The organism is Barnesiella sp. ET7 (genome assembly GCF_024733785.1).
Taxonomy (GTDB): Bacteria; Bacteroidota; Bacteroidia; order Bacteroidales; family Barnesiellaceae; genus Barnesiella; species Barnesiella merdigallinarum.
In genome coordinates, this window is the sequence record NZ_JANRHM010000001.1 from 173,015 (window position 1) to 230,685 (window position 57,671).

Below are 57,671 nucleotides of genomic sequence, written 5' to 3' on the forward strand. Positions count from 1 at the left end.
AGGTGGTGTAGTTGGCACCCAGGCTGCAACCGCTGGGCGACGACAATCGGATATCGAAGCAAACATCGCCGTCGTAGGTCGAGTTGTCGATGGGTTCAACCGTAATGTATCCTACCAATTCACCCGTGCTGGTATAGGTCAGGGTCGTCGACGTATTTTTCAGACGATAGTTCACACCCTCCTTGGCGGCATTCTTGCCGGCATAGGCGGTCGTGTCGATTTCGAAATTCACCGATACATCGAGGGCCTTCGAAGCCACCAGCGATACCGGAATCTGAATCTCTTTATTGGCATTCTCCTCGATAGTAGTCGAGGCATTGTCAAACGCTACGAAAGCGTCCTTGTCGCTGAACATAGGAGTCTCTACCGATTGGCACGATGCAAACAGCGCCCCTACAACAGCTACATATATAAATTTATTGATCTTCATAATTTTTCTCTAATTAAAATTTATTTGCTCTGATATCCGGGGTTTTGAACCATATTCTTGTTGTTCAAGATATCGTTCTCGGGAATCGGGAAGGCCCAACGGTAGCTGGGGAAAGGAATATCCTTCGTCGTGGGATCGAGGTCGTAGTCGGTACGGGTCAACGACCGTTGCAGACGTTTCATGTCGAAGTAAACGTGACCCTCGAAGAGGAACTCTTTGCGACGCTCGTTGAAGAGGTTATCAATCGTTACCTGGCTGTAGGCATTGGCACCACGGCTGGTAGCCACCTGGTTGAGGTCGTCGAGAGCCGTTACACCGCTGATGGTAGCACCCCGGTAGATAGCCTCGGCACGAGTCAGATACATCTCGGAGATACGGATGATAGGCACGTTGTTGTAAGCCAACTGACCCGATTTGCCGGGATATTTGGTCGACCAGCGATAACCGGGATATTGCGAATTGGTTTTGGTCAAGCCCGTGTAGCGAACATCGTTCTCGTCGTAGAGCGAAAGCAGGTCGTTCGATACGCGCACGTCGCCATAACCGGCACCACCGGCAGTTTCGGGGGCGGTCAGGTAGTCGCCCAGCGAGCTGCTCGAACCGTCGCTTTGCGAGATGTAAACCTCGAAGATAACCTCGCTGCCCGATTGGGGAGCTACATCGAGACTACCGTCCCACATCGAAACGTAGTTGTTGCCCGAGAGCAGTCTGAAACGACCGTTGCGGATTACCTTGTTGGCATAGTCGGCGGCCAGTTGCCAGTCTTCGTGAGTCAGATATACACGAGCCATGAGAGCCTGGATAACCGGAGTAGTAATCGTAGCAACCATATCCTTCACACCTGCACGAACATACGAGGTGCTCATCAGGCGCTCGGCCTCTTGCAGGTCGGGGATAATGAGGTTTTCATAAACCTCGGCTACCGTGTTGCGAACCGGACGGGCCGACAGGTCATCCTCCAGTACGATAGGTACACCCAGAGCCTCGGTTCCGGTGATACCTTTTTCCTTAATATAACCATAGGGTTGAGCATATACACGAACCAGGTCGAAGTAGGCCAAGGCACGCAGGAAGAGGTTCTCGGCCTTTACGTTGTTGATTTGCTCGTCAGTCACACCCGCACGGTCAAATTTACCCTCGTTGATGGCCGTCAACACTTTGTTACAACCCAAAATGGCGTTGTAGGCACCGGACCACAAACCCAGCGTGCTGGTCGAGGTGTAGTTCCAGGCCGGCTCGCTACGCATACGGCCCGTATTTACAGGACCTACCATACCGTTGCCGCACATCACGTCGAAAGTGAGGGGGAACGTGGCACCATACCACGAAATAACGGCGCGGTAGTTACCGGCAGTAGCACCATCGATACCATTGAAGGTCGAAAGAGCCAGTTCGTCCGATTGATCCATGGGCGGCTCTTTGGTCAAGAAGTCATCGCAGGAAGTAAGAGCCAGCGCCAAAACTGCTATCGATAAAAATATTTTTTTCATTGTCTCAATCTTTTTTTAAGGGTTAGAAAGTAATGTCCACACCTACGATCATCGAGCGGGTCATCGGGTAGCTGATGACGGTAGCACCGGTGGTACCGTGCTCGGGATCCCAGTAGTTCATGTTGTGGAACGTATAGAGGTTAAGGGCGCTGGCATAGATGCGCACTCCGCTCATGAGGGCCTTTTTGGTCCACTTCGAAGGCAAGTTGTATGCCAGGGTAATGTCTTTGATACGCAGGTAGCTACCATCCTCGAGATAACGGGTCGAGAGAGCCATACTGTTGCTCGAGTTGTTGTATACCGGTTTCGGCAATACGTTCATGTCGCCCGGTTGTTTCCAGTAGTTCAAGGCACCTTTCCAGATGTTCTGGTCGCCATAGTAACCGTCTGATTCGAACAAAGAACGGTCTTGGTTCAACACCTTGTTGCCGTAGCGGGCTTCGAGCTGGATACCCAGCGAGAGGCCTTTCCAAGAGAGCTCGGTGTTGAAACCACCGGTCCACAGAGGTTCGGGCGAGCCGGCATTGATACGACGAGCATCGTTATAATTTTCGGTCAACAGACCCTCTTCGTTGCGCCACAAGGCGTTACCGTTCTGGGGGTTCACACCGGCGTAGTCGTACAACCAGTAGGTGTAGAGTTGCTCACCTACTACATAGCGCAGCGAGGTTCCGATGAAGTCCTGACCCGGAGCCAGTTCGAGCACTTTCGAACGGTTGGCCGAGAAGTTCACACCGGCCGTCCACTTGAAATCGTTGGTATTGAAGATGTCGGCATCCAACTGAACCTCGATACCGCTGTTGCGGATTTGACCTACGTTTTGAGCTTGCGAAGAGAAACCGGTGGTATAGGGCAGCGGCGAGGCAATCAACATGTCCTCGGTACGACGGGTATACCAGTCGATCGATCCGCTCAAGCGGTCGAACAAGCGGAAGTCAACACCGATGTTGTGGGTCTTGTTGGTTTCCCAAGTCAGTTTGCGGTTCTGCAGCTGCGAGGGGAGCTGACCGGTGATACCGTTGTAAACGATGTCGGAGTAGAGACCGTAGTGAGCATAAGCGGCGATGTTGTCGTTACCGTTCACACCGTAGCTGTAACGCAGTTTCAATACATTCAGTACATTCTTGATGTCTTGCATGAAAGCCTCGTTGTGGATGTTCCACGATGCACTGGCTGCCCAGAAGGTACCCCAGCGGCGATCGGGACCGAACTTGGAGCTACCATCGGTACGGAGCGAACCTTTGATGTAGTAGCGACCGTCGTAGCTATACTCGGCTACACCGAAGAACGAAACCATGGCCGTTTGAGTAAGACCGTCGTGGGCCGTTTGGTCTTCGACCGAAACACCTACCGAGTGATAGGGACGTTGCTCGTTTACGTGATACGATATAGCTTGGTTGAACGAAGACTCATAGGTATTGGCCTCTTGACCCAACATGATGTTCAGCGAGTGAACGTCGTTGAAGAGGTCGTCGTAAGTAACCGTGTTAGAGGTAGTCAACAGACGATATTGCACATCGGCCGTATTCAGAGCTGCACCATAAGAAGCGGTGTTGATGAATGCCGGCGAGAACTGGCGGCTGTTGGTATAGGCATACTCAACCGAGTTGTTGGTGCGGAAGGTCAATTGCTTGATGGGTTTCCACTCCAAATAAGCCGTACCGTTGAACTTGTACTGCTTGTCATATTTGTCCGAGCCTTTGATAGCGGCAATCGGGTTCACGTTGAACACGAAGGGGAGGTCGAAGTTGTAGCTGCCGTCCTCGTTGTAAGCCGGCATCGTCGGGGCCAGAGCCATACCCGAATAGAAGGGGTTCGAGGGAGCCAGACCGCTATCGCCGATCAAGCTGTTCGTTACGTCCGAAACTTTCATGTAACCGGCGTTGATACGGGTACCCACTTTCAACCATTTGTTGAGCTCGGTATCGAGGTTGGCACGAACCTGCATCTTCTCGAAACCTACGGTGGGAACGATACCTTCGGTCTTGTTGTACGACAACGAAGTATAATAGGTAGTCTTACCGGTACCACCCGAAGCAATCAACTCATACTCTTGCAAGCTACCGTTGCGGGTCAACTCTTTCATCCAGTTCGTACCGCCTTTGGCAGCCAGCGAGAGGGGGAAGTAGTACTGCGATGCGGGGTTATCTACGTCGTAACCGGCGTTGATACGGGCATCGCGTTGATATTGGATATACTCTTGCAGGTTGGCCATACCGAAGTCGTTGTCGTTGGCCAGCGTAGTAACACCATAACGAGCGCGGGCGGTAACTTTCGACTTACCGGCTTCACCCGATTTGGTGGTAATCAAAATCACACCGTTGGCAGCACGCGAACCGTAGATAGAGGCTGCGGCAGCATCCTTCAACACGGTTACCGAGGCAATATCGCTGGCGTTGATCATGGCGATGGCGTTCATACTGTTGGAGAGAGCACCGGTATTACCGCTCTCTACGGGAATACCGTCGACTACATACAAGGGGTCGCTACCGGCACCGATAGAACTGGTACCACGCACACGAATCGTAGCGGCAGAACCCGGCTGACCGTTGGTCGACGAAACCGACACACCGGCCATCTTACCCGAGAGCATCTTATCGACCGAGGTTTCGGGAATCGAAGCCAGGTCGTCGCCTTTCACCGTGGCGATAGAACCGGTCTTGGCCTCTTTACGGATGGTTTGGTAACCTACCACAACCACATCGTCGAGAGCCTGATCGCTCGAAGTCAATTTTACTACCATGCCGTTACGGGCAAATGCTTCTTGTTTTTCCATACCGATGTAGGAAATCACCAGGGTTCGCCCGGCTCCTTCAGGAATTTTGATTGTAAACTTACCGTCATTATCGGTAATGGTAGATGCATTCGCACCCTTTACCAAGATAGACGCACCGATAATCGGCTCGTCATTCTCTGCCGACAATACCGTACCGGAGATGCTCGTCTGAGCCACCGCTAACGAAATGCCAGCCAACAGAGCGCACAATAACAATGTTAATTTTCTCATACGACTGAAATTAAATTTAAATAAACGATTTATTCCTTCTTCTTTCTTTTACTTTCTTTACACACCCGGCGTGTTACGGCCGGACTTTTACATTACACTCCTTGCAATTAAACTAACTCTTAAAACTCCTCTTCTTTTAAACCTTATTATAATATAAACCTTAAATTGAACCTATGAGAATCACTCTCATTCACACTTCTTATTGAAGTATTCAGCATGCAAAGATAGAAAAAAAACGACAATATGAAATTCAATTTGAAAGAAAATTACCCACATCGCCTTTCTTTTTGACAAAGCCATTGTCCAGCTCTCCCGAAATGGCCCGTATACATTTTTTCACAGCACAACTAACTTGTTAAGATACAACCATATAGAAGAGGCATTTTTTCTGCCACAAATATGCACAAACCGGAGAATAATCCATTTGTTAATAAACATTAAACACACAACCAATACCACCGTATTATCACCAAACTGCGCTAATCTTATCGAAAATTTAACTCAAAAAGTTTATTCTATTAACAGATTAGTATCTACAATTGCCCGCCTGCCCTCCCGACAAATCGAGGAGGAAAAAGCAACAGGCGATAGACAAAATAGCCCCGTTGGTATAATTCTATGAAAAAAATGAGCGGCAAGTGCCTCCATACGCATTCTCTTTTGTATTTTTGTCTAAAATTTTGAGCAGTGAATCTTATTATCGATCAAGGAAATTCGGTAACCAAAATGGCACTTTTTCGGGCCGGCCAATTACAAAATGTCGATTTCTACCCGAAATGGGGCCCCGATGAAGTGACGCGGTTTCTCGATACCCACGCAGTCGATGCGGCTATCTTCTCGACCGTTACCAACCCCGACCCCGAAGCTCTGAAGCTCTTGCAGCAACGGGTGCGCTGCTTCGTACGCTTCGACCACACGTCGCAGATACCGGTGCGCATAGGTTATCACACCCCGCACACCCTGGGCCTCGACCGCATTGCGGCCGTAGTGGGAGCCTCGATGGAGTGTCCCGGCCGGCCGGTGCTCATCGTCGATGCCGGCACTTGTGTCACCTACGATCTGCTCACGGCCGACGGCACCTTTGCAGGCGGCAACATAGCCCCCGGCATCAGGCTGCGACTGCTCGCCATGCACGAGCACACCGGCAAGCTACCCCTGGTAGACGACTCGGGCGAGATTCCCGAGATTGGCTTCAGCACCGAGACGGCCATGCGGGCCGGCGCCACGCTGGGCGTGGCCTATGAAATCGAAGGCTACATGGCCCGTCTCAACGAGATTTACCCCGACCTTTTCGTTTTTTTAACAGGGGGAGATGCCTTAAAATTGGCTGCAAAAATAAAAAGTCGCATCTTTGTGAACGAAAATTTGGTATTAACCGGCTTAAACAGAATATTACAGGAAAATGCTGAAATATAAAATTCTCTTGATAAGTTTGGCGATAGGACTTGTCGCATGGGCCCAGAACGGCACCACCTCGCCCTATTCCCGATTCGGATACGGTATACTCGGCGACAATGCCATAGGAGCCCAACGAGCTATGGGCGGCGTAGGTTATGCCCTGCACAACAACCGGCAGATCAACGTAATGAACCCCGCCTCCTACGTCAGTATGGACTCGCTCACCTTCCTCTTCGACATAGGCCTTACCTACCAGGCCGTCACGACTCACGAAGGGCAGTTGAGCGAAACCTCGCAAAGCGGATCGCTCGACTACATCGTCATGCAATTCCCTCTGGGCCGCCACATGGCCGGTAGCATCGGGTTGCTCCCCTACTCCAACGTGGGCTATTCGTTTGCCAGCTCTATCTCCAACGGTACCGACAGCCGTACAGGCGAAGGCAACATCTCGCAAGCCTATGTGGGCGTGAGCGGAAATCTGTTCAAGGGCTTTTCGATCGGTGCCAACGTGAGCTACCTCTTCGGCAACCTCACCAACGCCAACACCGTAATCCCGGCCAACGGCAGTACCGGTATATTCGAGACCGACCTCAAGGTGCGCGACTACCACCTGCAGTTCGGCGCACAATATGCCATCGAGTGGGACAAGAAGCACACCATCACGCTCGGTGCCGTCTACTCACCGGGCAAAGCGCTGCTGGGTAAAGCCTACACCAGCACCTACGATGTGAGTTCGAGCTCGATTATCGACGCCGACACCCTCAACATGAAGAGCCACTACTCGCTGGCCTCGACCTATGGCGGAGGTATCAGCTACAACTACGACAAACGACTCACCGTAGCGGCCGACGTCACCTACCAGAACTGGGCCGATGCCAAGTTTACCAACCTCAACGCCGGGCAGTTGCAGACCTCGACCGGGCAATTCAACAACCGGCTGAAGGTAGCTCTGGGTGCCGAATTCCGCCCCAAGAGCATGGGCGGCAACTATCTGCAACGCATCAACTACCGGGCCGGTCTGTTCTACAACCGCTCCTACCTGAAGATAAACGGCAACGACCTGAACGAGATAGGTGCCACCTGCGGTTTCGGATTCCCTCTGGCCACCGACAAGTCGGTCGTAAACGTAGCCTTCGAATACATCAACCGCCAGTGCTCGCCGGCCAAGCTCATCAGCGAAGACCACTTCCGTATTTCACTGAGCCTTACCTTCAACGAGATGTGGTTCTGGCAACGCAAGTTTGAATAAAATCTACTATCCATAAAAAACAAGAAGCGGAACGAGGGGCATCCCCTGTTCCGCTTTTTTGTTGTTCCGTTCAGTTTGTATTGGGGAGGAGCCAGGCTCCACCCCGACACAAGGCGCCACCGCTACTTGGCCAGCAACGGCGAGATATACTCGAGCACCTTCTGCAGACCCTCCTCCCGGTTCCACTTCACCTTGTTCTTTTTCAAGAAGGTGTTGAACTCCTTCTGGTCGGCCTCGGGCAACAGTTTGGAGATGGTGCGCTTGTTGGCGTTATAGATCTGACCGTCGATAACAAAACAGAAACGTACCGAAAGCGGCAGCGTCTGGCCATTCTCACGTTCGACCCGGATGAGGTCGTAATTAAGATTGGTGAGACCGCCTATCTGCAGACTCGACAGATTGTCTACGGCCGAAGTCGACGACGACGTACCATAGGCTCCCGTCCCCTGCGTCAAGCGATCGAAGTCGCCGGTCGTACGGCGGCCCAGAATAGCCTGGGGAGTCTCGCCCAGCACCTCGATGTAGAGGTTTTCGCAACGCACGAAGGCCCGGTTGTCGGGCAGCACGATACGGGCCACATCGTTCTGATTGTCGGTAGTAAATATTTTCGAACCGTTCAAATAGTGCAAATCGTTATGCAACAAGTGGATATTGACCTTCGCCTGGCCCGTCTCGCCAGAGCGGAAATGGAGCGTGGCTTCGGTAAAATCGGTAAACAGATAGGGCCACATGGTCGTGGGTTCCTGAGCACTGACACTAAGCCATAATGAGGCGAACAATCCCACCATTCCGGCAAATAAAAACTTTCTCATATGAATAAATTTATAGACATTAAAAAATTAAATTTGTCGAAAAAACGTCCACAAGTTAGTAATTTTATGCTACTTTTGCTCACATGGTTAGGAATATTTTGACATTTTAATCACACAAAAACTTAACAATATGAAAATCAAACATCTATTGTGCCTTATCGCACTATGCCTCTTATGGCTCCCCGGTAAAGCGCAACAATTGAGTGTAATGACCCTGCGGAACGGCGCTACGGTTTACATCTGGGAAGACAAGAGCAAACCCGATGTATTCGGTATGGTTGCCTTCAAAGTGGGCTCGGTCGACGACCCGGTACAATATACCGGTCTGGCCCACTACCTCGAACACGTCATGTTCAAAGGCACCCAGACAATCGACGCCCTCGATTGGGAAAAAGAGAAACCTATCTACGAGAAAATCATCGCCAAGTATGATGAGCGTGCCGCTACGACCGACCAGGCCAAGCGTGACGCCATAGACCTGGAGATCAACGAACTTACTCGCGAAGCTGCCCAGTATGCTGTCGGCAACGAGTTTTCGCAGCTCATCGACCACATGGGCGGCGAAGGGCTGAACGCCAGCACGGGCTTCGACCAGACCGAGTATCACAACTCGTTCCCCCCTTCGCAACTCGAGAAGTGGCTCGAAGTTTACTCCGAGCGCCTCATCGACCCCGTATTCCGTGGATTCCAGACCGAGCTCGAGGCCGTATATGAGGAGTACAACATGTACAACGACAACCGCGGTTCACGTCTGGGCGAGTTCATCAACGAGCAGGCCTTCGGCTCCCACCCCTATGCCCGCCCCATCATCGGTCTGCCCGAGCACTTGAAGAACCCCCAGCTGAGCAAGCTCATCGAGTTCTACAACACCTGGTACGGCCCGCAAAACATGTCGATTATCCTCGTGGGTAACGTCGACACCAAGACGGCTATCCCCTTGATTCGCGAGAAATTCGAGCGTATCCCCCGCCGGGCCGAAATCCACCGCGAGAAACAACCCGTGCCCCAGTTCAAAGGCCGCACCGAGAAGAGCGCCAAGATATACTACTACCCCATGTTGGCCCTCATCTACAACGGTGTACCCTCGAACGACAAGGACGAAATACCTCTGCAAATCTGCTGCGAACTGCTCTCCAACTCGCAAAAGACCGGTATCCTCGACAAGCTGCAACTCGACGGTGACATCATGAGCGTAGGTGCCGGACAGAACGCCATGCGCGATGCCGGTGTCGTCATGATCAACGCCATCCCCTCGTTCGACGCCAACCAGAACCGCTGGGACAGCCACAAGGCTGTCGAGAAGATTCTGCTCTCGTCGCTGCAACAGTTGCAAAACGGCGAGTTCGACGAGACCATCCTCAACTCCATCAAGCAGAACATGATTCGCGAATATGAGCTGAGCCTCGAATCGAACGAGACGAAAGCCTACATTCTGGCCTCACTCTTCAACACGGGCTCCGATCCCTCGGAGATACTCAACTACAAAGAGCGCGTAAATGCCGTTACCCTCGACGAGGTAAAGGCTACGGCCAAGAAATACTTTACCGACAACTACTTGGCCCTCAACATTCAGGAAGCCAAGAACCTCGACAGCAAAGGCAAAAAGCTGAAAAAACCGGCCTACAAACCTATCGAGACGAAGAAGGGCGAAATGTCGGAGTATGCCAAATGGGTAGAAAGTCTGCCCGCCCCGCTGCCCGAGGTGAAATATTGCGACTTCAACTCGATACAGCAGAAGCGCATCAACACGCGCAGCAAACTGTTCTACAACTTCAATCCCGAGAACGAAGTCTTCACCATGACGCTGAAATATGGCGTAGGGACTCACCGCATGCCTAAACTCGAATATGCCGTTGCCCTGATGAACAATGCCGGTATGCTGCCCGACGTCGAGCCGCTGGCTATCAAGCGGGCCATGGGCGAACTCAACGTCAACTGCTCTTACGCCGTCGACGACAACTACATGTATGTGATGATGAACGGCTACGAGAAAGACCTCGTGAAAGCCTGCCAGTTGCTCTCGAAACAGATTCTCTTCCCCAAACTCGACGACAAGCAGCTGCAAAGCCTTATCGGTAGCGCATTCGGTTCGCGTCAGATGGAGAACAGCGACATCAGCACGCTGGAGAGAGCCCTCACTTCGTATGTGCTCTACAAAGACAGCTCCGACTACCTGCAACGCATTCCTACCCGCGACCTGCTGGATCTCTCGATTACCGACCTCACCACCCAGTTCCAGGCCGCTACCAACTACGAGTGCGAAATCTACTACACGGGTACCGCTCCCTTCGACGAGGTGTACGACGTATTGAGCAAGAACCTGCCGTTGAAAGCCGAGGAGATGCCCTCCTCATCGCCCGAACTGCGCACCCGCGAGAAGTATGCCGAGAACACCATCTTCTTCTTGCCCAACAGCAAGGCTACACAAAGCAAGATCTACTTCTTCATCGAGGGTAAACCCTTCGACGTGAAGGACGACATTGCCATCGAAGCCTTCTCCGACTACTTCGGAGGCGGATTCGGTAGCCTCGTCATGGACGAGATTCGTGAAAAACGGGCCATGGCCTACAGCGCCTACGGTGTGATTTCGACCCCCTCGGTTGCCCGTCGCAACTTTCTCTTCCAAGGTTTCGTAGGTACCCAGGGCGACAAGACCCTCGATGCCATCGACATCTACATGAACCTGCTCACCGACATGCCTTCGATGCCCGAGCACTTCGACGTCGTAAAGACCAACATCAAGGAGTCTATCCTCAGTGCCAAACCCGGCTTCCGTTCGGCCAGCGCCGTATATGAGGCCTGGAAACGCATGGGCTATACCCAAGACCCCGCCATCGACAAGATGAAGAAAATCGAAACGCTCAAGTTCGAAGACATCGTCAACTTCTACAACGAGAATATCAAGGGCAAACCCATCGTGATGGCCATCGTGGGCAACCCCAAAGATTTCGATGTGAAAGCGCTCGAGAAATACGGCAAGGTAGTGAAGGTTTCCGAATCGAAACTCTTCTCCGAATCGGGCTTCTAAACAACCGGCCGCAAACCATACGGGCAAAGGCTCCTGCCATCGCAGGGGCCTTTCCTTTTTTCAGGCGATACCAATCTTCCGGCTCTCTGGCCGAGACCGGCTACAGCTTACAAGCCAATCCTCAAGAGACAAAAAATGCCCGCTCCTTCCGTCGGGGCGGGCATGAATTAGGTGTATGCCGGGACAAGGGCTGCAACTGCAACTGCAACTTCAGCCCCACCCGTCGCCATCACAGGGAAGAACCCTTGAACACACGGCTCTTGTCGAGCGGCAGGATAATGCCCTTGAGGGTAATGTTGTTGGAGTGGAAATTGGGCACAATGTTGACAATGGCCTGATTGCTGCCGTTGTAGAGCGTAATATCCACCCGGGCCGAGATACCGGTCCCCATGACATTGAGCGAAAGGAACAGGTTCCCCTTCTTGTCTTTCCGCAGGTCGTAGTTCGAGAAACTGCCCTCTACGGTCACACCGCCCAGGCCGTTAAGGCCGCTGACGGGTATGTTGAATGCCGTCTGTACCACGGCACGGTCCCCGTCAATCGAAACAAAGTTGGTATTCGAAGCCACGAATGCCGTCTCTCCGTGCTTGAAAATCACCTGGTCGGCCTCCATCGTGAAAGCCTTCTCGTAAATGGCCCGCTCGGCATCGGCATGTTGCAGACTGTCGATACGCTCCTGCAGAGCCTTTTTCTCCTCCTTGGTCAATTCCCGCTCTTGAGCTGCGGCGCTTCCTGCCCATACCAGCAGAAACATCGCCAAAACAAATGCAATTCTTTTCATCGTTCTCTCCTTTCAATCCCCGACAAGCGGGGTTTTCGTTTGGTTCATAGATAGCAAATTGTATACCATAATAACGGTTATCAACTGATTAACAAGGCATAAGAGGCCTGTAAATTATACATTTTTAATTTCAAATAAGATATGCTTACTCGAAAACCGAGGTCATGCCTCAGGAGTGGGTCTCGACCCTGCCAAATATTCTTTCTCACAGGAATAGCCCAGCCGATTGGTCGAACCAAAAATTTTTCGTACTTTTACCCGAAAATAGGGTGATACTCATTTCGCTTCGATGAAAATAGATAAAAAGAAAATATTCGAATTCGTACGCAAGCACTTCTCTCTGGGGAAGGCGTTTCTGGTCGTATTTGTCATTTTCATTCTCTTTATCGACGAAAACAGTTGCATCCAGCGGGTACGTTACGACCGGCAAATCAACGACTTGCGGCAACAGATTGCGGCACAGAACGATACGACCGACTACTACAACCGGCAAATCGAACGGTTGAAAACCGATAAAAACGAGGTCGAACAAATTGCCCGCGAACAGTATTATATGAGTAAACCCAGCGAAGATATTTACATCATAGAACCGAAAAAACAAACCCACTAAATACTACCGACATGAAACAGCATACGCGCGACATGCTCTTTATGGTTTCCTCCATCGCTGTCATCATCGGGGCAGCTCTGCCTCTGTTCATGATCAAACTGCCGTGGGTCCCCTACCTCTATGCCTGCGGTGCCGCCGGTATGGCCGTCTGCCGACTCACCTTCCGCTACAAGGGCAAGAACTTTCGGTTGAAACGGCTTTTCCACATCGAGACCTTCTCGTCGCTCTTCCTGGTAGCCTCGTCCTATTTCATGTTTCGCAACGATCCCGACTGGGTAATGCTGCTCACCGTGGGGGCCGCCCTGCAACTCTATACGGCTATTCTCATTCCCCGAGTGGCCAAGAAAGAGGGCAACGACTGATACTCACCGCGCTGTCACAGACGCTCCCCTTTCCGATTCTCGCGACTCGGAACGATGGTTCGTGCCATATTGTCTACCTGACAGCGGTACACCGTCGCAGCCCGAACGCTCTCCAGTTGCCCCCATCTTCTCCATCCTTTCGCCCCAATATATCCGGCATCCCCTTTCCCGGCGGTATTCCCAAGTAGGAATATAATCAAAACGAAATCAACTCATTAAACATACGCACCATAAAAAATTCATTATTTTGTTTGTTATTCTACGAAATTTTCGTAGATTTGCGAAGTAATCGTAGTTAAGATTAAACAGAGCAATGGAGAAACTGACTCATCAAGAAGAAGAGGTGATGCTCGTCATCTGGAAAAAGGGACGGGGTATCATCAAAGACTTTCTGGAAGAACTGCCCGAACCGCGCCCGCCCTACACCACCGTGGCTTCGGTCGTGAAGAACCTGGAGCGCAAAGGCTACCTGGCAAGCGAGAAGATAGGCAACACCTATCTCTATACGCCCCACATCAGTCAGGACGACTATAAAAAGCGGTTCCTCTCGGGAATCGTCAAGAGCTATTTTTCCAACTCCTACAAAGAGATGGTCACCTTCTTTGCCCAAGAGAACAAACTCTCTGAAGAGGACCTGCGCCAGATCATCGCCATGATCGAACACGAAAAAGAGTAAACCCACTAAAAAAACGGCACGATGGATTTCCTGATTTACCTGCTGCAAGTGCACATTGCACTCTCGCTGCTTTTCATAGCCTACAAGGCCCTCTCGGCCCGCAACACCCACCTGGTCACGAGGCGGGCGCTGCTGCTGGGTATCCTGCTGTTTGCCCTCACCTACCCGCTCTATCGCCTCCCCTCCGTGGCCGACGCCATGCCTCATACGCTGCAATTCACACTGCCCGAACTGTCGATAGCGCCGGCCGCTGCGGCCCAAACCCCGGCCAGCTTCAACCTCTATCGACTGGGAGCCTGGCTCTATGGCGGCATAGCCCTGCTGCTGGGGCTGCGTATGGTCATACGGCTGTTCTCCATCGTGGGGCTGCGCCGGCGGGGCCGGTTATACCGCGAGGGAGCCTGGCGCATTGTCGTCTGCCCCGAGCCGATACAACCCTGCTCGTTCTTCCACTGGATATTCCTGCCGGCCTCGATGGCCGATCCCCCCGATGCCCGGGCCACCATTCTCAAACACGAGCAGGCGCACATCCGGCAAATGCACACCCTCGACATTCTGCTGGGCGAAGTGGTAGCCGTGCTCTGCTGGATGAATCCGCTGGCTTGGCTGCTGCTGAAAGAGATACGGCTCAACCTCGAATACCTGGCCGACCGCGCCGTACTGGCCGACGAGCCCGAGAAGCGCGCCTACCAATACCTGCTGCTCGACCTGGCCCTTGACAACCGACCGCATGCCTCGGCCATACCTTTCGGCCATTCGTTTCTGAAAGAGCGTATCGCCATGATCAACCGCCGGGCCTCCTCGACACGGTCGCGGTATCGCTACCTCCTCGTGCTGCCGCTCTGCCTCCTGCTCGTCGTCGGGAGCCAGAGTTGCCGACAATCGGCTGACCACAAGGCTGCCAACTCGCCAGCCACGACCACCGAAACCCTGCCCCAAACGACCACACTCCGCGAGGTACCCGAGCAAGAACCCGTATTCGAGGTAGCCGAGGTGATGCCCGAATTTCCCGGTGGGCCCCAGGCCCTCTTCGAGTTTATCCGGGACAATCTCAAGTATCCCCAGGAGGCTATCGACAACCAGACCGAAGGTCGCGTAATCCTCCAGTTCGTGGTCGACAAAAGGGGGAAAGTGAACAATATTCAAGTCAAACGAAGCATCGACCCGGCACTCGACCGGGCCGCCATCGACGTAGTGCGTGCCCTCCCTGCCTGGAAACCGGGCATGCAGAACGGCAAGCAGGTGAATGTGCGATATACCTTACCGATTGTCTTCAAACTATCCTGACCAATTTGTATACCTTAAATAAAATTTTACTGCAATGAAAAAAGAACTGTTATTCGCTGCCCTGGCTTCCGTAAGCCTCCTGTTGGCCGGCTGTAATGCCAACCCTCAACAAACCGAAACGGCCGCTCCCGACGCATCCGACACCGCCACCGAAACGGCCGCTCCGGCCCCAACGCCCACCGACTCGGTATATGAAGTTGCCGAAGTGATGCCCGAGTTTCCCGGCGGCACACAAGCCCTCTTCAAGTTTATCAGCGAAAATCTCGAGTATCCCCAACACGCCATCGACGGCCAAATCGAGGGGCGTGTGGTTGTGCAATTCGTGGTCGACAAAACGGGGAAAGTGGGTAATATTCAAGTCGTTCGCAGCATCGACAAGCTTCTCGACCAGGCCGCTATCGACGTGGTGCGTGCCCTCCCTGCCTGGAAACCGGGCATGCAGAACGGCCAGCCGGTGAACGTGCGCTACACGTTGCCCGTCAGCTTCAAGCTGTCATAAGCCAACCGCTAAAAACCGATTCATCGCAAAAACCAAGTATGGCTCGGGGGCTGGTCCCAACCAACCGTACCCCGACCATGCCATACCCGATTTCGAACCACACCCCAATTCGTTTCCACTATGAGAAAAACAAGTTGCTTCATCTTCCTTTTGGGGGCTCTGTGTCTCCCCAAAAGTCATGCCGCACGACCCGGCGGAGCCATACCCTTTATCTTCGACAGTCACCTCTATCTGCAGGCCACGCTGAACGATACCGTACCGGTCACGATTATCTACGATACCGGGGCCGACTTCCTCTATCTCGATAAGGATTTTCTGGAGCTGAACCACCTGCAAGAAGCCTTCGGACGCAAAGGTACGGCCCGCATGGGCGGTGCCGGCAACAGCGACCCGCAGCGGGTCGACATCTTCATCGACCCGATTAAAATCAGGTGCGGCAAACTGGACTACCAGAACAAGATAACCCCCATCATCGGGTTACGCGATATTCTGGGGCGATACATCGACGGTCTGCTGGGCAACACCCACCTGTTGCAGGCTCCTTTGATGATAAACTTCAGCGAGAGCTACATCGCGCCTTTGGCCGAGCCCCTCCCGCCCGACTCGCTTGCCGGCTACCACAAGCTCGAAACCCGATTCGAAGAGAACCGCATCGACGTGAAGGCACGCCTGCAAATCGACTCGGCAAACGTGGTAGAAGGCTGGTTCCGTATGGATTTGGGCAGTGGTTCCACCGTCTCGCTCACCAACGAGAGCTCCTCGGCACTTCACCTCGACCAGGTACCCAAAGCCTATTTCCGCACACAAGCCGGCGGCGTGGGTGGCGGTTCCGAAGACATCACGCTAAGAGCCTCCCGCTTCTGCTTGGCCGATACGCTCGACAATCTGGTCATCGACTGCTCACTCAACCAGAAAGGGGCCTTATCGTCCAACCGCCCCTATGTGGGTATCATCGGCAACGAAATCTGGTCGCTCTACGATATAGTGATAGACCCGCTCCACGCCTCGGTTTGGGTAAAACGCAACCAAAACGAAGGCACCTACTCCCGGTCGTCGCTCTCGCACATGGCTACCGTCGACCGCACCGACATCGGTGACGGCTGGATTGTCAACGGCCTCTATCAAGGCGGCATCGCCGAGCGGGCCGGCATCGAAATAGGCGACACCATCATAGCCATAAACGGTCGGCCGGTGAAAGAGATAACCTGGGAGGAGCAACGAAACGGTTTGGGTCTCAAAGGCGAAACCCGGTATACGGTACGAAAGGCCGACGGAAAAACCGTCACCTACCGACTCTTCATTCACGACCAGATTATCTGACCCCGCAAAGAGCCCCCAATCAAAGACAATACAAAAAGCTACTCAACAGCAACACAAAACGACTGAAAACAAAAACCGGCAAGCAATCCTGCCTGCCGGTTTTTATCGTTTACACTGCTCGAGGCGAGCCGATCGGTTTCCCTCTATTCGATGGCATAAAACGGGGAACTCCTCTATACTCCCGAACTGCATCTGTGCAACCAAAACTCTCGAGAAGCTGCAAACGCCATCATCCTATCTTCGTAGGATTTTTTGTCCCCTTTCCCAATTACCTAAACTATTTTATCAGCTCTATAATGCAAACTTCACCTTACAAATATAAAACTAATTTCTAAAAAGTGCATAAGAGGGGTTAAAAATTAACATTCTCAATCTCCTATTTTTGAAGCTCAAAAATACGGTACAACTCCGATAGAATGGGCCATCCCCACTCTCAAAAAAAATTCTGTACAGAAACTATTGCGACTCACAACCAACGCCCGGCAAAAAGGGCATGACCGGGAACCGACAGGACTAATGGCGCTCGGTGCGCGACGCATCGATACGCAACAGCACAAAGAGCAGAATGGTAAATCCCCACAACGACGAGCCGCCATAGCTGAAGAAGGGCAAAGGTATCCCTATCACCGGGCACAACCCGATGACCATACCCACATTCACCGCCAGGTGGAAAAAGAGTATCGACACCACACAATAGGCGTAGACCCGACCAAAGGCCGAGTGCTGTCGCTCACCGATAGCAATGAGACGGAAGATAAGGGTCACAAAGAGCAGAATCACCCCCACAGCTCCCCAGAATCCCTCCTCTTCGCCGATGGTACAGAAGATAAAGTCGGTATCCTGCTCGGGCACATACTTCAGTTTGGTCTGCGTACCGTTGAGGAAACCCTTCCCCCAGAAGCCGCCCGACCCGATGGCAATCTTCGACTGGTTCACGTTATAGCCGGCACCCCGCAGGTCCTCCTCCATACCCAGTGCCACCTTGATACGCTTTTGCTGGTGAGGCTCCAGTACCTCGTTGAAGGCATAGTCGACCGAGAAGAGGAAAACCACCGACACGAGCGCCGTAGCCAGTATGGTGAGCACGCGCAACGAGCGGGTCGAGAAGTAAAGCACCAGCAGATACACCGTCGTAGCCACCGTAGCCCCTATGCACACATAGAGCAGATTGACCGGCACGTCGAAGTAGAGCAGCACACCGCACACCAGCCCTACGGCCAGATAGCCCCACAGCAGATACCGGGCAGCCCGTCCGTTCTTCTGATAGAGCAACAGCATACCGGCCACCACCAGGAAGATGAGGATAAACACCAGCACCTCGCCGGCCGCCACACTCCCCCACATGAGGCCCGAATACTTGACCGCCACCACAAAGTAAACGATGGCACACAGCCCGTAGAAGAGGAAGAGCCCCGACAGGCCCTCGCGATAAAGCACAAAGATGAGCGAAGCAAAGACCAGAGCCGACCCAGTCTCCTTCTGGGCAATAATCAGGACAATAGGCAGCACGATGATGCAGATGGCCTGGATGAGGTCGCGCCGGTTCTTCAGCGAAAAGCCGTAGGTCCCGAACGACTTGGCCAGGGCGAGCGCCGTGGCAAACTTGGCAAACTCGGCCGGCTGCAAACTCACCGGCCCCAGCACCAGCCACGAGTGCGACCCTTTGATGTCGGGAGCCAGAAATATGGTGGCAATCAACAGCAGTATCAGAATGCCGTAAAAGAGGTAGGCATAGGCTTCATAGACCCTGAAATCGACCATCAGAATCATAAAGGCCAGCATGAGCGAGAGCCCTATCCACATGAGCTGCTTGCCCGACCGCTCGGCAAAATCGAAAATACTGGCATTGTCGAAGTCGTAGCTGGCGGCATAGATGCTCACCCAGCCGCAAAAGATGAGGATGAGGTAGAGAATCACCGTCATCCAGTCGATCGAACGCCATATGTTAGTGCTTCTTGACTCCACTGTAAATAATCGTATTGGACTGTAACATACGTTCTTCGAGATATTTCCGCTCCGGGGCAATCTCCCGGTTCAGATACATCTCCATCATCAAGCTCCCGATAGGCACGCCGTAGGTGGCCCCGAAGCCGGCATTCTCGACATATACGGCAATCGCAATCTTGGGGTTGTTCATGGGAGCAAACCCCATGAAGGCCGAGTGGTCTTTGCCGTGAGGGTTCTGAGCCGTACCCGTCTTGCCGCACACCTCGACTCCGGGAATGGCCCCGATGCGGCAGGTACCGCCGGTCACCGCCATGCGCATACCCTCGACCACATAGTCGTAGTAGTGCGCGTCAACCATCGTGTGCTTGGGGGTGGTATACTCGGCACTGATGGTCGAGTCCTGTATCTCGCGAATGAGGTGGGGCGTGTAGTAATGGCCCCGGTTGGCGATGGTGGCCGCCAGATTGGCAATCTGCAACGGGGTGGCCAGCACCTCGCCCTGCCCGATGGCCACCGATATGATGGTGAGGGCGCTCCAGCGGTTCTCGCCGTATATGTTGTTGTAGTAGTTGCTGTTCGGGATAAAGCCGCGACTCTCGCCCGGCAGGTCTATGCCCAGCCGGTAGCCGTAGCCCATCGAGACCAGGTAATCCTTCCAGATGTTGAAGGCCTCGGCGGCCGACTTGTACTTGGTGCGGTTGTCGATCATCGAGCGCAACCCGTAGCAGAAAAAGGCGTTGCACGAGGTTTGCAGGGCCGGCCTCAACGCCAGAGGCGAAGCGTGCCCGTGGCATCCTACCTTCAACCGTCCCGCCACGAAACCGTGGTAACAGGGATAGAGCGTGTTATCGGTGATGATACCCTCGTTGAGGAAGATGAGCCCCTGTGTGGGCTTGAAGGTAGAGCCCGGCGGATAGGCGGCCATCAGCGCCCGGTCGTAGAGCGGTTTGTATTTGTCGCGATTCAGCTTCAGGTAGTTCTTGCCCCGTTCGCGCCCCACCAGCATCGAGGGGTCGTAGGTGGGGCTCGAGACCATGGCCAGCACCTCGCCCGTCGAGGGCTCGATGGCCACGATGGCACCTATCTTGTTCTGCATCAGCTTCTCGCCATAGGCCTGCAGCTCGATGTCGATCGAGAGCTTCAGGTTCTTACCCGATACGGGGGCCACGTCGTAGCGGCCATCCTCATACCGACCCTTGATGCGGCCGTGGGCATCGCGCAAGAGAATCTCCACCCCCTTCTCGCCGCGCAGCACCTGCTCGTACGACCGCTCGATACCCAGGTCGCCCGTGTAGTCGCCCCGCTTGTAGTAGTCGTCGCGCTCGATGTCGCGGGGCGACACCTCGCGGATGTTGCCCAGCACATTGGCCGCCACGGGGTAAGCATACTGGCGCAGCATGCGGTTCTGGATGAAGAAGCCGGGGAATCGGTAGAGCTTCTCCTGCAGGCGGCCATAATCCTGGGCCGAGAGCTGTGTCATGAAAGTCTGGGGTGTATAGGAGGAGTATCCGGGATTGAGCCGCGGGTTCTTCATGTCCTCCATGCGCTTGTCGAACTGCTCGCGGGTGATACCCAACGTGCGACAGAAGTCGAGCGTATCGAAGGGACGCACCTCGCGCACAATCATCATCACGTCGTAGGCCGGCTGGTTGAACACCAGCAGCTTGCCGGTGCGGTCGTAGATGAGGCCTCGCGAGGGATATTGGGTCTTTTTCAAGAAGGCATTGCCGTCGGCATACTGCTTGTAATCGTCGTTGAGTACCTGCAACGAAAAGAGGCGCACGATGTAGATACAGGCTACCGCCAGCACGATGCCCCCGATTACATATTTGCGTTTGGCCAGCTTATAATCTTTTCTCACGTCCGGTCTTCGTTAAACTGTCCATTCCCAAAACCACCAGAAACGTCAGTGCGGTACTGGCTACGACCCGAAGGATAAGCCGCCCGACGTTGAGCAGGCTCAACGACTCGACCAGAAACAGCACCACGCAGAAACAGAGCGAAAGCGTGAGGAGATACCGCACATAGAGCGACATGCCGAAGCTGCGAATCGACGGAATCGCCTCGGCATAATCTTCGCCTCGCGGCGTATAGAGGTTCAACACCGGCTTGCGAAAAGCCGCCATCACCACACACGCGAGGGCATTCATACCCGGCGTGTTGCTGAAGATGTCGATTGTGAGACCCAGCACAAAAGCCAGCGTGAGGGTCCAGTTAATCGAGAGCGACAAGGGCAGCCGCAAAATAAAGTAGATGTAAAAGAAGGGTATGGCTACCCCGAACAGATGTATGTCGTTGCCAATCGTCACCTGCAACAGCACCATGACGATAAACAGAAACAGGTATCGCAGCCAGTTACTCATAGCGGGCCTCCTTTTCCAGTTGGTCTTGCTCCTCTTTCATGCGGTTCGAGATGATGCGCACATATCCCAAACAGCTGAAATCGGTACTCAATTTCACCCGCAGCGCATAGAAGTTGTCGTCGCGCTGCTTCTTGTAGTCGCTGATGACTCCAATCATCAACCCTTCGGGGAATACCGACGAGTAGCCGCTGGTCACAATCGTGTCGCCCGGGGCGAACTCGACATGACGGGGCATCTCCTCGAGCACGGCATAGCGGGGACTCACGGCGTCCCACACCAGCGACCCGAAGTAGTCGCTCCCCTTCACCTTGCAACTGAGGCGCAACTTGGGATTCAGCACCGAGATAGCCACGGCATGATGCTCGCCCACCACGTTGATGATGCCCACCACACCGTTCTGGTCGACCACCCCCATCTCGGGCTCTATGCCTTCGGCACGCCCTTTGTCTATGGTGATGTAGTTGTTGGTCTGGGCCACGCTGTTGTTCACCACGCGAGCCACCACGAAATCGTAGTCGTGCAGCACCGAGTCGGCCGGAATCGTATCCTTGCCCGCTGCAGCCCGGTAGCTGTTGAGCTGCTCCTTCAGGTTGACCACCTCCATCTCGAGCTCACCGTTGCGCAGCTGCAGGTCGCGGTTGGCCTGGCGCAAGCCCAGATACGAGGTGACCTCCGACTGCAAGTCGTAGACCACCACCGCCACCCGGTTGGCCGACGAGAAGTAGACACTGCGCTGATAGGGATTGCGCCCGAACAACAAGACGCAACTGAGCACCACATAGAATGCAAAAACAATCCATGAGCTATGTCGCCACAAAAAATCGATCAAATTGCGCATTGTTTCCTCGTTTGTCTACCAACAACGAGTTACAAAGGCTTTTTCGGCCTCTGTAACTCGTCTCTATACTTGTCATACCCGGCCGGGACAACCCGGCCCTCTCGTCGTCCGCTCTTATCGGATGAGGAACGAGAACTGGTCTATGTTCTTCAAAGCCACGCCCGTGCCTTTGGCCACAGCATGCAGGGGATCGTCGGCAATGCGGAAGGGGATACCTATCTTGTCGGTCAACCGTTTGTCCAAGCCTCTCAGCAGGGCACCGCCACCGGCCAGCCAGATACCGTTGCGCACGATGTCGGCATAGAGTTCGGGGGGGGTATGCTCGAGGGCGTTGAGTACGGCAGCCTCGATTTTCGAAATCGACTTTTCGATACAGTGGGCAATCTCCTGATACGAAACGGGTACCTCCATCGGCAGGGCCGTCATGCGGTTGGGACCGTGCACCACGTAATCTTCGGGGGGATTGTCGAGCTCGGTCAGAGCCGAACCGACGTTGATCTTGATCATCTCGGCCGTACGCTCGCCCACCTTCACATTGTGCTGGCGACCCATGTACTCCTGAATATCGCTCGTCAGGTCGTCGCCGGCTACCCGTATCGAGTTGTTCGACACGATACCGCCCAGCGAAATCACGGCGATTTCGGTCGTACCGCCACCTATATCTACAATCATGTTGCCCTCGGGAGCCAACACGTCGAGACCGATACCGATGGCGGCAGCCATAGGCTCGTAAATCATGTAGACGTCGCGGCCGCCGGCATGCTCCGACGAGTCGCGCACGGCACGAATCTCGACTTCGGTACTACCCGAAGGGATACCTATCACCATACGCAGCGAGGGCGAAAACCAGTGGCTCTTCGAGCTTACCATCTTCACCATGCCGCGAATCATCTGCTCGGCAGCGTAGAAGTCGGCAATCACACCGTCGCGCAAGGGGCGTATCGTGCGTATGTTCTCATGAGTCTTTTCATACATCAAACGAGCTTTTTCCCCGACTGCCAGCAGCTTGTCGGTACGCTTGTCCAACGCAACCACCGACGGCTCATCGACCACAATCTTGTCGTTGTGGATAATCACCGTATTGGCCGTACCCAAGTCGATGGCTATCTCCTGCGTGAAAGAAAACAATCCCATATTGACTATTCTTTTTTAATGTTTAATATTAGTGTTTGAAGTGCCGTATGCCGGTCATCACCATAGCCATGCCGTTCTTGTTGCAATAGTCGACCGACTCGTTGTCGCGAATCGAACCGCCCGGTTGTATCACGGCATTTACCCCGGCCTCGTGGGCTATCTCCACACAGTCGGCAAAGGGGAAGAAGGCATCGGATGCCATCACGGCTCCCTGCAAATCGAAGTGGAACGAACGGGCCTTCTCGATGGCCTGACGCAGGGCGTCGACACGCGAGGTCTGACCGATACCGCTGGCGCAGAGCTGACGGTTCTTGGCCAGTACGATGGCGTTCGATTTGCTATGTTTTACAATCTTGTTGGCAAACAGCAGGTCTTCGACTTCGGCAGGAGTTACCGCCTTGTCGGTTACCTGGCGCAGCTCCTCGGGTTTCTCGCGATAGAGGTCGCGGTCTTGTACCAGCACGCCGTTGAGCAGCGAGCGGAACTGACGGGCAGGAGCCTGGAAGGGTTTCTGCACGAGCACGATGCGGTTTTTCTTCTGCTCCAGAATGGCGAGGGCCTCGGGGTCGTAAGCCGGAGCGATGCACACCTCGAAGAAGATTTTGTGCATCTCCTCGGCCGTAGCCTTGTCGACCGGACGGTTGGTGATGAGCACACCGCCGAAAGCCGATACGGGGTCGCCGGCCAGGGCATCTTTCCAAGCCTCGAGCAGCGTGTCGCGCGAGGCCAGACCGCAGGCGTTGTTGTGTTTCAGAATGGCGAAGGTGGTCTCGTCAAATTCCGAAATCAGCGAAACGGCGGCATCGATGTCGAGCAGGTTGTTGTACGAAATCTCCTTGCCGTGGAGTTGCTCGAACATCTCGTCGAAGTTGCCATAGAATACACCCTTCTGGTGGGGATTCTCGCCGTAGCGCAGCACCTTGGCGTGGTTGCCGGCATAGCGGAAGGCCGAGCCTTCGCCACCGTCGAAGTAGTTGAAGATGGCGCTGTCGTAGCCCGACGACACAGCGAATGCCTCTTTGGCAAACCAGCGGCGGTCTTCGAGCGAGGTGTTGGCACCCTTCTCTTTCAGCAGCGAGAGCAGCGGGGCATATTGGGCTTTCGAAGCCACGATGACTACATCCTTGTAATTCTTGGCAGCGGCCCGGATGAGCGAGATACCGCCTATATCTATCTTCTCGATGATGGCGCTCTCGTCGGCACCCGAAGCTACCGACTCTTCAAACGGATAGAGGTCGACGATTACCAGATCGATCGAAGGTATTTCGTATTGAGCGATTTGCTGTTGGTCGGTTTCATTCTCCCGACGGTTGAGGATTCCGCCGAACACTTTGGGGTGAAGGGTCTTTACCCGGCCGCCCAGAATAGAGGGATAACCGGTCAGGTCCTCGACTGCACCGCAAGGGATTCCCAGCGATTCGATAAACGACTGCGTGCCGCCGGTCGAGATAAATTCTACTCCTTCGGCATGTAAGAGTTTCAAAATTTCGTCTAAGCCATCTTTATGAAAAACCGAGACAAGAGCTGTTTTAATTTTCTTATTTTCAAGCATAAAGCATTACACCATATAAATTTGCCACAAAAATACAAAAATATATAGGTTTTGCCTTGCATAATCGGCGAAAGTTTTTCATCAAGAGCCAAATCTTTTTATAGGACTCTCTTTTAACAGGGTTATCGCCTACGAATATCGAACAAAAGGGGAGGCGCGCTCGTTATCCTTTCTCAAAAAAACATACTCTTTAACCCGAAAAAAGAGAACGATTATGAAAAAACTAAGTCTATTTCTGGCGCTGCTGGCCTGTGCGGTTTCCGTCGTCGGGGCACAAGAGCGTACCATCACCGGCCAGGTTATCTTTGCCGACGACAACGAACCCATCATCGGGGCCACCATACTCGTACCGGGTACCTCGATAGGCACCAGTACCGACCTCGACGGCAACTTTACCCTCCGGGTTCCCGACTCGGCCCGCGAGGTGACCGTCTCGTACGTGGGCATGGCTACCCGGCAGGTTCCCATTGCCGACCGCATGGAGATCGTACTCGAGAATGCCGACCACAAAATCGACGAGGTGGTAGTCACCGCCCTGGGTATGAAGCGCGACCGCAAGGGGCTGGGCTATGCCGCCCAGGACCTGAAAGGCAACGAACTGAACAAGGCGGGTACCACCGGCCTCTCCGACGCCATGCAGGGAAAACTGTCGGGCGTGGAGATTGTACCCTCGAGCGGTATGCCGGGGGCCTCGTCGCAAGTGGTCATCCGGGGAGCCCGCTCCTTTACCGGCAACAACACCCCGCTCTATGTGGTCGACGGAATGCCCATCCAGTCGACCCCCGACTTCTCGACCGGCCAGAGCGTGAGCGGCACCGATATTGCCGACCGCTCCATCGACATCGACCCCAACGACATCGAGAGCATCAACGTGCTCAAGGGGCAGGCGGCGGCCGCCCTCTACGGCATCCGGGCCTCGAACGGTGTGGTGGTCATCACCACCAAGAGCGGACGCGGGCTCTCGATCGGGCGACCTCACGTCACCTTCACCACCAACCTCAGTGCCGAGACGCTGTCGCGCCGCCCGCAGGTGCAGAAGCAGTGGGCCCAGGGCTATTACAGCGACTCGCAGCAGGCCCAACGGTTCGACCCCACCTCGTCGATGAGCTGGGGCCCCCGCATCGATGCTCTGCCCGACGACCCCACCTATGGCGGCAACGTGGCCACGGCCTTGAACAACTACGACACCTCGGGGACCCAAGGCCTCTACTATGTGCCCCAGCTGGCCCAGGCGGGCGAAAATCCCTGGGTAGCCCCCGACGTCTACGACAACATCGGCGACTTCTTCCGCACGGGGGTCACCTTCAACACCTCGCTCAACATCAGCCAGCGGTTCGAGAAGGGTAACTACTCGTTCGGTATCGGCACCGCCCAACAGGACGGCGTGATTCCCTCGACCGGCCTCACCCGCTACTCGGTGCGGGGCATGGCCGAGGTCAACCTTAGCGAAGAGTGGAAGACCGGCTTCTCGGCCAACTTCGTGCGCAACAACATCGACAAGGCCCCCACCGCCAACAGCGGCGTGCTGGGTGCCGTCTACGGCGCACCGCCCAGCTACAACCTGCGGGGCATTCCCTACGCGCTGCCCGAAGACCCCTATACCCAAATCAACTACCGCTCGCTCACCTTCAACAACCCCTACTGGGCCACGCGGCACAACTCGTTCAACGAGAACACGCACCGCTTCTTCGGCAACACCTTTGTCGAGTATACCCCCCGGATTGACTGGAGCAGCGACAAAAAACTCTCGACCCGCTGGCAAATCGGTATCGACGCCTACACCTCGCGCTACAAAAACATCTACGAATACGGTTCGCAGGGGCAGGCCGGCAGCATCGAGTCGAACGGCGTGACCAACGTCATCTTCAACTCGCTCTTTACCGTCAACTACGAGATGAACATCACCGACGACTGGCACCTCACAGCCATGGTGGGCAACGAAATCAACCAGGAAAACAAAGCCTTTTACGAAGACTACGGCCAGAGCTTCAACTTCGGCGGCAACCCCACGATACAAAACACCGCGATACAGAGCGCATCGACCTCGGTACTGCGGGCCCGCACGGTGGGATTCTTCGGCAACGCCACCCTCTCGTGGCGCGACCAGGCCTACCTCAACGTCACCGGCCGTGAAGATGTGGTGTCGACCATGCCCCGCGGCCACCGCGCCTTCTTCTACCCCTCGGTGTCGGTAGCCTATGTGCTCACCGAACTGGAACCTCTGCGGGGAAACCCCGTCCTCACCTTTGCCAAGGTGCGGGGCTCGTTTGCCCAGGTAGGGCAGGCAGGCCGCTACTACAACAACTACTACGTCACCCCCAGCTATACCGGCGGCTTCTGGAGCAATCCGCCCATACTCTACCCCCTCAACGGCATTACCGCTTATGTGCCTTATGCCGAGCTGTACGACCCCGACCTGACACCCCAGAACACCAACTCGTTCGAAGCGGGATTCGACCTGCGACTCTTCCACAACCGGCTTGCCGCCAGCTACACCTTCTCGCGGCAGAACATCAAGAACCAGATATTCCCCGTGCCGCTGGCCGGTTCGACCGGCGCCGCCCAATACGTGACCAACGGCGGTAAGATACACACCGACGCCCACGAAATAGAGCTGAACGGCGAAATTTACTCCACGGCCGACATCACCTGGGACCTGGGAGTCAACTTCACCGTCATCCGCAACCGGATCGACGAGCTGGCTCCTGGTGTGACCAACATCTTCCTCGGCGGCTTCGTCACGCCGCAGGTCCGGGCCGGTGTGGGCGACTACTACCCGGTCATCTACGGTACCGCCTTCAAGCGCGACAGCCAGGGCCGCATCCTGGTCGACGAAGACCCCAACAGCGCTACCTACGGCATGCCCATGGCTTCGGGCAACCCGCAGGTCATCGGGCAGTGCGCCTCCGATTTCACGATGGGCATCAACACCTCGTTCCGCTACAAGCGGCTTTCGCTCTCGGCCACCTTCTCGTGGCGGCACGGCGGCGACATGTATTCGGGCACCAACGGCCTGATGGACCTCTACGGCATCAGCAAGAAGACCGAAGACCGCACCACCCCCTTCGTCTATCCCGGCTATAAGGCCGACGGCACCCCCAACGACATCGTGCGGGGCGGAGCCGACGATGCCGGAGCCTACGAGACCCTCTATGCCGACGTGCTGGGAAACATCGACGAGTCGTACATCTACGACGCTTCGTTCTTCAAACTGCGCGACCTCACCGTCAAATACCAGTTCCCCCGCGTCGGAATATTCGACATCTCGCTCTTTGCCTTTGCCCGCAACGTGCTGCTGTGGGCCAAGATGCCCAACCTCGACCCCGAGTCGTCGCAGGGCAACAACAACATGAGCGGTACCTTCGAGCGATTCTCCCTGCCCCAGACCTCGAGCTACGGAGGGGGACTCACTGTAACTTTCTAACCTTCAAACACGACATGGATATGAAAAAGCTCATCTATATCTTCTGCGCCGCCAGCCTGCTCACCGCCTGTACCGACGACGTGATGGACCGCCTCAACCGCAACGAAAACGACCCCGAAGAGGTGCCGGCCCGCTACCTCCTCACCGATGCCGAAACGGCTTCGGCCGTCAGTGTCGTTTCGGGCGACTTCGCCTTCTATACGGCTGTTTACATGGAACAGCAGGCGGGCATCTTCAACCAGATGTACAACGCCGAGATGCGTCTCGCCGAGGTCTACTCGGCCGCTACCTTCAACAACGCCTGGAATGCCACCTACCGCAACCTGCTCGCCCTCAGGATTATCCGCGAACGCTGCGCAGCCGGCGGTGCCGAGGCGGGCTCGAACCATCTGCTGGGTATGGCTCAGGTGCTCACGGCGCTGAACCTGGCTACCCTCACCGACCTCATGGGCGATATTCCCTGGAGCGAAGCCCTGCAACCCGGTGCCGTTTACCAACCGAAGCTCGACAGTCAGGAGTCCATCTACCAGGATGTCTTCGACCTGCTCGACGAGGCTATCGACAACCTGCGGAAAGAGGATCTGGCTACCCTCACCCCGGTGGGGACGCAAGACCTCATCTACGGCTCGCTCGATGCCGACCGACAGGCCGAGCTCTGGATCAAGGCAGCCTATGGTCTGAAGGCCCGCTATGCCCTCCGCCTCTCCTTCCGCGAACCGCGCTACGACCAGGTAATCGACTATGCCGACAGCTCCTTTGTCTCATCCGACGAACAACTGGCCTACCCCTACGACGGCAGCTCGTCGATCAACCCCTTCTATGCCTTCTACCTGAACCGCCGCTACTTCGGGGCCAGCGAGAGCCTGCACCAGAAGCTCGTCGAGCGGAACGACCCGCGCGAAAGCCTCTTCTCCAAAGCCTATCCCGGTACCGGCCAACTGGTGTTCGCCCCCAACGGCGCACCCGAGCAACGGCAGGGCTACTACGGCATATCGGGCCTGCTCTCGCCTACACGCCCCACCCTGCTGCTCAGCTACCACGAATTGCAGTTTGTCAAGGCCGAGGCGCAAACCCGGCTGGGCCAGACCGGCGATGCCATCGGCTCGCTCTACAACGCCGTGGTGGCCGCCTTTGCCCAGGTGGGTCTCTCGGCCAGTGAGGCCGACGACTATTTCCAGAATGTCGTCCTGCCCCGCTTCGAGGCCGACCCCCTCAGCGAAATCATCAACCAGAAGTATCTGGCCTGCTACGAGGGCGAGGTGCTGGAGACCTACCACGACTACCGGCGCCTCCTGGCCATGGGCGAGGGTGACCTCCTGCCGCTCGCCAATCCCCTGCCCTTCCCGCTGCGGCTCCCCTACGGCAACAGCGACGTGGTGAGCAACGACCATGTGGCCCAGGCCTACGGCAACGGCGACTACGTCACCACCGAACCGGTGTGGTGGGCCGGAGGCAGCCGATAGCGAATCGAACAAAGTCTGTCATTGTCAACCTTTCAAAAGCAGCCGGCTCCGCTTCCGGGGGAATCTCCCCGGGGCGGAGCCGGTCGTTTATCCTATCGCGGTTATCCTCGAGACAAGCCGCGGCATTTATCGGTTCTTGCGCATGGTATAGCGGCTGATGCCCAGGCTCTCGTAGCTGCGGCGCAGCTCCTCGTCGTTGTCCGAGATGACCAGCAGCCGGTCGCCCGGCTCGAGCTGAGTATGCCCTTTAGGTACGAAATATTGCGTGCCCCGCTTCACCATCACCACCAGCGTATTGTCGGGCAGCGAGAGGTTCAGCAGCTTATTGCCGCCCGCCAACGTCTCCTCGGTCAGCTCTATCTCACTCATGGCCGACTTGATTTCATCGGGCAGCGCCACGTTGAAAATCTCCTTCTCCTCGCTCTTGCCAATCAGTCCCAGCCAACGGGCCATGGCACTCACGGTGGTGCCCTGCACCAGCAGCGAGACGATAGTCACGAAAAAGACCACGTTGAAAATCATGCGGGCATTGGGTATCTCGGCCGACATGAGCGGATAGGTGGCAAAGATGATGGGCACGGCTCCCCGCAATCCCACCCACGACACATAGACGCGGGCCCGGGTCGTGAACTTGCGGAAGGGCAGCAGACTCACAAAGACCGAGAGCGGACGCGAAACCACTATCATAAAGAGGGCGACCAGCAGACTCACACCGGCCACGGCGGGCAGCTCCGAGGGGTTGACCAGCAACCCCAGCGTGAGGAACATCACAATCTGGAACAGCCAGGTAAAACCGTCGAAAAAGGTGGTGAGACTACGCTTGTGCACCAACTTGCGGTTGCCCACCACCAACCCGGCGATATAGACAGCCAGATAACCGTTGCCCTGCAACAGGTTGGTAAAGGCAAAGACAAAGAAGACACAGGCCAGCAGCAACACGGGATAGAGCGACTCGTTGGGCACGTCGATGCGGTTGATCACCCACACGATGGCATACCCCAGCGCGAAACCCAATGCCGCCCCTACGACCAGTTGCAGCACCAGCAGCAGGATGGCATCGCCCCAGTCGACCGTACCGATTTCGATAATCTGGATAAGCAGCAGGGTGAGCATATAGGCCATGGGGTCGTTACTGCCGCTCTCCAACTCGAGCGTGGGACGCAACCGCTCTTTCAGCGAAATGCCCTTCGACCGCAGAATCGAAAAGACCGAAGCCGAGTCGGTCGACGACATCACGGCCGCCAGCAACATCGACTCGAGCAGCCCCAGCTGGAAATCGCCGGGCAGGAAATCGGAGAGCGAATAGATGAAAAGTCCCGTGATGACCGTCGTCATCAGCACCCCCAGCGTGGCCAGCGTCACACCCGGGGCCAGTACCGGCTTTATCTCGCGATACGAGGTATCCATACCGCCCGAAAACAGGATGATACACAGGGCCACCGTACCGATAAACTGGGCCGCCGGCGCACTGTCGAAGTGGATGCCGAACCCGTCGGAGCCGGCCAACATGCCCACCCCCAGAAACAGCAACAGGGCAGGCACTCCGAACCGGGCACCGGTTTTACCTACAAGCACACTCAGGAACAACAAAACGGCTCCTACCAACAAAACATTTTCGGGACTGATAACCATAAAACTCTCTTTTCGAAAAAACGGATCAAAGATAAATGATAGTGAAAGTCGAGAGCAAGAGCAAAGGGAATCGCAGTTTTTACTTTGACTATGCCGAGCCGCATCCTCTCTTCGTGGTACAAAGATAAATAAAAAGCGCGAGACCTACAACACCACACCCTCCGGCGGGGAGATAAAAGCGCCCCTTTTCTCCTTGAACAAAAGATTTTGAGAAGTGTTTAATAGACAATCGTTTTAACCACACGTCAAATATGAAAAAATCGGATATAGGTCTCGTGGGACTGGCCGTCATGGGCGAGAACCTGGCCATCAACCTCGAGTCGAAAGGCTACCGGGTGTCGCTCTACAACCGGCTGCACCCCCACACGCCGCAGGTCGTCGACCGCTTTCTGGCCAGCCAGGGCGAGGCGAAACGGTTTTACCCCACCTATTCGCTGGCCGAGCTGGTGGAGTCGCTCGAGAGGCCGCGCAAAATTCTGTTGATGATTCGGGCCGGCGAACCGGTCGACGAGACCCTCGCCGCCCTGCTCCCGCTGCTGTCGCGGGGCGACATCGTCATCGACGGCGGCAACTCCGACTATCGCGACACCCGACGTCGGCAACAGACGCTGCGCGAGAAGGGTATCTACCTGGTAGGATGCGGCATCTCGGGAGGCGAAGAGGGAGCCTTGCACGGCCCCTCGATCATGCCGGGCGGCGACGAAGCGGTGGCCGGCGAGGTGCTGCCGCTGTTGCAGGCTATCGCTGCCCGACTCGACGACGGTACCCCCTGCTGTGCCTGGACAGGCCCCGACGGCTCGGGACACTTTGTCAAGACGGTACACAACGGCATCGAATACGGCGACATGCAACTCATCGCCGAGACCTACTCGCTGCTGCGCATCAAACTGAAAAACGACCACGAGGCGATGGCCGACACCTTCGAGGCGTGGAACAGAGGGGTGCTGGAGAGCTACCTCATCGGCATTACCGCCCCCATCCTGCGCTATCGGGAGGAAGACGGCGGCTATCTGATAGACCGCATTGCCGACCGGGCCCGCCAGAAAGGCACCGGCAAATGGAGCGTCGAAGCGGCCCTCGACAGCGCCACCCCGCTCTCCGTCACCACCCAGTCGGTCTTTGCCCGCTTCCTCTCCGACCGGGCGCAAGAGCGCACCCGGGCACACAGGCTCTACCCCGACATCGACCCGGCTCCCCTCCTCGACCTCGATGTCGACGACCTGCACCATGCCCTCTACGCCGCCAAAATCATGGCCTATGCCCAGGGGTTCGACCTGCTCTACCAGACCTCCGTGCAGTACGACTGGCACCTCAACCTCTCGACCCTGGCCACCATCTGGCGCAAGGGGTGCATCATCCAATCGCGTTTTCTCCGCGAGATTGCCACCGTATACCGGCAGGCAGGCCACTACGAACCGCTGCTCTTCAACCCCTACTTCCGCGAGAAGATAAGCCTCTGCCTCCCCTCCTGGCGCCGAGTGGTGGGGGCGGCACTCTCGGCAGGAGTAGTCCTGCCGGCTCTGACGGCAGCACTTACGGCCTTCGACGGCTGGCGGTGTGCCAAGTCGCCCGCCAACCTCATACAGGCCCAGCGCGACTACTTCGGGGCCCATCTCTACGAACGGGTCGATGCCCCCGAGGGGGTACTTTTCCACACCGACTGGCTCCGCCGCGAGCCGACCCACACGCCCCAATCTACCCAACCCGATTAACGAAACAACCGCTATGAACAAAATACCCGACAGTCAGATTCTGGTGATTTTCGGCGCCTCGGGCGACCTGACTCACCGCAAACTCATCCCCGCCCTCTTCGAGCTTTTCGAGCGAAAACTCCTCCCCGCGAAATTCCTCATCGTGGGGGTGGCCCGCACCCGGCAGAATACCGAGGAGTTCCGCCAGTCGCTCCTCGACTCGATGATTCAAAACCGCACCACCTATGCCATCGACAACCCGCACCTGACCGATTTCCTGCGCAGCGTCTACTACATCGTGTGCGACACCACCCGGGGCGAAGCCTACGAAGCGCTGTTCCGGGAGATTGAGCAACTGCGCAACGCCGCCGGCATCGACGACAACCTGCTTTTCTATCTGGCCACACCGCCGGTGATGTATCCGACAATCGCCTCCTCCATCGAGGCCCGGCACCAAAACCGGTCGGTCGAGGGGTGGCGACGCATCATCATCGAGAAGCCCTACGGCAGCAACGAGGCCGAGGCCCGCGCGCTCGACCGGCTGCTCTGCGCCATCTTCCCCGAGCGCGAAATCTACCGCATCGACCACTTTCTGGGAAAGGAGACGGTGCAGAACATTCTGGTGCTGCGCTTTGCCAACAGCATTTGGGAACCGCTGTGGAACCGCAACTACATCGACCACATCGAAATCACGGCTACCGAGACGCTGGGGGTAGAGCAACGCGGTCTCTACTACGATTCGGCCGGGGCCCTGCGCGACATGGTGCAGAGCCATCTGCTGCAAATCATGGCCTTCATCGCCATGGAGCCGCCCGCCACCTTCGAGCCCGAGGCCATTCGCGACGAAATAGCCAAGGTGTTCCGTTCGCTGCGGCCGCTCTCGCCCGACGACATCGCCCGCCACACCCTGCGGGGGCAATATGCGACCGGCACCGTCGACGGTCAAAAGGTACCCGCCTACCGCGACGAACCCCGTGTCGACCCGCAATCGACCACCGAGACCTTCGCAGCCCTCAAGCTCTACATCGACAACTGGCGCTGGGCCGACGTGCCCATCTACATCTACACCGGCAAACGGCTGGCCGAGAAGCGGTCGGAGGTGGTCATCCACTTCCGCAACACACCCCGCACCTTCTTCCCGGGGCAGTGCTGCGGCAACTCGTGCAACCAGCTGGTCATCACCCTGCAACCCGACGAGAGCATCCGCCTGCGCTTCGGGCTGAAACAACCCGGCACCAACTTCGAGGTGAGCCAGGTGAGCATGGACTTCTTCTACTCGTCGCTTATCGAGACCCGCCTGCCCGGCGCCTACGAACGGCTGCTGCTCGACGCCATGCGGGGCGACTCGCTGCTCTACTCGCGCAGCGATGCCCTGGAGCTGAGCTGGCACTTCCTGGCTCCGCTGCTCGAGAGCTGGGAGCGCGACGGAGACGAAGGCCTCATCACCTACCCCGCCGGCTGCAAAATACCCCGCGAGGTGGTCGACCGCATCCTGCCCGATCCCTGTCTGCTCGAAGAAAATGCCTGTACCCTTTGTAATACCCGTCGCCCATGAACTCGACCCCCGTACAATTCTACCCCGATGCCGCCAAATCGCTCATCGCCCTCACCGAAGCTCTGCTCGTATCGGTAGCGGCCCGCACTCGCAAACCCTTCTACCTGGCCCTCTCGGGCGGCGAGACGGCACAGCAGCTCTTTGCGTTGTGGCGCAGCCGCTACAACGACCCCGTGCGCTGGAAAAACGTGCATTTCTTTTGGGTAGACGAGCGGTGTGTGTCGCCCGACAGCGAGGAGAGTAATTTCTATTGGGCCAATCACCTGTTTTTCACCCCCGTAGGAATACCACCCGAACACATCCACCGCATCCGGGGCGAGGAGCCTCCCGCCCGGGAGGCCGAACGATATGCCCGCCTCATTGCCGGGCTTCTGCCCGACCACGAGGGGGTACCACGGTTCGACTGCACCCTGCTGGGCATCGGCGAAGACGAGCATGTGGCCTCGATATTCGGCAACGACACCGACCTGCTACGCTCGGACGACCTCTATGCCGTATCGCAACAACCCGTCACCGGACAATACCGGGTGACGCAGACCGGCGAGGTGATACTCGCCTCCCGCGAAATACTCATTGCATTGGTTGGGGAACGGAAAAAAGAGCTGCTGCACCGGCTGGTTACCCGCCAGGAACCCACGGTGACACCCGCCACCTACATACTCTCGCACACGTCACGGGCCACTATCTTCACCGAGATCGAACTACACAGCCGGGAACTGTCACTTTAACAGGTCGGGGCGCAGACGACGCGTGCGCTCGAGCGACTGTTCGTGTTTCCACTCATCGATTTTGCGCTGATGCCCCGAGAGCAGCACATCGGGCACACGCCACCCCTTGTACTCGGCCGGGCGCGTATAGACCGGCGGGGCCAGCAGGTTGTCCTGAAACGAATCGGAGAGGGCCGACTGCTCGTCGCCGATGGCTCCGGGGATAAGCCGCACGATGGCATCGCACATGATGGCCGCCGCCAACTCGCCGCCGGTGAGCACATAGTCGCCTATCGAAATCTCTTTGGTGATGAAGTGCTCGCGTATGCGGTAGTCGATGCCCTTGTAGTGGCCGCACAGAATAATGAGGTTGCCCGCCATCGAGAGGCTGTTGGCCATGGGCTGGTCGAACTGTTCGCCATCGGGGGTGGTGAAAATCACCTCGTCGTACTCCCGCTCGCTCTTCAACTGGGTGATGGCCCGGTCTACCGGCTCGATCTGCATCACCATACCGGCCTCGCCCCCAAAGGGATAATCGTCGACCTTGCGGTGCTTGTCGAGCGAATAGTCCCGCAGGTTGTGGACCACAATCTCGACCAGTTTCTTATCTTGCGCCCGCTTCAGAATGGAGTAGTTCAACGGGCTCTGCAACAATTCGGGCAGTACGGTGATAATATCGATGCGCATCATAACACTCACAATTTGTCTGCAAAGGTAGCCTTTTCCCCCGGTTTCGCAAACTCGGGAAGGGCAATCTCGCACCCGATGCAATCAAGCCATATTTCTTACAACAACTTTTTGAGATCCTCTACATCGGGCAGAGCCTTTCTCAACCGTTCGGGCATATCCGATGCCGTTTTATAGGTAGCAACTCCCATAGGCTTATCGTAATCCCGAATCGCATATTCGGCATACGCTTTATCGGCACTTTTGCATAGCACGATACCTATCGAAGGATTTTCATTCGGCTTACGCACAAAATCGTCCAATACCCGCAAATACATGTTTAACTGACCGAGATACGCCGTTTTGAATGGCCCTGTCTTCAGTTCAACAGCCACCAAAGCCGAAAGTTCCCGATTAAAAAAGAGCAAATCTATCACATGCGTATGGCCCAACGCTTCGACCTGAAACTGATTTCCCACAAAAGCAAAGTCCCGACCAAAGGTCATAATGAAATTCTTGATATTCTGAACAATCTTATTCTCTACAACTCTTTCATCTATATCCTCAATGTCTCGAGCGCCGAGCTCTTCCACATTGATAAAATCAAGCAGATACTCATCTTTGAACGTCATTACGGCCCTGCGAGCCAATTCGGCCGTCGGTAACTTTTCCATAAAGTTGTTGGCCAACGCACCTTGCTTGTGATAAACATCCTCACGTATTAACCGTTTTAATGAATCGACACTCAGGTATTCTCGAGCACTTAGCTTTATGTAGAAATAACGCTCTTCAATGGACTTAACTTGCGACAAGATGGCTATATGATGAGTAAAACCGATTTTGAAAAATTCCTCTACCGGAAAATCTTTGAAGTTCGGCAGTTGTAATTGCCGAATTTCTGCGGAACTGTCATCCTCTGTACAACCTTCCTCTGGTAAATCGGCAGTTACAACTGCCGATTTAGAATCCAATGATTGCCACTCTTCATAAAACGTGCGCATATTCTTCAAATTACGTTCCGAAAAGCCCCGGAGCCCAGGCAGCTCCATCTGCAATCTATTACTGATAAATGCAATAGCCCCTGTCCCCCAATATTCCTTACGAGAATTTTGAGAAATATAACGGCCAATACCATAATACAAAACCAACTGCTCCCTATTCACGAGCTTGGCAGCCCGATATTGGCTCTGCAATATGGCAATTTTAATCGCTCGAACGGCTTCACCATATTTGGCCTCAGACAATTTATTCATTTCCATACCTGCTTGCACGCCCTCAAAAAATTCGATTTACACTCTTTTCATTCCCCCAACGGAGGTTTACAAATATATCATTTATATACGATTCGACCACTATCTGTTCTTATTTATTCTTCCCTATTTCGAGCTATTCGCTTGAACATGATTTATATCTCGAAAAAAAGCGCTACCTTTGCGCCCTGAAAAACAGGTAAAAGATGATTACGGTAAACAACTTAGGTATTCAATTTGGTAAAAGAGTTCTTTTCCAAGACGTTAATTTGAAGTTCACCCCGGGCAACTGCTACGGCATTATCGGAGCCAACGGCGCCGGGAAATCGACCCTTATGCGCATCTTGAGCAACCAGCTCGAGCCCACGCACGGCACCGTCACCCTGGGGCCGGGCGAACGACTTTCGGTCTTGAGTCAGGACCACTTTGCTTTCGACGAGTTTACCGTCATCAATACCGTACTGATGGGCCACACCGTGCTGTGGGACATCATGCAGGAGAAGGATGCCCTCTATGCCAAACCCGACTTCAGCGATGCCGACGGCATCCGCGCCGCCGAGCTTGAAGAGAAGTTTGCCGAGCTCGAGGGGTGGAACGCCGAGAGCGACGCCGCTACCCTGCTGAGCGGCCTGGGCATCAAGGAAGACAAGCACTACATGCTGATGAAGGACTTGAGCGGTAAGGAGAAGGTGCGCGTGCTGCTGGCCAAGGCCCTCTTCGGCCACCCCGACAACCTGCTGCTCGACGAGCCTACCAACGACCTCGACCTCGAGACGGTGATGTGGCTCGAAAACTACCTCGCCAACTTCGAGAACACCGTGCTGGTGGTGTCGCACGACCGTCACTTCCTCGACTCGGTCTGCACCCACACGGTCGACATCGACTTCGGCAAGGTGCAACTCTTTGCCGGTAACTACAGTTTCTGGTACGAGTCGAGCCAGTTGGCCCTGCGTCAGCAACAGCAACAGAACAAGAAGGCCGAGGAGAAGCGCAAGGAGCTGCTCGAGTTTATCCAGCGGTTCAGCGCCAACGTGGCCAAATCGAAACAGACCACCAGTCGCAAGAAGATGCTCGAGAAACTTACCATCGAGGAGATTCAACCCTCGTCGCGCCGCTACCCGGGCATCATCTTCACCCCCTCGCGCGAGCCGGGCAACAAGATTCTCGAGGTGAAAGGGCTCGAAAAGTCAATCGAGGGCACGCTGCTCTTCAAGGATGTGAACTTCTCGATCGAGAAGGACGACAAGGTGGCCTTCATCTCGCACGACCCGCGTGCCATGACTGCCCTCTTCGAGATTATCAACGGCGAGATGAAACCCGACGCCGGCACCTACGAGTGGGGACAGACCATCACCACAGCCTACCTGCCGCTCGACAACAGCTCGTTTTTCAACACCGACATGAATCTGATCGACTGGCTGGCCCAGTTCTCCGAAGACACCAGCGAGCTCTACCTCAAAGGCTTCCTGGGCCGCATGCTCTTCTCGGGCGAAGAGCTGCTCAAGAAGGCTTCGGTCCTCTCGGGTGGCGAGAAGATGCGCTGCATGATTGCCCGCATGATGCTCAAGAACGCCAACACCATGATACTCGACTCGCCCACCAACCACCTCGACCTCGAGTCGATACAGGCCTTCAACAACACGTTGCAGAGCTTCAAGGGCAACGTGCTGCTCTCGTCGCACGACCACGAGTTCATCCAGACGGTCTGCAACCGCATCATCGAGCTCACCCCCGGCGGCATCATCGACAAGATGATGGACTACGACGACTACATCACCGACGAAAAGGTGCAGGCCGCCCGCGAACGATTGTACAACTTATAAACAAGATATTCGGTTATGGTAAAACACATTGTCACTTTCAAACTCACCGGCACACCCGAGGAACGCAAAGAGGTGGCCACCCGATTCAAAAACGCCCTGCTCGAATTGCCCGCCGTTATCGACGTGCTCCGCAGCATCGAAGTGGGTATCAACGAAAATCCCGCCGAGAGCTGGGATGTAGTGCTCACCGCTACCGTCGACTGCATGGCCGACGTGGAGACCTATGCCAAACACCCGGCTCACGTAGCTGCCGCCGGCTTGCTGGCCGGTCACAAGGCCGACCGCGCCTGCGTCGACTACACCTGCTAAACCCGGCTGGAAACGACATAAAAAAAACGAGAGCGGAAAATCGGGGAAACCCGGTCTTTCGCTCTCGTCGTATTTCATACGACCCTCCCTGGCGGGGAGCCTCAAACTTTTCTAAAAGTCAGGCAACCGCAGTTGCCAGTTTTTGTTGCAACAGGGCTGTTAACTCCTGGCACATGGCGCCATTTCCCATGGCACGATACTTCGCTATCTGATACCGAAGCATCTCTACTGTCATTTGTTCTTTCATCATAATTCAGCCTTTTGTGTTCTCCACCCGTTGTGGGGAACGATTTATTCTTTACTCTTTTTACAAGGACAAAGATAATACCATTTCCGAGAAAAACATGTTGTACAACATAAAAAAATATGTTGCTTTTTTATGTATTTTATATTTCACGCTCAATTAACCCTCGACCTATACAACTATTAACAAAATAAATTTCAATAGTTTATCCCCGAATCGGCAAAGATTTTATCAGCCCGCCATTTTTTTATACTTTTGTACTGACAGAAAAGCTGCCAACCAACCGAAAGGAGAAACCATGCCCGTAAAGATTCCCGCATCGCTGCCGGCTGTCGAGATACTCAAAGCCGAAAACATTTTCGTCATGGACGACCTGCGTGCCTCCACGCAGGACATTCGCCCGCTCAGGCTACTCATTCTCAACCTGATGCCGTTGAAGATCGTCACCGAGACCGACCTGCTGCGGCTCATCTCGAACACCCCGCTGCAAATCGAGCTCGACCTGATGAACGTCTCGGGCCACATCTCGCACAACACCCCCGTCGAGCATATCGACACCTTTTACAAGGATTTCAGCGAGATACGCACCCACAACTACGACGGCATGATCATCACCGGCGCACCGGTCGAACGGCTCGACTTCGAGAAGGTTGACTACTGGGACCAGCTGACCGAGATTTTCGACTGGGCCCGTACCCACGTCACCTCCACACTCTACATCTGCTGGGCGGCGCTGGCGGGGCTCTACCACTTCTACGGCATACCCAAGCATGCACTGCCCCACAAGTTGTTCGGGGTATTCACCCACCACAAACACGACGAGAAGAATCCCATCTTCCGCGGCTTCGACGACCGCTTCGAGGTGCCCCACAGCCGCTACTCCGAGGTGCGCCGCAGCGACATCGAGAAGAACCCCGAGCTCACCATCCTCTCCGAGTCGGAAGAGGCGGGGGTCTACATGGTCATGGCACGCGGCGGTCGCGAGTTCTTCATCACGGGCCACTCCGAATACTCGGCCCTCACGCTCGACATCGAGTATCGGCGCGACCGGGCCAAGGGGCTCGACATCGCCCTGCCCCGCAACTACTACCCCGGCGACAACCCCGACAACCCGCCCGTGGTCACCTGGCGGGGACACGCCAACCTGCTCTTTACCAACTGGCTCAACTACTTTGTATATCAACAAACTCCTTATAATCTGAACGATATTCGATGACAAACGCTCGCCGCATAGAACTGTTGGCTCCCGCCAAAAATGCAGAGATAGGGAAAGAGGCCATCCTCCACGGGGCCGATGCCGTCTACATAGGTGCACCCCGGTTCGGAGCCCGTGCCGCGGCCGGCAACAGCCTCGACGACCTGGCCGGGCTCGTCGACTTTGCCCACCGCTTCGATGCCCGCATCTACATCACTTTCAATACCTTGCTCTACGACCACGAACTGGCCGAGGCCGAACGGCTCATCCGCCAACTCTACCGCATCGGGGTCGATGCCCTCATCGTGCAGGACATGGGCATCACCCGGCTCGACATCCCGCCCATTGCCCTGCATGCCAGCACGCAGACCGACAACCGCACCCCCGAGAAGGTGCAGTTTCTCGAACGGTGCGGATTCTCGCAGGTGGTTTTGGCCCGGGAGCTCTCGCTCGACGAAATACGAACCATCAGCTCTACCGTGCGGGTTCCGCTCGAGGTATTTGTGCACGGGGCCCTCTGTGTAAGTTACAGCGGGCAGTGCTACCTGAGCCAGGCCCTGTGCGGCCGCAGTGCCAATCGGGGCGAGTGTGCCCAGTATTGCCGGTTGCCCTACACGCTCGTCGACGGCCGCGGCCGCATCGTAGCCCGCGACAAGCACCTGCTCTCGCTGCGCGACCTCAACCAGAGCGACCGCCTCGAAGAGTTGCTCGACGCCGGCGTCACCTCGCTCAAAATCGAGGGGAGGCTCAAGGAGATGGCCTACGTGAAAAACTGCACCGCCTACTACCGGCAGGCGCTCGACCGCATTTTCGAGCGGCGGCCCGAGTACCGTCGCTCCTCGTCCGGCAGTTCGATTATCGATTTTACCCCCCGGCTCGAAAAGAGTTTCAACCGGGGCTTTACCCACTACTTTCTCGACGGACGCACCGCCGCCCCCATTGCCTCGCCCGACACCCCCAAGTCGCTGGGCGAACGTGTAGGCCAGGTAAAACAGACCGACCGCAACTCGTTTGTCGTGGCCGGGACCGCCTCGTTGCACAACGGCGACGGGCTCTGCTTCGTCAACAGCCGGGGCGAGTTCGAAGGGGTACGGGTCAACCGGGCCGAAGGGAACCGCATCTACCCCGCCTCGCGCATCGACATCGCCCCCCGCACGGTGCTCTATCGCAACCTCGATTTCGAATTTGAAAAGCAGCTTACCCGCCCCACGGCCGACCGCCGCATCGGGGTAACCATGCGACTCTATACCGTGCCCGACGGTTTTGCCCTCACCCTCACCGACGAGAACGGCCTCTCGGTGACCGTGCGCGAAGAGGCACAGCACCAGCCGGCCCGCACCCCGCAGCAGGAGACGCAACAGAAACAACTGGGCAAACTGGGCACCTCCGTCTACACTGCCACACGCATCGACATCGCCCTCGACGAGAGCCTCTTCATCCCCGCCTCTACCCTGTCGAAACTGCGGCAACGGGGCGTCGAATGGCTCGACCGCGCCCGCCGCATCGCCTGCCGACCCGAACGCCGTCGGCCCGAGGAGCTCACGGCCCGATTCCCGCAAAACGCCATCAACTACCTGGGCAACGTGTCGAACCACCTGGCCGAGCAGTTCTACCGCGACCACGGCGTCACGAGCATAGCACCCGCTTTCGAGACGAAACCCGTCGAAGGGGTACCCCTCATGTTCACGCGCCACTGCATCCGCTACATGCTGGGGTATTGCAAAAAAACTCCGGCCGGCAAGGAGCTGCCCGAACCGCTCACCCTGCTCTACAAGGGCGAACGACTGGCCCTGCACTTCGACTGCCAGGCGTGCCAGATGACCATACAGCGAGAGGCGAAATAGGCCCCCATTCATACAGTCAACAGCCACATATTAAACTACATAGAGCACGACGGCTTGTCTCCGAAATGAGACAGGCCGTCGTGCTTTCCTCCTTTTTCAGATTTTTTACCACATGCCCACTTTCATCTTTAGCCCAGACTTAATATTATAAAAACACAATCTATCGGGATAAAGTCTTTTTTATCAGCCAGAAATTCATATCCTTGTAAAAATCTTCTTACCACCATCAAGAACACACTTCTATGAAAAAACAGTTTTTGACTTTTTTGTCGTTGATTTTGGCATTTGCCGCATCGGCTCAAAACCTGCGCGAAACGGTGGCCATCGTACGCCCCAAACTCAGTGAAACCACACAAACCTTCCTGGCCGACTTCAGCAAATCGCTTCGCGGCGACGGGTTCCATGCGGCAGCCGACGTACTCCAGAACTACGGGAAGGGCTCGTTCGGTACCGGTTTTGCCTACCGCAACAAACACAACAACCGGTTGTACATCATCACTAACCGCCACGTGGTGGAACAGGCCGACCGGGTCGACATCGAGTTTTCACTGCCCGACAACAGCACCAAGCGATTCGACGCGTGCCCGGTAGTAGGCGTACACGACGACTTCGACCTGGCCTTTATCGCCCTACCCGAAGGAGCCAACGTGCCTGCCCTCGAGACTACCGACCAGAGCATAACCGACGGCACAACCGTATTCACGGCCGGCTTCCCGGCCTTGGAAGACCGCCCCTCGTGGCAGTTCGGACAAGGCATCGTGTCGAATGCCAATGCCCTCATCAAGTCGTTGACCAACAGCAAAGAGCTCCCCTTGATACAACACACGGCGCAGGTCGATGCCGGCAGTTCGGGCGGGCCGCTGCTCATCCGTGACGAACAGGCTGCCACCGGTTACGCCGTGATTGGTATCAACACCTGGAAAGCCGCTGGCCGCGAAAACACCAACTTCGCCATACCGGCACGCGCCATCGACGACCTGCTGCAAAACTACCCGAGCAATACCCAGCTCCTGCTCACCCGCGACGAAGTGTCGAAGCGAGCCACCGAGATGCTCCAGGCCGCCCAGTCGTCCTACCAGGCCATGATGCCCTTCGTTTCGTACCAATACGTGTCGAATATCTCGGCCGACACCTTCTACGACCTGGTCATCGCCGCCTCCGATCCGGCAACCGACGCCATGGAATCGTGCTTCGAGCAAGGGAGTCCGCTCGAGGGTATCCGCATCGGATTGGCCGACATCATCTGCCGCCAGTTCTCGGGCAAGAATTATACCTTCTCTACGGTAGCCAGCCTCGATACACTCGCCCGGAAGGCCGAGGTGGTCTACACCGCAGGCAACAAAAGCATCTCCACCCAATGGATGATGGAGCAGGGGCGCTGGCGGCTGGTCGATGCCGAGAATGTGAAGGCCAGCAACATCGAGCCCAACGGCATCTCCAAGAGCTACGGCTTCGGCACGTCGGTCTATCTGGGCCTCATCTCCCCGCTTAACAACGCATTCGACCTGTCGTACAGCCTGGCCTTCAAGCGCACCATACTCACCTTTGTGACCTACGAAATTACGGGCTCGCTCCTGAAAATCAACACCGAAAAGACAGAGTGGGAAGGAACATATGTAAAGCTCAATTCTGATACCCAGAATGTATTCGACATCGATTTCAACCTGGGCGGACAACTGCCCGTCAAGTGCGGCCCCATCTACCTCGTGCCCTATGCCAAAGTGCTGGGTGGTCTCTACCTCGGTTCCGAGCTGACCGGCATCGACTACGGATTCGGAGCCGGTGTAGAGGTAGCCTACAAGTTCGGGTATCAAAACTATGTATTCATCAATCTGGGCTACCTGGGCAAGAAGATGAAACCGTTTGACGATCAGGAATACCGCATGAAATCGAAGACTCTTTCGGGTCTGGCCTGCTCGATAGGTATCAGCTTTTAACCCCGAAAAAACTCACCACCTCATAAAGCAGCCCGGCAGACCATGCGTCCGTCGGGCTGTGTTTTTTATCGCTGTCTCCCCCCGCTTCGGGGTGAGAATCCTGTTTTCTGTCTAATCGGGCTCTTGTTCCAGAAACTCCACCAATTGCCGGTATAGCGGATTGCGGGCCAGCAACGCGCTGTTGCCCAACACGAAGAGTTGGCACCGGGCCCGGGTGAGGGCCACATTCAGCTTGCGGTCGATGAGCTGGCCCGCCTCCTCGGTGTAGCTGGGCAGCCACTCGAGCTGCCGCTCGTCGTTCACCGAAAACGAGTAGACGATGCAATCGCTCTGCGACCCCTGGAACCGCTCGACCGTATCGATGCGTATCGCGTCGAATGCCGCCACCTGCAACCGGTCGAGCTCCTGACGGATGCGGGCTATCTGATGCCGGTACGGGGTAATGATACCGACCGACTGACGACCGAACTCGAGTCCGTTGCGGCCATAGAGCCGATAGAGGGCATGCACGATTTGGGCCACCTTGCGGGCCTCCTCGTCGTTGTATTTCTTGCCGGCATACACCGTAGCGGTGGGCAGGAAAGCCAATCGCCGCGTGGCCACGAGCTGCTCCCACTCATCGTCGCCCCTGCGGGTAAACGGCAGCGGCGAGACCTGATGGTCGGCCGTACCGTTGTGCAGCAGGCCGTGATAGAAATAGCGGTTGGCAAAGGAGGCAATGTCGGGGTGCATGCGCCACTGGCAATCGAGCATGTCGGCAAAGGGCGACCCCTCGGGCAACGAGCGGTAGAGGCGTTCGAAGAGCGACACCCGGCAATCGGTGAAGCCGGCGGCCCGCAAACGGCTGTCGGTGACGGCCGACTCCTCGGGCGGCTCCACCACAATGGCGGGCAACTGCTTGTGGTCGCCGATGAGAATAAACTTGCCTATGGCATCGCGCCCCGTAGGCGTAGCGGCCGAGAGCACCCCCACAAGCTGGGGCTCGAGTATCTGCGAAGCCTCGTCGACGATGGCCACATCGAACCGCTTGAGGCTGAAGAGTTCGGTCTTGCTCGAGAGCGACGACAGCGTGGCCACGAAGATGCGGCACTCACCGATGGTACGGCTCACCTCCTCGCGGTTCCGGCACAACTTCATACGCTCCGACAAGAGGTGCGACCGATAGGCCACATCGCACGAGAGGGTTTGCCCCACCCGTATGTAGTCGTCCACCTCGGCAATCGAGTCGAGTTTGTCGCAAATCTCGTCGACCGCCCGGTTGGTATAGGCCATCAGCAATATCTGGCAGTCGGGGATGGCCATGAACTCCCGCACCATGTGGCGCAGGGCCATCGAGGTCTTGCCCGTGCCCGGCGGCCCCACCAGCAGAAAGTAGTCGTCGGCCTGCACCGCCCGGGTGAGGATGCGCGCCAGGTGCGGATTGTCGTAATCGTAGGTCAGCCGGCGCAACTCGTTGCGCTGCGGCTTTTCGCCGGCATCGCCCGTGAGCAGCCCGCGCCGGTGCGGCGAGGCCCCCAGCAGCGTGTAGAGGCCCTTGTACTGGGTGGTAAACGAGGAGTCGACATAGTCGTGCTCGATGGCATAGAGCGACTCGGCCGGCAGGGCCCCGGCAAAGAGCTGACTGTCGCGCAGCCGCAGCACGATGCGTTCGGGCGAAAGCGTGGCCACGGTCGCCTTGAATATCTGGCAGGTCGACACCTGGTCGGCCTCACCATCACATCGGTAGAAGAGCACAATATCGCCCTCCCTGAAATCGGGTAGCAACCGCTCGCCCGAGAGGGCAAACTCCACCTCGGGAGTCTCGGCCGCCGCATCGTTGCGCACCAGCCTCAACCCGGTGAACATATACCCCTCCTGCTCCTTCTCGCTGCGCGACATGCGCCACAGCGAAGCAGCCCCCGAGATGCCCGAACCCGAGGCATACCCCACCTTCGACAGGTAGTGCTCGCGCGCCACAAAGGCATAGAACCGGTAGAAATAGCTCAGGGCCAACAGATTGTCGGGACGGCGCTCGAGGCGGGCACGCCCCTGCTGAATCTCGGGACGGATATAGCGGTCGGTAAACCGGCTGGGCCAGGGAATCAGATTCTCCACACTCAACTGGCTGGTGAGCCACTCGGCCTGCGAGGCCCCGTAACGGGCCACATCGCGCTCGGCCGCCACAATCTTGTTACGCAGATTGACGAGGGCGCGCAGTTCGTCGGGCGTAGCCACCACCGGCCGCAACAACCCGTCGGGGTAACGGCTGCGGGCATAGAGCAGGTAGAACCGCTGCTCGTCGAGGCGCACCCCCAGCACACTCTGCATCATCAACTGGTAGAGCACCGACTGGGCCCGGTGCGGCGGGGCTATCTTCGTACAGTTCTCCTCGGGGAAGGGCGGACGCCCTGCCTTCAACTCGATGCCGCACAGCCCGCCCTCGCGCTGCAGAAAGTCGAGACGCCCCTGCAACCCCAGCGCCTCGCACACAAATGCAGGCTCGACCATGGCCCGCCGGCGGTCTATCGACTGGGCCGGCAACACATGCTCCATGAGTAGCTGCAACGTGTCGAACTGCTGGCGAAGGGTCTGGAAAAACGAGCGGTCTATCGACTGGGTAGCGGCAAATTCGGTAGGATAGCGGGCGAACAACTTGGGCATCAGCAACTCGAAGGTAACCGCCCGGCAATCGTCGGCCGTCACCAGCTCGTCGAACATCAGGTTCACCGAGTTACCCAGCAGTATCGAGTCGGTCACCGCCTTGGGCCGGATACGGTTCCAGAAGTAGCGTTGCCACCCCGCCCCATACTCCTGCACACACTCGGCCAGAGCACTCACATCGACCAGGTAGTCGGGCTCCAAAACCAGATAGTGCGGCAGCAGCGCATCGTCGACCACCGCCACATCGACCAGATTCAACCGCGAGCCCGGCTCGACCAGACGCAACGTCTCGTCAAACTCGCCGTTCACCCCGGCCCGGTGCACAAGCACCCGCATCTCGGCCGGCAGGTCCGGCTCGTCGAGGCGCACCCGCAACCCCTCCTCGCCTACCGCTATCACTTCGGCCCCGATGCGGCGCAACGGGTCAAACTCATATACTCCACTCTTCGGGTGATTCATCGTTCCTCCTCGCTTTTCTCCCTACAAAAATACCCAATCGCCGCCAGCAGCCCAAATAAACGGGAAGGGATTTGTACAGAAAATTTCGAACGACAGCTTCACCAGAGAGTCCAAGCAGCTACAACGTCACGACTCAATACAATGGCTCAACCGGGGCATTGTATTTTTTCATCTTCCGAGCCCTATTTTAATGCCATTTTATTATCTTTGAGATTATTCATTTTAACAGAAATAGCCATGAAAACATTATCTGATTTTACAAATTTATTCCCTCTCTCAAAAACGCTACGGTTCAAACTGATACCCATAGGTAACACCTTGAAGAACATCGAAGCCAGCGGGATACTCGACGAAGACCGGCACCGGGCCGAAAGCTACGTAAAAGTAAAAGCCATCATCGACGAATACCACAAAGCATTTATCGACCGCGTTCTCTCCGACACCTGCTTGCAAACCGAAAGCATAGGGAAACACAACTCGCTCGAAGAGTTTTTTTTCTACTATCAAATCGGGGCAAAAAGCGAGCAACAGAAGAAAACTTTCAAAAAAATACAGGACGCTCTGCGCAAACAGATTGCCGACAGTCTCACCAAAGACAAACATTTTTCCCGCATCGATAAAAAAGAGTTGATACAGGAAGACCTTATCCAATTCGTCCGGGACGGGGAAGACGCTGCCGAGAAAACGAGTCTGATTTCTGAATTTCAAAACTTTACCGTCTACTTTACCGGGTTCCACGAGAACCGCCAAAACATGTATTCGCCGGACGAGAAATCTACGGCTATCGCCTATCGGTTAATCAACGAGAACCTTCCCAAATTCGTCGACAACATGAAAGTGTTCGACCGGATTGCAGCCAGCGAATTGGCCTCTTGTTTCGACGAACTGTACCAAAATTTCGAAGAATACCTGCAAGTAGAGCGGCTCCACGATATCTTCTCCCTCGACTATTTCAATCTGTTACTCACCCAAAAACATATCGACGTATATAACGCTTTAATCGGAGGAAAAGCCACCGAAACCGGCGAAAAAATCAAAGGCCTCAACGAGTATATCAACCTGTACAATCAGCGACACAAACAAGAAAAGCTGCCCAAATTCAAGATGCTTTTCAAGCAGATATTGACCGATCGCGAGGCCATATCGTGGCTCCCCCGGCAATTCGACGACAACAGCCAACTGCTCTCGGCTATCGAGCAATGCTACAATCACCTCTCGACCTATACCCTGAAAGATGGGTCTCTGAAATATCTGCTCGAAAACCTGCATACCTACGACACCGAAAAAATCTTTATTCGCAACGACTCGCTTCTGACCGAAATATCGCAACGGCACTATGGCAGCTGGAGCATACTGCCCGAAGCCATCAAGCGCCACCTCGAAAGAGCCAATCCTCAAAAGCGGCGCGAAACATACGAAGCATACCAAAGCCGCATCGAAAAAGCCTTCAAAGCTTATCCCGGCTTCTCGATTGCCTTTCTGAACGGTTGTCTGACCGAAACCGGCAAAGAATCGCCCTCGATCGAAAGTTATTTCGAGAGCCTGGGGGCTGTCGAGACCGAAACCTCGCAGCAAGAAAACTGGTTTGCCCGCATAGCCAATGCCTATACCGATTTCCGGGAGATGCAGAATCGCCTCCATGCAACAGATGTCCCCCTGGCCCAAGATGCCGAAGCCGTGGCACGCATCAAGAAACTACTCGATGCGCTCAAAGGGCTGCAACTGTTTATCAAACCTCTGCTCGACACGGGCGAAGAGGCCGAAAAAGACGAACGCTTCTATGGCGATTTCACCGAATTTTGGAACGAACTCGACACCATTACTCCCTTGTACAACATGGTGCGTAACTACCTTACCCGCAAACCCTACTCCGAAGAAAAAATCAAACTCAACTTTCAGAATCCCACACTGCTCAACGGCTGGGATCTGAACAAGGAGGTCGACAACACCTCGGTTATCCTGCGGCGTAACGGCCGGTACTACCTGGCCATCATGCACCGGAATCACCGTCGGGTCTTCTCCCAATACCCGGGGACAGAACGAGGCGACTGCTATGAAAAGATGGAGTATAAACTACTGCCCGGAGCCAACAAAATGCTGCCCAAAGTTTTCTTCTCCAAATCGCGAATCGACGAATTCAATCCCAGCGAAGAACTATTGGCCCGTTACCAACAAGGCACTCACAAGAAAGGCGAGAATTTCAACCTGCACGACTGCCATGCCCTCATCGATTTCTTCAAAGACTCGATCGAGAAGCACGAGGAGTGGCGCAATTTCCATTTCAAATTCTCCGACACCTCCTCTTATACCGACATGAGCGGCTTCTACCGCGAAATCGAAACACAAGGTTACAAACTCTCATTCGTACCCGTAGCGTGCGAATACATCGACGAACTGGTACGCGACGGTAAAATATTTCTGTTCCAGATATACAACAAAGATTTCTCGACATACAGCAAAGGGAAGCCCAACATGCACACGTTGTACTGGGAAATGCTCTTCGACGAACGTAACCTGATGAATGTTGTCTACAAACTCAACGGGCAAGCCGAAATATTCTTCCGCAAAGCCAGCCTCTCGGCCCGGCATCCCGAGCACCCGGCCGGATTACCCATCAAGAAAAAACAAGCCCCCACAGAAGAGAGTTGTTTCCCCTACGACCTAATCAAAAACAAACGGTATACGGTCGACCAATTTCAGTTTCATGTTCCCATCACAATCAATTTCAAAGCAACCGGCACCTCCAACATCAACCCCTCGGTAACCGACTATATACGCACAGCCGACGACCTGCACATCATCGGGATAGACCGCGGGGAACGGCATCTGCTCTACCTCGTGGTAATCGACAGCCAAGGGCGCATTTGCGAACAATTCTCCCTGAACGAGATTGTCACTCAATATCAGGGACATCAATATAGAACCGACTATCATGCCCTGCTGCAAAAGAAAGAAGATGAACGACAAAAGGCCCGACAAAGCTGGCAAAGCATCGAAAACATCAAGGAGCTCAAAGAAGGGTATTTGAGCCAGGTCGTTCACAAGGTCTCGGAACTGATGATAAAATACAAGGGCATCGTGGTTCTCGAAGACTTGAATGCCGGCTTCAAACGCAGCCGACAGAAGGTAGAAAAACAAGTCTACCAAAAATTTGAAAAGATGTTGATTGACAAGCTCAACTATCTGGTATTCAAAACAGCCGAAGCCGACCAACCGGGCGGACTGCTTCATGCCTACCAACTGACCAACAAATTCGAAAGTTTCAAAAAAATGGGAAAACAAAGCGGCTTCCTCTTCTATATCCCGGCCTGGAACACCAGCAAGATAGACCCGACAACCGGTTTTGTCAATCTGTTTGATACCCGCTATGAAAACGTAGACAAGAGCCGGGCCTTCTTCGGCAAATTCGACTCGATTCGTTACCGCGCCGACAAAGGGACTTTTGAGTGGACATTCGACTACAACAATTTCCATAAAAAGGCCGAGGGAACTCGCTCATCGTGGTGCCTGAGCTCTCACGGGAACCGTGTGCGAACATTCCGGAACCCCGCCAAAAACAACCAATGGGACAACGAAGAGATTGACCTCACCCAAGCTTTCCGAGACCTTTTCGAAGCGTGGGGCATCGAGATAACCTCCAACTTGAAAGAAGCTATCTGCAACCAGTCGGAGAAAAAGTTCTTCTCCGAACTGTTCGAACTCTTCAAGCTGATGATTCAGTTGCGAAATAGCGTGACAGGCACCAACATCGACTACATGGTGTCGCCCGTAGAAAACCATTACGGGACATTTTTCGACAGCCGCACCTGCGACAGCTCCCTGCCGGCCAATGCCGATGCCAACGGGGCATACAACATCGCCCGCAAAGGGCTCATGCTTGCCCGACGCATACAAGCGACTCCCGAAAACGACCCCATATCCCTAACCCTCTCCAACAAAGAATGGCTGCGGTTTGCACAAGGCTTGGACGAAACGACGACCTATGAATGAGCCTATTGCCATCTCGCAGTTGAATGACTTTATTTTCTGTCCGTACTCCATATATCTACACAATGTATATATGGAGTCGGACGAAAGTCTGTATCATGCCTCCCCACAAGTAAAAGGGAAAATTGCTCACGAAACCATAGACGCCCCAAAAGCCTCGGCACAAAACCGCGACATGGTAGCAATAACCGTATGGAGTGAGACTCTGCAAATCTATGGAAAGATAGATATTTACAGAGCCTCGACCCAAACCTTAATCGAGCGGAAATACATTCTGAAACAGATATTTCGAGGACAATTATATCAATTATGGGCGCAGTATTTCTGTATGAAAGAGATGGGCTATGATGTGAAAAGACTGGCTTTTTACGAAAGCTCTACTCACAAAACCTACCCTATAAGCCTTCCCAATGAACAAGAACGAAAAGAATTGGAATATTTTATAGCCTCATTTCGAAGGTTCAATCCCTCACAACCGATTACCGTAAATCCCAACAAATGCCGACATTGCATCTATTGCAGTCTCTGCGACAAAACCAACTTAGGCCATGTATACGAGTAAAGACATAGAAACCCGTACCATCTTTGTAATAAATTGTATCGAACACAATCGCAATATGCGTGTATCCAATGGCGAGCTTTTATTGGAAGAGAAACAAGATGACGTATACCGCACACTCACCAAAATTCCATTCCAAAAACTGTTAGCCCTGTTCATAATAGGTCATATCACAATAACCACCCCCCTGATAGAGAAATGTAAAAAATTCAATGTCGCATTGGTGGTACTCAAACCCAATTTGAGACCGGTTTTTTACTGGGCCAATTCGGCCGAAGCAAACTATCTTTTACGTCAAAAGCAATATGAATACGCCAACAACGATTTATCGATAGCCAAAACCATCATAAAAAACAAAATCCACAACCAACAAATCGCCTTAAAAAAGACCCGAAAAAAAGATACATCGACCACCTCGGCAATAGACTCGTGCCGATTGGCATTAAACACCATCGACGACATTACCGAATACAACCAACTATTGGGCCTTGAAGGTTTTATTTCCAAAAACTATTTCAGCGCATACTATCAAGACCTCGGCTGGAAAAGCCGTATGCCGCGAACCAAACAAGACATCATCAATGTAACACTGGACATCGGCTATACCATTTTATTCAATTACATGGAGTGTTTTGTGCGAATGTTTGGATTCGATTTATACATAGGCGTATACCATAGGGCTTGGTTTAAACGAAAATCACTTATATGCGACTTAATAGAGCCATTCCGATGTATCATCGACCACGCTGTCCTATTAGCGTTTAATCACAAACAATTTGTAAAATCCGATTTTATTTATCGAAAATCGGAGTACCATCTAAAATTGGACTGCTGCGCAAAATACTATAATGTTTTTTATAAAGCGCTTATAGGATACAAAAAAGAGATTTTCTCTTATATACAGGCCTATTACCGCTGCTTTATGCAAAAAAAATCTCAAAAAGAATATCCAATATTTGATTTTGAAAAATGATAATAATAAGTTACGATTTGGCCGACGATTTACTCCGAAGCCGATTTCAAAGAATGCTAACCAAAAACGGTGCCATACGTTTACAGTATTCTGTATACGAGGTTGTTAACACCCGACGAGTTCTCGACAACATAAAAATAAAAATAAATGCCTATGCCAAACATTTCTCTCCGGCAGACAGTGTAATCCTTTTCGAAGTCGACAATAAAAACCTGATAAAATATGGACACGCCATTCACCGCGATACCGATATCGTCTTTTTTTAATCGCTTTATGACGCCATTGACAAGTGTTCGTTTCACCATTTTCGCTATCGAACCCCATAAACGCCTGTTTATCTGCATTATAAGCCCCTAAAAACAAACACATAGAGAAAGAGGGGGGATAAAATAACCCCAAAAAATTTTATGATAATACTTTGATTATTAAAAAATAAACCCGATATTTGTATGGAATAGAGTCTATACAGACACTTTAATTTCTACTATTGTAGATAATAGCTGCGGTACTAAAACTGGTAGAATGTCTATACAGACACTTTAATTTCTACTATTGTAGATATGATTTTTGTTCCTTTTTTGAGGTGTAGTCTATACAGACACTTTAATTTCTACTATTGTAGATATGGCTCAACCCTCCGAGTAAACTAATTGACGTCTATACAGACACTTTAATTTCTACTATTGTAGATGAGAGATGAGTTGCTCGTTAAATTGAATTTTGTCTATACAGACACTTTAATTTCTACTATTGTAGATTTACCTCTACTTTTTTGCCGGGTCTAAGTCTATACAGACACTTTAATTTCTACTATTGTAGATTAAATACCGATTCAATGATTGCCCCAGTGCGTCTATACAGACACTTTAATTTCTACTATTGTAGATCCATTAAATTCGCCATTAGATACACAGCGTCTATACAGACACTTTAATTTCTACTATTGTAGATAGCGATTCGCTGTCATATTGCGCCATTGTCTATACAGACACTTTAATTTCTACTATTGTAGATTGGGCTTCGCTAGCTGGAACGCGCCAGGTCTATACAGACACTTTAATTTCTACTATTGTAGATTGATTAAAACTAAACTCAACAACGTCCAGTCTATACAGACACTTTAATTTCTACTATTGTAGATGATCTTCATGTAGATAGCCGTAGTATTGGTCTATACAGACACTTTAATTTTTGCTGTTGTACTTACGGGAGGGCAGGCGATTTATACGGCACAACCGTTTGCAGCATTCTACACGTAATGCAGGGTTTTTAACGGGCCAAAGAATCTGACCTTGCATTTCTTTTTTACCCCGCATCTGGGGGCTTATGGCTTAACGACAATATTGCCCGATTTTCTCCGGGGAAGAATCTCCCGACAGGGGCATACAGACATAGGGTCAAATAGCGGTATGGCCCCGATATACCGCACCTTCTCCCTTTTATTTCACGGGTACCGTTCTTTGAGGTTTTAAGGAATGTAGTGCAGACTTTGCAATACGGCGCGTATCTTCTCGTAGGTGGTAATGCGCGTAGGCACGAGCGGCAGGCGCAGTTTGTTCTCGATGTAGCCCATGGCGTTGAGCAGACACTTCACACCGGCGGGGTTGCCGTCGACGAAGAGCAGGCTGAAGAGCTCGGTGAAGCGGTGGTGTATGGGCAGGGCGTTCTTGAAATCGCCGTTGAGTGCCAGACGCACCATCTTGCTGAACTCCTTGGGAAAGGCGTTGCCGATAACCGAGATGACCCCGACAGCCCCCAGCGTGAGCAGCGGGAAGGTGATGCCGTCGTCGCCCGAGATGACCATGAAGTCGGCGGGCTTGTTCTTGATGATGTCGTCCATCTGGGTGATGTTGCCCGACGCCTCCTTGATGGCCACGATGTTGGGATACTCCTTGGCCAGCCGCAGCGTGGTCTCGGCACTCATGTTCACACCCGTACGACCCGGCACGTTGTACAGGATGACCGGCAGCCGCGAGGCTTGCGCAATGGTGCTGTAGTGTTGATAGATGCCCTCTTGCGAAGGTTTGTTATAGTAAGGTACAACCGACAGGATGGCGTCGTAGCCCGTGAAGTCGTCGTGCTTCAAATGCTCCACAATGCCGCGCGTGTTGTTGCCGCCCAACCCCAGAACCAAGGGGATGCGGCCCTTTACCCGCTCTACGACAAAACTCTTGATGGCTGCCTTCTCCTCCTCGGTGAGTGTGGGAGTCTCGGCAGTAGTTCCTAAAACAACCAGATAGTCGGTGCCGTTTTGTATCAGATGTTCAATCAGTCGGGAAAGGGCCTCGAAGTCGATACTCTCGTCTTCTTTGAACGGCGTGATAAGTGCCACACCCATTCCGCTTAAATTGATTCTTGCCATATTTCTACCCTCTATTTATTTTCGCTTCCAAAATTACAGATTATTCTCTTTTACGCCAATTTTCTTCCAATAAAAAAGCGCATTCTTCAACAATTCGCCTGCATCGAGACCTCTTTTCCCCGAAGCCGGAGCATCGCCATCGGCCTCTTTCCCAGGGTGATGAGCGGGTACCAGTATCTGCAGGTGGAAGGGGTTGGCCTCCTCCTTGGGCACCCCTATCTTGAAGGTCGCCCGCGAGTGCACGGCCAGGCAAAGCAGCGGCAGCGACCGGGCGGTAGACACGTCGATGAGCACCTCGCCGTCGTGCCGGTCGAAGTTCTCGAGGAACTGCCGGGTGGGCCTACGCCACAACCACGAACTGCGCAGGGACAACACGGGGTCGCACCCCGGTATGGAGGCGGGAAGCTCGCTTTTGCTGCGCGCCTCGACCACCAATGTTATCTTTTTGCCGGCGGCCGCCAGTTCGGCCAGCACGGGCCGTAGCGACGGTATATCGCGCCCCAGTGCCAACATGACCAGCCTATCGGCCTCGTCGAAGGCCCGAAACCTCTCGGGCGCAGGTTGCTGCAACCTGCGCCTCACTCGCCATCCAGTAATCCACGAAAGACACATATCACACGCTGTTTATCGAATCATCTCCAAAAATTCATCTTCCGACAAGATGCGCACCCCCAGCTTGCGGGCCTTCTCGAGCTTGGCCGGACCCATGTTCGCACCGGCCAGCAGATAGGTGGTCTTGCCCGATACCGAGCCGGTATTCACCCCGCCGTGCTGCTCGATCATCGCCTTGTACTCGTCGCGCGAGTGGTGGGCAAAGGTACCGCTGATGACAATCGTGGCACCGGCCAGCTTGTCGGTCCGCTCCGAGAGCCGCTCCTCGGTAATCTGCATCTGCACGCCATAGCCGCGCAGCCGCTCGATGAGCCGCAGGTTGTCGGCATCGGCAAAGTAGGCCACCACGCTCTGGGCGATGCGTTCGCCGATGTCGCCTATCTGGGTGAGCTCCTCGACCGTGGCCTCGCGCAGCCGGTCAATCGAGTGCAGGGCCAGGGCCAGCTTCTTGGCTACGGTCTCGCCCACATAGCGTATGCCCAGGGCAAAGAGCACCCGCTCGAAGGGCACCTCGCACGACTGCCGCACGGCATCGACGATGTTCTGGGCCGAGCGTTCGCCCATACGTTCGAGCTCGGCTATCGCCGGGGCTTGCAGGGTATAGAGGTCGGCCACGTCTTTCACCAGCCCGGCGTTGTAGAACTGGTTCACCGTCTCGCTGCCGATGCCGTCGATATTCATTGCCCGGCGGCTGATGTAGTGCTCGATACGTCCCTTGATTTGCGGCGGGCACCCCTTCTCGTTGGGGCAGACCCAGGCGGCCTCGCCCTCGATGCGTTTCAGTGGCGTGCCGCACTCGGGGCAGTTGCGTATGAAGCGCACCTTCTCGCCCACCAGCACGCGGGCCGAGGTATCGACGGCCGTAATCTTGGGTATGATTTCACCTCCCTTCTCGACATAGACCATATCGCCTATGTGCAGGTCGAGGGCGTTGATTATATCTTCGTTGTGCAGCGTGGCCCGCTTGACAATGGTACCCGAAAGCAACACCGGGTCAAGATTGGCCACCGGGGTAACCGTGCCCGTGCGCCCCACCTGGAACGACACCGAGTTGAGCCGCGTGAGCGCCTGCTCGGCCTGGAACTTGTAGGCAATGGCCCACCGGGGCGACTTGGCCGTATAGCCCAGGTTCTTCTGCTGGCGCAACGAGTTGACCTTGAACACCATGCCGTCGGTAGCCACCGGCAGATGCTTGCGCTCAGTGTCCCAATAGTTGATATACTCCTTCATCTCGTCGACCGAGTGGAGAATGCGCATGGCGTCGGAAATCTTGAAGCCCCAGGCACGGGCCCGCTGCAGATTTTCGTAGTGGGTATCGGCCGGCAGATTGTCGCCCAGCAGATAGTAGAGGTAGGCATCGAGCCCCCGGGCGGCCACCACGGCCGAGTTTTGCGACTTGAGGGTACCGGCTGCCGCGTTGCGGGGGTTGGCAAAGAGGGGCTCTTCCTGCTCCTCACGCTCCTTGTTCAGCGCCTCGAATACGGCCCAGGGCATGAGTATCTCGCCCCTGATTTCGAACGAGTCGGGATAGTCGTTGCCCCGCAGTTGCAGGGGAA

At 54.9% G+C, this 57,671-nt stretch carries 42 protein-coding genes and 1 CRISPR repeat array (2 of these 43 running past the window's edge); of the genes, 23 read left to right on the forward strand and 19 right to left on the reverse strand.

Features of this window, described 5'->3' with window-relative positions:
* The 3 genes in view from NW211_RS00630 to NW211_RS00640 are tightly spaced (at most 22 nt apart) and all read right to left on the reverse strand, a layout consistent with a single transcriptional unit that may run on beyond the window.
* Positions 1-430, reverse strand: the 5' end (the start) of a protein-coding gene (locus tag NW211_RS00630) for a hypothetical protein (protein ID WP_258326540.1). 446 nt of this gene lie to the left of the window's left edge; only the first 430 of its 876 coding nucleotides appear in the window; it begins with the start codon at positions 428-430; its stop codon lies off the left edge, out of view.
* A 20-nt stretch (positions 431-450) separates the two neighbouring features.
* The gene (locus NW211_RS00635) at positions 451-1,920 is read right to left on the reverse strand and encodes a RagB/SusD family nutrient uptake outer membrane protein (RefSeq protein WP_258326541.1); all 1,470 of its coding nucleotides are present in this window, start codon (positions 1,918-1,920) and stop codon (positions 451-453) included.
* A gap of 22 nt (positions 1,921-1,942) precedes the next feature.
* Positions 1,943-4,927: a TonB-dependent receptor gene (locus tag NW211_RS00640; RefSeq protein WP_258326543.1), complete on the reverse strand. Its 2,985-nt coding sequence runs from the start codon at positions 4,925-4,927 to the stop codon at positions 1,943-1,945.
* A 687-nt stretch (positions 4,928-5,614) separates the two neighbouring features.
* On the opposite strand from NW211_RS00640, the gene NW211_RS00645 reads away from it, so the two are divergent.
* Both NW211_RS00645 and NW211_RS00650 read left to right on the forward strand, forming a co-directional pair.
* Positions 5,615-6,343, forward strand: a complete 729-nt coding sequence (locus tag NW211_RS00645) for a type III pantothenate kinase (protein ID WP_258326548.1) — start codon at positions 5,615-5,617, stop codon at positions 6,341-6,343.
* Positions 6,330-7,574, forward strand: coding sequence for a hypothetical protein (locus tag NW211_RS00650; RefSeq protein WP_258326553.1), 1,245 nt, complete (start codon positions 6,330-6,332; stop codon positions 7,572-7,574). The genes NW211_RS00645 and NW211_RS00650 overlap by 14 nt, the downstream gene beginning before the upstream one ends.
* A gap of 122 nt (positions 7,575-7,696) precedes the next feature.
* On the opposite strand, the gene NW211_RS00655 is transcribed toward NW211_RS00650, so the two are convergent.
* Positions 7,697-8,386 (reverse strand): hypothetical protein, encoded by a 690-nt coding sequence (locus tag NW211_RS00655; protein ID WP_258326554.1) that lies wholly within the window; start codon positions 8,384-8,386, stop codon positions 7,697-7,699.
* 130 nt (positions 8,387-8,516) lie between these two features.
* On the opposite strand from NW211_RS00655, the gene NW211_RS00660 reads away from it, so the two are divergent.
* Positions 8,517-11,414: a pitrilysin family protein gene (locus NW211_RS00660; RefSeq protein ID WP_087408179.1), complete on the forward strand. Its 2,898-nt coding sequence runs from the start codon at positions 8,517-8,519 to the stop codon at positions 11,412-11,414.
* Positions 11,415-11,643: 229 nt separating this feature from the next.
* Here the strand turns inward: NW211_RS00660 and NW211_RS00665 are convergent, their stop codons facing one another.
* Positions 11,644-12,195, reverse strand: a complete 552-nt coding sequence (locus NW211_RS00665; RefSeq protein WP_087408180.1) for a DUF4251 domain-containing protein — start codon at positions 12,193-12,195, stop codon at positions 11,644-11,646.
* A gap of 289 nt (positions 12,196-12,484) precedes the next feature.
* On the opposite strand from NW211_RS00665, the gene NW211_RS00670 reads away from it, so the two are divergent.
* From NW211_RS00670 to NW211_RS00695, 6 genes are all read left to right on the forward strand, one after another.
* Complete coding sequence (locus NW211_RS00670) at positions 12,485-12,805, forward strand: septum formation initiator family protein (protein WP_258326558.1); 321 nt, start codon at positions 12,485-12,487, stop codon at positions 12,803-12,805.
* Positions 12,806-12,816: 11 nt separating this feature from the next.
* Positions 12,817-13,167 (forward strand): hypothetical protein, encoded by a 351-nt coding sequence (locus NW211_RS00675; RefSeq protein ID WP_087408182.1) that lies wholly within the window; start codon positions 12,817-12,819, stop codon positions 13,165-13,167.
* A gap of 313 nt (positions 13,168-13,480) precedes the next feature.
* A complete protein-coding gene (locus NW211_RS00680) occupies positions 13,481-13,843 on the forward strand; it encodes a BlaI/MecI/CopY family transcriptional regulator (protein ID WP_087408183.1) in 363 nt (120 codons plus the stop codon).
* 21 nt (positions 13,844-13,864) lie between these two features.
* Entirely contained in the window at positions 13,865-15,130 is a 1,266-nt protein-coding gene (locus NW211_RS00685) for a M56 family metallopeptidase (protein ID WP_258326560.1), read from the forward strand.
* A 34-nt stretch (positions 15,131-15,164) separates the two neighbouring features.
* Positions 15,165-15,629: an energy transducer TonB gene (locus NW211_RS00690; protein WP_087408185.1), complete on the forward strand. Its 465-nt coding sequence runs from the start codon at positions 15,165-15,167 to the stop codon at positions 15,627-15,629.
* A gap of 120 nt (positions 15,630-15,749) precedes the next feature.
* Entirely contained in the window at positions 15,750-16,949 is a 1,200-nt protein-coding gene (locus tag NW211_RS00695) for a PDZ domain-containing protein (RefSeq protein ID WP_258326563.1), read from the forward strand.
* Between the two features lie 513 nt (positions 16,950-17,462).
* Here NW211_RS00695 and rodA read toward each other — a convergent pair.
* From rodA to purH, 6 genes are all read right to left on the reverse strand, one after another.
* Positions 17,463-18,914, reverse strand: coding sequence for a rod shape-determining protein RodA (rodA, locus tag NW211_RS00700; protein WP_087408187.1), 1,452 nt, complete (start codon positions 18,912-18,914; stop codon positions 17,463-17,465).
* Positions 18,895-20,757 carry a penicillin-binding protein 2 gene (mrdA, locus tag NW211_RS00705; RefSeq protein ID WP_258326564.1) on the reverse strand — a complete coding sequence of 621 codons (1,863 nt, stop codon included), beginning with the start codon at positions 20,755-20,757 and terminating at the stop codon, positions 18,895-18,897. Before mrdA ends, rodA begins: the two co-directional genes overlap by 20 nt.
* Positions 20,741-21,259: a rod shape-determining protein MreD gene (locus NW211_RS00710; protein WP_258326565.1), complete on the reverse strand. Its 519-nt coding sequence runs from the start codon at positions 21,257-21,259 to the stop codon at positions 20,741-20,743. Before NW211_RS00710 ends, mrdA begins: the two co-directional genes overlap by 17 nt.
* A complete protein-coding gene (mreC, locus tag NW211_RS00715; protein ID WP_087408190.1) occupies positions 21,252-22,097 on the reverse strand; it encodes a rod shape-determining protein MreC in 846 nt (281 codons plus the stop codon). The genes NW211_RS00710 and mreC overlap by 8 nt, the downstream gene beginning before the upstream one ends.
* Before the next feature lie 114 nt (positions 22,098-22,211).
* Positions 22,212-23,231, reverse strand: coding sequence for a rod shape-determining protein (locus NW211_RS00720; protein WP_087408191.1), 1,020 nt, complete (start codon positions 23,229-23,231; stop codon positions 22,212-22,214).
* 28 nt (positions 23,232-23,259) lie between these two features.
* Positions 23,260-24,783: a bifunctional phosphoribosylaminoimidazolecarboxamide formyltransferase/IMP cyclohydrolase gene (gene purH, locus NW211_RS00725; RefSeq protein ID WP_258326567.1), complete on the reverse strand. Its 1,524-nt coding sequence runs from the start codon at positions 24,781-24,783 to the stop codon at positions 23,260-23,262.
* Positions 24,784-24,994: 211 nt separating this feature from the next.
* On the opposite strand from purH, the gene NW211_RS00730 reads away from it, so the two are divergent.
* Positions 24,995-28,207 carry a SusC/RagA family TonB-linked outer membrane protein gene (locus NW211_RS00730; protein ID WP_258326673.1) on the forward strand — a complete coding sequence of 1,071 codons (3,213 nt, stop codon included), beginning with the start codon at positions 24,995-24,997 and terminating at the stop codon, positions 28,205-28,207.
* 20 nt (positions 28,208-28,227) lie between these two features.
* Entirely contained in the window at positions 28,228-29,670 is a 1,443-nt protein-coding gene (locus NW211_RS00735; RefSeq protein ID WP_258326568.1) for a SusD/RagB family nutrient-binding outer membrane lipoprotein, read from the forward strand.
* A 126-nt stretch (positions 29,671-29,796) separates the two neighbouring features.
* On the opposite strand, the gene NW211_RS00740 is transcribed toward NW211_RS00735, so the two are convergent.
* Positions 29,797-31,302 (reverse strand): potassium/proton antiporter, encoded by a 1,506-nt coding sequence (locus NW211_RS00740; protein WP_087408195.1) that lies wholly within the window; start codon positions 31,300-31,302, stop codon positions 29,797-29,799.
* 251 nt (positions 31,303-31,553) lie between these two features.
* Between NW211_RS00740 and gnd the strand changes: the two genes are divergently transcribed.
* Genes gnd through pgl form a run of 3 tightly spaced genes read left to right on the forward strand, consistent with a single transcriptional unit; the run spans position 31,554 to position 35,276 of the window.
* Positions 31,554-33,014 (forward strand): decarboxylating NADP(+)-dependent phosphogluconate dehydrogenase, encoded by a 1,461-nt coding sequence (gene gnd / locus NW211_RS00745; protein ID WP_258326569.1) that lies wholly within the window; start codon positions 31,554-31,556, stop codon positions 33,012-33,014.
* Positions 33,015-33,027: 13 nt separating this feature from the next.
* Positions 33,028-34,548: a glucose-6-phosphate dehydrogenase gene (gene zwf / locus NW211_RS00750; protein WP_087408197.1), complete on the forward strand. Its 1,521-nt coding sequence runs from the start codon at positions 33,028-33,030 to the stop codon at positions 34,546-34,548.
* Positions 34,545-35,276, forward strand: a complete 732-nt coding sequence (pgl, locus tag NW211_RS00755; RefSeq protein ID WP_258326573.1) for a 6-phosphogluconolactonase — start codon at positions 34,545-34,547, stop codon at positions 35,274-35,276. The genes zwf and pgl overlap by 4 nt, the downstream gene beginning before the upstream one ends.
* Here pgl and trmD read toward each other — a convergent pair.
* Both trmD and NW211_RS00765 read right to left on the reverse strand, forming a co-directional pair.
* The gene (gene trmD, locus NW211_RS00760; RefSeq protein ID WP_258326674.1) at positions 35,268-35,942 is read right to left on the reverse strand and encodes a tRNA (guanosine(37)-N1)-methyltransferase TrmD; all 675 of its coding nucleotides are present in this window, start codon (positions 35,940-35,942) and stop codon (positions 35,268-35,270) included. The genes pgl and trmD overlap by 9 nt on opposite strands.
* Positions 35,943-36,040: 98 nt before the next feature.
* Positions 36,041-37,180, reverse strand: coding sequence for a YhcG family protein (locus NW211_RS00765; RefSeq protein ID WP_087408288.1), 1,140 nt, complete (start codon positions 37,178-37,180; stop codon positions 36,041-36,043).
* 197 nt (positions 37,181-37,377) lie between these two features.
* Between NW211_RS00765 and NW211_RS00770 the strand changes: the two genes are divergently transcribed.
* Both NW211_RS00770 and NW211_RS00775 read left to right on the forward strand, forming a co-directional pair.
* Positions 37,378-38,994 carry an ABC-F family ATP-binding cassette domain-containing protein gene (locus NW211_RS00770; protein ID WP_087408200.1) on the forward strand — a complete coding sequence of 539 codons (1,617 nt, stop codon included), beginning with the start codon at positions 37,378-37,380 and terminating at the stop codon, positions 38,992-38,994.
* Positions 38,995-39,009: 15 nt separating this feature from the next.
* Positions 39,010-39,303 carry a Dabb family protein gene (locus tag NW211_RS00775; RefSeq protein WP_025278172.1) on the forward strand — a complete coding sequence of 98 codons (294 nt, stop codon included), beginning with the start codon at positions 39,010-39,012 and terminating at the stop codon, positions 39,301-39,303.
* 118 nt (positions 39,304-39,421) lie between these two features.
* Here NW211_RS00775 and NW211_RS00780 read toward each other — a convergent pair whose 3' ends face one another.
* Positions 39,422-39,553, reverse strand: coding sequence for a hypothetical protein (locus tag NW211_RS00780; RefSeq protein ID WP_255376493.1), 132 nt, complete (start codon positions 39,551-39,553; stop codon positions 39,422-39,424).
* A 292-nt stretch (positions 39,554-39,845) separates the two neighbouring features.
* Here NW211_RS00780 and metA point away from each other — a divergent pair, with 292 nt between their 5' ends.
* The 3 genes from metA (at position 39,846) to NW211_RS00795 (ending at position 44,523) form a co-directional block, all read left to right on the forward strand.
* Positions 39,846-40,763 (forward strand): homoserine O-succinyltransferase, encoded by a 918-nt coding sequence (gene metA, locus NW211_RS00785; RefSeq protein WP_258326578.1) that lies wholly within the window; start codon positions 39,846-39,848, stop codon positions 40,761-40,763.
* The gene (locus NW211_RS00790) at positions 40,760-42,586 is read left to right on the forward strand and encodes a U32 family peptidase (protein ID WP_258326579.1); all 1,827 of its coding nucleotides are present in this window, start codon (positions 40,760-40,762) and stop codon (positions 42,584-42,586) included. The genes metA and NW211_RS00790 overlap by 4 nt, the downstream gene beginning before the upstream one ends.
* A 242-nt stretch (positions 42,587-42,828) precedes the next feature.
* On the forward strand, positions 42,829-44,523 hold the full coding sequence (locus NW211_RS00795; protein WP_258326580.1) for a S1C family serine protease: 1,695 nt from the start codon (positions 42,829-42,831) through the stop codon (positions 44,521-44,523).
* 111 nt (positions 44,524-44,634) lie between these two features.
* On the opposite strand, the gene NW211_RS00800 is transcribed toward NW211_RS00795, so the two are convergent.
* Positions 44,635-47,622, reverse strand: coding sequence for a DEAD/DEAH box helicase (locus NW211_RS00800; RefSeq protein ID WP_258326582.1), 2,988 nt, complete (start codon positions 47,620-47,622; stop codon positions 44,635-44,637).
* A 237-nt stretch (positions 47,623-47,859) separates the two neighbouring features.
* On the opposite strand from NW211_RS00800, the gene cas12a reads away from it, so the two are divergent.
* From cas12a to NW211_RS00815, 4 genes are read left to right on the forward strand one after another with little or no spacing between them, the layout of a single operon-like run.
* Complete coding sequence (gene cas12a / locus NW211_RS00805) at positions 47,860-51,612, forward strand: type V CRISPR-associated protein Cas12a/Cpf1 (RefSeq protein WP_258326583.1); 3,753 nt, start codon at positions 47,860-47,862, stop codon at positions 51,610-51,612.
* Positions 51,605-52,171 (forward strand): type V CRISPR-associated protein Cas4, encoded by a 567-nt coding sequence (gene cas4, locus NW211_RS14155; RefSeq protein WP_087408206.1) that lies wholly within the window; start codon positions 51,605-51,607, stop codon positions 52,169-52,171. The genes cas12a and cas4 overlap by 8 nt, the downstream gene beginning before the upstream one ends.
* The gene (cas1, locus tag NW211_RS00810) at positions 52,158-53,141 is read left to right on the forward strand and encodes a type V CRISPR-associated endonuclease Cas1 (RefSeq protein ID WP_087408207.1); all 984 of its coding nucleotides are present in this window, start codon (positions 52,158-52,160) and stop codon (positions 53,139-53,141) included. Before cas4 ends, cas1 begins: the two co-directional genes overlap by 14 nt.
* Positions 53,142-53,194: 53 nt before the next feature.
* Complete coding sequence (locus NW211_RS00815) at positions 53,195-53,407, forward strand: CRISPR-associated endonuclease Cas2 (protein WP_241147810.1); 213 nt, start codon at positions 53,195-53,197, stop codon at positions 53,405-53,407.
* A 193-nt stretch (positions 53,408-53,600) separates the two neighbouring features.
* Positions 53,601-54,346: direct repeats of the CRISPR family, unit length 36 nt; unit sequence GTCTATACAGACACTTTAATTTCTACTATTGTAGAT.
* A 263-nt stretch (positions 54,347-54,609) separates the two neighbouring features.
* On the opposite strand, the gene dapA is transcribed toward NW211_RS00815, so the two are convergent.
* The 3 genes in view from dapA to ligA are tightly spaced (at most 33 nt apart) and all read right to left on the reverse strand, a layout consistent with a single transcriptional unit that may run on beyond the window.
* Entirely contained in the window at positions 54,610-55,503 is an 894-nt protein-coding gene (gene dapA, locus NW211_RS00820; RefSeq protein ID WP_258326586.1) for a 4-hydroxy-tetrahydrodipicolinate synthase, read from the reverse strand.
* A 33-nt stretch (positions 55,504-55,536) separates the two neighbouring features.
* On the reverse strand, positions 55,537-56,115 hold the full coding sequence (locus NW211_RS00825; RefSeq protein ID WP_258326587.1) for a DUF6913 domain-containing protein: 579 nt from the start codon (positions 56,113-56,115) through the stop codon (positions 55,537-55,539).
* A gap of 12 nt (positions 56,116-56,127) precedes the next feature.
* Positions 56,128-57,671, reverse strand: the 3' portion of a protein-coding gene (gene ligA / locus NW211_RS00830) for an NAD-dependent DNA ligase LigA (RefSeq protein ID WP_258326588.1). The gene runs 460 nt beyond the window's last position; 1,544 of the gene's 2,004 nt are visible here — the last part of the coding sequence; its start codon lies beyond the right edge, outside the window — the gene reads right to left on this strand; the stop codon is at positions 56,128-56,130.

Excerpts from the sequence above, each read along its gene's own strand:
- NW211_RS00635 (WP_258326541.1), bottom strand. The coding sequence starts at position 1,920 with ATGAAAAAAATATTTTTATCGATAGCAGTTTTGGCGCTGGCTCTTACT.
- NW211_RS00640 (WP_258326543.1), bottom strand. The coding sequence starts at position 4,927 with ATGAGAAAATTAACATTGTTATTGTGCGCTCTGTTGGCTGGCATTTCG.
- NW211_RS00650 (WP_258326553.1), top strand. The coding sequence starts at position 6,330 with ATGCTGAAATATAAAATTCTCTTGATAAGTTTGGCGATAGGACTTGTC.
- NW211_RS00655 (WP_258326554.1), bottom strand. The coding sequence starts at position 8,386 with ATGAGAAAGTTTTTATTTGCCGGAATGGTGGGATTGTTCGCCTCATTA.
- NW211_RS00660 (WP_087408179.1), top strand. The coding sequence starts at position 8,517 with ATGAAAATCAAACATCTATTGTGCCTTATCGCACTATGCCTCTTATGG.
- NW211_RS00665 (WP_087408180.1), bottom strand. The coding sequence starts at position 12,195 with ATGAAAAGAATTGCATTTGTTTTGGCGATGTTTCTGCTGGTATGGGCA.
- NW211_RS00670 (WP_258326558.1), top strand. The coding sequence starts at position 12,485 with ATGAAAATAGATAAAAAGAAAATATTCGAATTCGTACGCAAGCACTTC.
- NW211_RS00675 (WP_087408182.1), top strand. The coding sequence starts at position 12,817 with ATGAAACAGCATACGCGCGACATGCTCTTTATGGTTTCCTCCATCGCT.
- NW211_RS00680 (WP_087408183.1), top strand. The coding sequence starts at position 13,481 with ATGGAGAAACTGACTCATCAAGAAGAAGAGGTGATGCTCGTCATCTGG.
- NW211_RS00685 (WP_258326560.1), top strand. The coding sequence starts at position 13,865 with ATGGATTTCCTGATTTACCTGCTGCAAGTGCACATTGCACTCTCGCTG.
- NW211_RS00690 (WP_087408185.1), top strand. The coding sequence starts at position 15,165 with ATGAAAAAAGAACTGTTATTCGCTGCCCTGGCTTCCGTAAGCCTCCTG.
- NW211_RS00695 (WP_258326563.1), top strand. The coding sequence starts at position 15,750 with ATGAGAAAAACAAGTTGCTTCATCTTCCTTTTGGGGGCTCTGTGTCTC.
- NW211_RS00710 (WP_258326565.1), bottom strand. The coding sequence starts at position 21,259 with ATGAGTAACTGGCTGCGATACCTGTTTCTGTTTATCGTCATGGTGCTG.
- mreC (WP_087408190.1), bottom strand. The coding sequence starts at position 22,097 with ATGCGCAATTTGATCGATTTTTTGTGGCGACATAGCTCATGGATTGTT.
- NW211_RS00720 (WP_087408191.1), bottom strand. The coding sequence starts at position 23,231 with ATGGGATTGTTTTCTTTCACGCAGGAGATAGCCATCGACTTGGGTACG.
- purH (WP_258326567.1), bottom strand. The coding sequence starts at position 24,783 with ATGCTTGAAAATAAGAAAATTAAAACAGCTCTTGTCTCGGTTTTTCAT.
- NW211_RS00735 (WP_258326568.1), top strand. The coding sequence starts at position 28,228 with ATGAAAAAGCTCATCTATATCTTCTGCGCCGCCAGCCTGCTCACCGCC.
- NW211_RS00740 (WP_087408195.1), bottom strand. The coding sequence starts at position 31,302 with ATGGTTATCAGTCCCGAAAATGTTTTGTTGGTAGGAGCCGTTTTGTTG.
- gnd (WP_258326569.1), top strand. The coding sequence starts at position 31,554 with ATGAAAAAATCGGATATAGGTCTCGTGGGACTGGCCGTCATGGGCGAG.
- zwf (WP_087408197.1), top strand. The coding sequence starts at position 33,028 with ATGAACAAAATACCCGACAGTCAGATTCTGGTGATTTTCGGCGCCTCG.
- pgl (WP_258326573.1), top strand. The coding sequence starts at position 34,545 with ATGAACTCGACCCCCGTACAATTCTACCCCGATGCCGCCAAATCGCTC.
- trmD (WP_258326674.1), bottom strand. The coding sequence starts at position 35,942 with ATGCGCATCGATATTATCACCGTACTGCCCGAATTGTTGCAGAGCCCG.
- NW211_RS00765 (WP_087408288.1), bottom strand. The coding sequence starts at position 37,180 with ATGGAAATGAATAAATTGTCTGAGGCCAAATATGGTGAAGCCGTTCGA.
- NW211_RS00770 (WP_087408200.1), top strand. The coding sequence starts at position 37,378 with ATGATTACGGTAAACAACTTAGGTATTCAATTTGGTAAAAGAGTTCTT.
- NW211_RS00775 (WP_025278172.1), top strand. The coding sequence starts at position 39,010 with ATGGTAAAACACATTGTCACTTTCAAACTCACCGGCACACCCGAGGAA.
- NW211_RS00780 (WP_255376493.1), bottom strand. The coding sequence starts at position 39,553 with ATGATGAAAGAACAAATGACAGTAGAGATGCTTCGGTATCAGATAGCG.
- metA (WP_258326578.1), top strand. The coding sequence starts at position 39,846 with ATGCCCGTAAAGATTCCCGCATCGCTGCCGGCTGTCGAGATACTCAAA.
- NW211_RS00790 (WP_258326579.1), top strand. The coding sequence starts at position 40,760 with ATGACAAACGCTCGCCGCATAGAACTGTTGGCTCCCGCCAAAAATGCA.
- NW211_RS00795 (WP_258326580.1), top strand. The coding sequence starts at position 42,829 with ATGAAAAAACAGTTTTTGACTTTTTTGTCGTTGATTTTGGCATTTGCC.
- NW211_RS00800 (WP_258326582.1), bottom strand. The coding sequence starts at position 47,622 with ATGAATCACCCGAAGAGTGGAGTATATGAGTTTGACCCGTTGCGCCGC.
- cas12a (WP_258326583.1), top strand. The coding sequence starts at position 47,860 with ATGAAAACATTATCTGATTTTACAAATTTATTCCCTCTCTCAAAAACG.
- cas4 (WP_087408206.1), top strand. The coding sequence starts at position 51,605 with ATGAATGAGCCTATTGCCATCTCGCAGTTGAATGACTTTATTTTCTGT.
- cas1 (WP_087408207.1), top strand. The coding sequence starts at position 52,158 with ATGTATACGAGTAAAGACATAGAAACCCGTACCATCTTTGTAATAAAT.
- NW211_RS00815 (WP_241147810.1), top strand. The coding sequence starts at position 53,195 with ATGCTAACCAAAAACGGTGCCATACGTTTACAGTATTCTGTATACGAG.
- dapA (WP_258326586.1), bottom strand. The coding sequence starts at position 55,503 with ATGGCAAGAATCAATTTAAGCGGAATGGGTGTGGCACTTATCACGCCG.
- NW211_RS00825 (WP_258326587.1), bottom strand. The coding sequence starts at position 56,115 with ATGTGTCTTTCGTGGATTACTGGATGGCGAGTGAGGCGCAGGTTGCAG.